The following is a 57,671-nucleotide window of genomic DNA, read 5'->3' on the forward strand; positions in this document are numbered from 1 at the left end:
ACTTCGAGAAGTAAAAGCAAACTAGTGATTATCAACTCACAAGTGCCCACACAGATTAATAGGTTTCAAATTGTTAAAGAGCTTTTCTTCTACTTTCAAAGCGTTTTCGCCTTTCTGTGAAGAGGACGGTCATTTTATCTATTTAAGCCTCAGTGTCAAGCACTTATTTGAAACTTAAATTCTAAACCACCTTACTAACTCTGATTGCAAACCCCTTATGGGATGGGCTCTCCGTGTCAGTGAGGTCGCATTATAGAGAGTTAGATTACATTGGCAAGCCTTTTATTAAATTAAAGCCTAATTTCAATTAAAACGAAGGAAAAACAATCAAAAAACGTAAGTTTCGCATAGATAATATTCAAATAATCTCAATTTCAAAGCAAGAGTAATTAAAAACAACTATTTACGAAGACATGCTTTATTTATAGAACCAAAGGTAATCATGATTTAGGTCTAGATCTGCACCCCTTTAGTGTTATATAAGGCAGAGGTATTAAGTAATAGAAAAGCATTCCTTAAAGTTATTTATCTATCGGTCGATCTAGTAGTTTAAGGATAATCATTATATTTAGGACAAACGACATGAAGTTGAAAACACAATCATATGTTCTTGCTGCCATTATTTTATTTTCTCTGATCACAATGACAGCGAGTGGCTTATGGACATTACGAGTAGCTAGCACCATCGATAATAAGGCTAGAGTTACAGAACTTTTTCAAACCACTTATAATTTGATTGCCAACATGGAAGAAATGGTAAGAGAAGGAAGAATTGAAGAAAATAAAGCGAAAGAGCTCACTATAACTATCTTACGTAATAATATTTATAAAGATAACGAATATGTTTACGTAGCTGATGAGAATTTAATGTTCTTAGCCGCACCTCTTGATCCTCAACTTCATGGCACAAGTTTTCACGAGTTTAGAGATAGTAAAGGTCAAAGTGTTGGACAAATCTTAGATGACGCCATATCTAAAACGCCAAATGGCATCGCTGAATATACTTGGTCATTAAAAATGCCTGACGGCAGTATTGATAAAAAGCTATCTATTGCAGAAAAGACAAGAGACTGGAATTGGATCGTGGGTACCGGTATCGGCGAAACTGAAGTAAATGCACGTTTTTGGTCTACAGCTCAATGGCAATTTGGATTGGCTTTTATTATTGCTAGTTTAATTTTTAGTATTCTAATGATATCGATGAAACGCATGATCTCTTTATTAGGCGGGGAACCAAAAGAGGTACATGCCGCTATACAAACAGTAGCAGCTGGAGAGATCGTTACTCAATTTGATACTAAAGCAACTGAAGGCAGTATTTATCACGCAGTTCAAACAATGAACCTTTCATTAGCTGAATTAGTTCAACATTTAACTCAGTCAATGTTAGCTTTAAAAGCAGAACTAACAGACGTACATTCAAGATCAGGATCGGTGAGTCAATTAACAGAAAGCCAGCACCAATCAACCGAGATGATTGCCACTGCGATAACTGAAATGGCTTCCTCTGCAAATAACGTAGCAGAATCAGCACAGCAAACCGCAATGAATACAGATGATGCAGATAAACAAAGTGTTCGCACTCAAAAGTTAATTAATGCCACAGTTTATAATATTGAAGGATTAGCGGAACAGCTTAATACCGCAAGTACTGCTGTAGCTGAACTAGACAGTGAAGTTAATAGTATAGTTAAAGTTCTTGATGTTATTGGAGGCATTGCGGAGCAAACAAATCTACTTGCTTTAAATGCTGCAATTGAAGCTGCACGAGCTGGAGAGCAAGGTCGAGGATTTGCAGTTGTCGCAGATGAAGTACGCAATCTTGCAGGAAGAACCCAAGGTAGTACCAAAGAAATACAACAAATGATATCGAACTTGCAAGAAGGTTCCCGTAACGCCATTTCAACAATGGAAATATGTGCCGAAACAAGTAAGAGTACCGTTTCTGAATCTAAAAATGCTTCAGATGCTTTACAACAAATAGTTACCGCTCTTGAGTCAATTTCAAGTATGAGCCATCAAATTGCAAATGCATCGGAGGAGCAAAAACATGTTAGTGAAGATATCACCCAACGAGTCAATATGATCGAGGAAAGTGGGCAACAATTAGCGCGTGTTGTTGCTGAAAGCACAGAAAGTACTTACATACTAACTGAGCTTGCTGACGACCTAGAAGTATGGCTAAACAAGTTTCGAGTAAAAAGCTAACCTATACATAATACTTAATAAAAAAGCATATATCCTATATGCTTTTTTATCTCTAAATATACAGAATCAAGATAAGTGTTATCTGACTTTAATCAGCGTCATGAACCGTCAGACAATCAAACTAATTTAAACGAAAAAAGCCTCGTCATTTCTGACGAGGCTTTTAAATGTGGCTCCCTTTGCTGGACTTGAACCAGCGACATACGGATTAACAGTCCGGCGTTCTACCAACTGAACTAAAAGGGAACAGGTATTGCGTCTCATTAAGAGAATTAATGGTGCCGACTACCGGAGTCGAACTGGTGACCTACTGATTACAAGTCAGTTGCTCTACCTACTGAGCTAAGTCGGCACACTAATTTTTTATTGCTCGTGTTTATATCTTACTAAGCACCAACAATTTAATATGGTGCCCGGAGGCGGAATCGAACCACCGACACGAGGATTTTCAATCCTCTGCTCTACCGACTGAGCTATCCGGGCAACGAGGTGTATTAAACGGCTTTTACGTCTTTAGGTCAACCTATAATTACAAATAAAAGTTTGTTTGATGAAAATATGCACTGAATCTTTGTTTTTATAACGTTTCATTAATCAAAACACTGATAGACAACATCAAATATCACTTCTATTCGCAATTAGCCTTATTATATCAATAATAAATAGTGAATCTTAAAAACCAAAAATATTCGTTAACCAGGCCGCTGGTGTATTCTTTTTATCACATTCAGCTTTATATTGACCTTGCTTATCCCAAATAGGCAGCTTTACATCTCCTCGACAGTTTGGAGTTAACGTTTTGTTATTTTCTAAATCAAAACCAGCTGTAGTTACTTCCTTGGGCCAAGGTAAGTTATACGCTTCAGGCGTTCGTAAACTAAGATAATCAGCATATACCCTTAATGCCCCACTAGAACCAGTCAATTTCATGGGTTTATTATCATCACGACCAAGCCAAGTAATGACAACCTCTCGGCCATCAATGCCTGCATACCAACTGTCTCGAGAATCATTACTTGTTCCCGTTTTACCCGCTAAACCGGCCCAACTATACTGACTGTTCAAAAACCTTGCTGTACCTTCACTTACTGTTTTTTTCATACCATAAATAGTAAGCCAAGCGGCTTGTTTTGGAACAACAGTAGACGACCTTGGAAAGTTTTCATAAAGTAAAATGCCATCATTATCGACCACGGCCTTCAACGCAGTTAATTTTGCCTTTTTACCACCATTCCCCAGAGTCTGATACATTTGAGCCACTTGATATGGAGATAAGTTAAGTGAGCCTAGTAACATACTTGGTACTTGATTAATTTCTTGAGCATCTACGCCTAACTTAACCAAGGTATCGGTTACTTTACTCAAGCCAACCATTAATCCTAAATTTACAGTAGGCACATTCAATGAATGAGAAAGTGCATAATATAAAGGAACTTCGCCTCTAAATTTACGATCAAAGTTTCGAGGTGTCCACGTTGTCCCTTTACTGCCTTTTAATGAAATCGCTTTATCATCTAATGTTGTCGCTAGTGAAAACTTATCAGGACTTTCTAATGCCGATAAATAAATAGCAGGTTTCACTAAAGACCCAATTGGACGTTTCGCATTTATTGCACGATTGAAGCCATTAAACCCAGTACGGCTACCACCAATCATAGCCCTAATTTCACCGCTTTGACGATCAACCACCACCATAGCAGCTTCCAAGCCTTTACCTGCACGCTTCTCCAACTGCGGGATCTTTCTTTCTACAGCTTGCTCTGCTTTTTGTTGAGACAAAGGATCAAGCGTTGTAAATACACGTAAACCTTCTCCTTTTTGATAAGCATCTCCAGCCTTTTCTTTTAATTCCCATTTCAACTGCTGAAAATAGGCGGGCTGTCTTGTTGCAATCGTCGCTCGTTTTTTTACATCTAAAGAACGGCTAGCTGCCATCTCATACTGACGAGGAGATAAAATACCCTCTTGCATCATAAGACGTAGAACTAAATCTCGACGCGCTTTAACTCTCTCAGGAAAACGCATCGGATTATAATAAGATGGTCCTTTAACCATACCAACTAACATCGAAAGCTGATCGATCCTTAGTTCCTCTATCGGGCGACCAAAATAGACCTGAGCTGCCAACCCAAATCCATGAATCGCCTCGCCACCGGTTTGCCCTAGATATACTTCATTTAAATACGCTTCTAAAATACGATCTTTGCTGTAACGATAATCTAAAATAAGAGCAAGATAAGCTTCTCTAATTTTACGCCATAACGTTCTCTCACTAGATAGAAATAAGTTTTTTGCCAATTGCTGAGTTAGAGTGCTCCCACCTTGAACGGTTCTTCCTGCTTTTGCATTAACTAAAGCAGCACGCACTATTGCTAATGGCGAAACACCGTCGTGCTGATAAAAATCTCTATCTTCTGTCGCTAATAACGCATCAACCATCACTTCCGGAAATTGCTCTCTTCGTAAGAACAAACGCTGTTGATCATGATCCGCATCTAGCATCCCTAAAAACTGAGGTTCTATTTGTAAAAAGCCCATCTGCTTTTTGGCGGTTCTATTTTCAATTTTTTGCAATCCATCAGCGTTGAAATACAGCATGACATGACGATCAGGCTCTGGCCCTTGTTGAAATTCAAAAGGACGACGAATCAATTCTATTTTAGTCGAGGATGATGAATATTCTCCTGAACGTTGAGGTTGACTTACCTTCTGGTACTTCAATAAATCCAGTTCTTTCTTTACAGACTGCAAAGTAATATTTTGTCCTGGAGATAATGTTAATACACGACTATAAACGACCGTAGGTAAACTAAATAATTGACCATCGAAACGCTTTTTAACTACCGTATCTAAATAAATACCGGTAATAACTAAAATAGCCAAAACAACTAAACTCAGTTTAAAACCTAAGAGCAGTAAGCTCTTCCAAAATGCTCGAGTGGGTTGCGCTTTCTTTTTAGTCGTCGCTTTTCTTTTAGCCGGCGCTTTCTTTTTTTCTGTTGTTTTTTTCGGCGCAGCCTTTGCTGGTGCTTTTTTCTTATCAACCATGAGAGATCTTTTAAAGTTAAGGAATTAATTAAAGTGACGTTTTGTCTTTTTCGTTGCTTGATGAATCGCAGGATCATCTGGCCAAATATGTTTGGGGTAGCGCCCTTTCATTTCTTTTTGTACTTCTTTGTATGAACCTCGCCAAAATCCGGCCAGGTCACTCGTCGTTTGCAGTGGTCTTTGGGCTGGAGATAATAACTCCATAACGAGCTTCTTTTTACCTTGAGCTAATAATGGTGTTTGAGCCTCACCATAGACCTCTTGCATTCTAACTGAAATTTTAGGGTCAGATTGCAACTCATAGCAGATCTTAGCTCTTGTTCCTGTTGGCAATGTATAATGTGTCGGTAAATACTCATTAACCATTTTAATCTTATCCCAACCGACATACGCCTCCAATGCCTCAATTAGATTGACTGTTTTTAATTGTTTATCATTTTTTATTCCCGTCATAAAAGGCAATAACCACTCATCAGCACAATTAAGTAGTTCACTTTCATTCATCAACGGTAGAGTAATTTCAGGTAACCATTCAGCACAACACAACAAGCGAGAATGCAAAGCTTGAACGTCTTTATTCCAATTTAAACACGTCAACCCTTTTCGTTTGAGCATACTAAGTAACGCAAAAGATATTTTGTCAGGGTCAGGTGAACTTATTCCCTTCCTTTCAAGAATTAATTTACCTAAAAAAGTACGTTTTTCGGCAATCATTCGGCCCAATTTTTCATCCCAATCGACGTATTCACGCTCAAAAATTAGATGGGACGCATTCTTCATTAATGATGATTTAGATAATGAAGCAGCTAGGAATACATAACTTCGATTTTGATACCCTTTTAATAGATCGACTACGACCAAATAATCACTTTGAGCAATAGATTCAAGTTCATCTAATTGAACACCATGCCCGTTTGCTAACTGAAACTGCCCTATTGATCCTTTCTCCATCGCTAATCTGTCAGGAAAACCATAAACAAGAATGTCACCAATAAGATCCAGAGATACCTTACGTATATTTTCTTTTATAGAAAGTGACTTAGCTAAACGCTGAACTCGTTGTAGATAATAAGCTTGTTTTGGGTACTTTCCTGCCAATAATAGTGAAAGGTGAAAACTCAGATCTTTTGACGAAATAGCTTTTGCTGGCTCTTCAATAAGAGGAAGTAAGTATAATGCGGTATGTAAATGCTCAATAGAGTGCTTTTGAGCTTGTAAAGCAATAGCCGCAAGTCTAGGTTCAAGCCCTAGTTGCCGCGACTGTTCACCAAAAGTCGTAAGTTGACCTTGCTTATCAATAAACTCTAACTGGCATAACAAAGATCGAGCTTGTTGAATGTTTGCATTTGGTGGTGGTGTTAACCATTGTAAGTCCAGAGGATTAGAGACTCCCCACGTAGAAAGCTCCAATATTAAAGAAGATAAGTCGGAAGATTCAATTTCTGGTGTCTGAATTAAGGCTTGTTGTAGATATTGAGATTCACTGTATAGACGAATACAGATCCCTGGTTCTAATCGCCCAGCTCGGCCTTTTCTTTGTTCCGCTGATGATTGTGCTATCCGCTTTTGTTCTAATTTAGTAATACCTGTTTTAGTATTAAACGTTGCTTTACGCTCATAGCCACTGTCAATAACGATCCTAATACCTTCAATTGTCAGACTTGTTTCTGCAACATTGGTGGATAATACAACTTTACGCTGCCCTTTTAATGCAGGTTTTAAGGCTTCTTGCTGCTTTTTTGGATCAAGCTGACCATATAAAGGCGCTATAACAATATTTGACGGCAGATCGCTCAATCGTTCTTCTAACTGCTTAATTTCTCCAGCACCCGACAGAAAAACGAGCATAGAACCAGGTTCATTGATGAGAGTTCTTCGAATTGCGGACTCCGTTGCTTCTACTATTCGTTGGTTCGCTTTCAAGGGCACATAAGACGTCTCAACAGGAAATAACCGACCATCCGACTCTAAATACACAGCATTAGGCAATAAACCTTGCAGTGCTTCTTGATCTAATGTTGCGGACATCACCAGTAATTTCAGATCATCTCTTAAAGCCTCTTGTACTTCCAGAGCAAATGCCAAAGAAGTATCAGCATGTAAGCTACGTTCATGATATTCATCAAAAATTAGTAATCCCACCCCAGATAATTCAGGATCGGACTGGATCATTCGAGTCATAACTCCCTCGGTGACGATCTCTAAACGGGTATTAGCACTAACCTTAGTTTCACCTCTCACCCTAAAGCCCACCTGCTCACCGACTGACTCACCAAGCTGAGAGGCTAGATAATTAGCAATATTTCGCGCAGCCAACCGTCTAGGTTCCAACATAATAATTTTACCTTCAATCACATTCTCTTTTAATAGCATTAAAGGCAAATAAGTGGATTTACCTGCTCCTGTCGATGCTTTTAAAATAATCTGAGAATGGTGACGTAATCCCTCAATTAATGACGTGATCACTCTTTCAATAGGTAACTGTGACAATGGTTTCGCCTTATGGCATTATCTCGAATTAAACCATTGTACAAAAAAACAGTAGTTAAATGAAATTTGAACCTGAATTAGAATCTGGAGTGTTAATTAAACGCTATAAACGCTTTTTAACCGACATTGAATTACCAGATAAAAGCGAGCGAACTATCCACTGTGCGAATACAGGAGCAATGACTGGCTGTGCAACCCCTGGAAATACGGTGTTTTTTTCGACATCTAGTAATCTAAAACGTAAATATCCTAATAGTTGGGAGTTAAGCGTCACAGAAAATAATCACACAATATGCGTAAATACCATCCGAGCGAATCAATTAGTTATCGAAGCCATCAAAAACAAACAAATTGGTGAGCTAAATGAATACAATACACTGCAAACAGAAGTAAAATATGGTTCTGAAAATAGTCGTATTGATATACTCCTTAGTGAAGATTCATTACCTGACTGCTATATTGAAGTGAAAAGCGTCACCTTATTAGATAAAGCTGGACAAGGTTATTTTCCAGACTCAGTTACCACTCGAGGTCAAAAACACCTTAGAGAATTGAGTGAAATGGCAAAAAATGGCAAAAAATCGATATTATTTTTCGCAATTTTGCATTCAGGGATTGAAAAAGTATCAATCGCACACCATATAGACCAACAATATTATTCTTTATTAATTGATGCGATTGAAAATGGGGTTACCGTTCTCTGCTACCAAGCCGAGATGTCGTCAAAAGAGATGAAGATCGTACGCGAGCTGCCTTTTTGTATTTAGTTGCTTTAAATAAGCAATATTTACATTCTTTTTAAGAAAAGTGCTACGTTCTTGTTACTAAGTCTCAATTGATGAATTGAATATTTGATTGCCCCTTTTCTTTCTGTTATAGATAGCGCCCTCATTTGGCTAGTGAGAGTCAAAGATGTTTTTAGGAGAAGCTGTAATGCCAGAGAGCAATACAAAAAGAACGCTAGGTATCCTAGCTATCGCTGGTGTTGAACCTTACCAGGAAAAAACCGGTGAAGAGTATATGGGCCCAGCCCAAATCGAACACTTTACCAAGATTCTAGCAGCTTGGCGTAGTCAACTTAGGGAAGAAGTTGAACGCACAGTGAACCACATGAAAGATGAAGCAGCTAATTTCCCAGATCCTGTTGATCGAGCTGCTCAAGAAGAAGAATTTAGTTTAGAACTGCGTAACCGTGATCGTGAACGCCGCCTAATTAAAAAAATTGAAAAAACACTTAGCAAGATTGAAGATGAAGATTTCGGCTTCTGTGATTCTTGTGGTGTTGAAATCGGTATTCGTCGCTTAGAAGCACGTCCAACTGCTGATCTTTGTATTGACTGTAAAACTCTTGCAGAAATCAAAGAAAAGCAAATGGCAGGCTAATACCAATTAGTGTCATCAAAGAAGGGAGCGCAGGCTCCCTTTTTTACGTTTATACTGTGAAATACTATGACAACTCAATACATAGGTCGCTTCGCGCCATCACCATCAGGTCCCCTGCATTTTGGTTCCCTTGTTGCAGCATTAGGGAGTTACTTACAAGCAAAGTCTCAACAAGGCAAATGGCTTGTACGTATTGAAGATTTAGACCCACCTAGAGAGGTCATTGGTGCATCAGATTTAATCATTCAAACCTTAGAGGATTATGGATTTGAATGGGACAGTGACATTGTGTATCAAAGCCAACGACATGATATTTACCAATCCCAAATAGATCACTGGATTGATAAAAACAATGCGTACTTTTGTCAGTGTACTCGTAAACAAGTCAAAGAAGACGGTGGTTTTTATTTAGGGCACTGTAAACATTTGCAGCACCCAGAAAAAAATTCGGCTGTACGCCTTGCTATGCAACATCCTGTTGAATCATTTTCTGATATCAAACATGGCATCATTCAAATACCATCACAACTCGCCCATGAGGATTTTATCATCAAGCGTCGAGATGGTTTGTTTGCTTATAATTTAGCCGTTGTACTGGATGACATTGACCAAGGTGTTACTGAAGTGGTTCGAGGGGCTGATTTAATTGAACCAACGGGACGTCAGATATCACTTTATCGCCAACTTGGTAAAAAAGAAGTCAGTTATCTTCATTTACCACTTGCTGTTGATGATTCAGGGAATAAACTGTCAAAACAAAACTATGCACCTGCGATCGATAATGCAGCACCAAAACCAACATTACTTGCTGCGTTACAATTCTTAGGCTTTTCCTTACCAAAGGACATAGAAACCGCCACATTGAATGAAATTTTTCAATGGGCAATCAAAAATTGGCAACTAAAACAGCTTCCAACTGGGCTCGAGATTACTACCCCATTCTCAAAACCTTCAATTTAAGCTATGATGTGCGCCTATTTTTGACTGCTCACTTGAATATCGAGGTAAATTATCTTTAATCAAGTTGCCCGTTTTTGTCGTAATTTACTCAAAAACAACAGTAAAATCTGCTCAACAGAGGATTTGAAACTGAACGTTATAACACGCCAAGAACATAACATTTCACGTAAAGACTTAAGTGATAATGCGCTAAAAGTACTTTACCGTTTAAGCAATGCTGGATACGACGCCTATCTAGTAGGTGGAGGTGTGCGAGATATTCTTCTAGGTCAAGAACCTAAAGATTTTGATATTGCAACCAATGCCACTCCAGAGCAAATCAAAAAACTATTCAGAAACTGTCGACTCATCGGTCGTCGATTTCGTCTTGCTCATATTCTTTTTGGCAGAGATGTCATTGAAGTTGCAACCTTCCGTGGTCACCATAAAGAAGAAGAGTCTGAAAAAAACAACATTTCATCTCAATCCAAAGAGGGAATGCTGCTACGTGATAATGTATATGGCACTGTAGAAGAAGATGCACAACGTCGTGACTTTACAATTAATGCTATGTATTACAACATTGCAGACTACTCGATTCACGATTATGCCAACGGTATTGAAGATTTAAATAACGGTCTTGTACGTTTAATTGGTGATCCTGAGACTCGTTATCGAGAAGACCCGGTACGAATGCTCAGAGCAGTTCGATTTGCCGCTAAATTAGACATGACAATCTGTGAGAAAACCGCAGAGCCTATGGTTGAGTTATCCCCCTTACTGCAAGACATACCAGCCGCACGTTTATTTGAAGAATCATTAAAATTACTGCAAGCAGGTAAAGGGGTAAATACCTATTATATGCTGCGTAAATTTAATTTATTTCAGCAGCTATTTCCTGCGCTGACCCCTTTCTTAACACAGGAAGGTAATAGTCAAACAGAGCGAATGATTGAACTTGTATTACACTCAACAGACAAACGAATTAATAGTGGCCAACGTGTTAATCCAGCCTTTATGTTTGCCGCTATGTTGTGGTACCCATTAACAGTAAAAGCACAAGAAATTCAAGATGAAAATCCAAAGTATGATCACTACGAATCCATTATGGAAGCGTCTAATATCATGCTTGATATTCAAGTAAAAAGCACCGCCGTTCCACGAAGACTTACAGCAACTATTCGTGACGTTTGGCAACTCCAGCTTCGCTTACCTCGCCGAAACGGCAAACGCGCTTTCATTCTGATTGAACAGCAAAAATTCCGTGCCGCCTATGATTTTTTAGAAATGCGAGGAACGGTAGAAGGTGGAGAAGTGAAAGCCTTAGCTGAGTGGTGGACAGAATTCCAAGATGCTCCAATGCCACACCGTAATAATATGATCCAAGGGTTAAATGGTGGCCGAACTACTGGCACTAAAAAGCGTCGTAGCCCTTATCGTAAGAAAAAAAGAGCGAATAACGACTCATGATCAAAGTAATTATTGCAATTGGGAGTAATCTTGGAAAACCAGTAGAACAGGCAAAAATCGCGATTGAAGCACTTCATCAATTGCCTGACTCTATCGTGACTGCCGTATCTTCATTGTATAGTAGCTCTCCTATGGGACCTCAAGACCAACCTGATTACATTAATGCAGTTGTTGAAATTGAAACAAACCTTGCACCAATGCATCTACTTGACCTCACTCAAAAGATCGAGCTAGAACAAGGCAGGGTTCGTAAAGATGAGCGTTGGGGCCCAAGAACTATTGATCTTGATATTATTCTATTTGGCGATCAAACGATCGACAATGAGCGATTAACAGTACCTCATTATGGTATGAAAGAACGTGAGTTTGTTCTTTATCCTCTGGCAGAAATTTATAATAATTTAACCCTTCCTGATGGCACAACCCTATCTCAACTACTGAAAAAAGTAGATAGAAATGGCTTGGCTATCTGGCAAGAGTAATCGCTTCAGTAAGGAAGTTTTATGAAAAAAATCTCTATACATGACTTAATGAAATGGAAGCAAGAAGGTCGTAAATTTGCAACAGTAACCGCTTATGATGCTAGCTTCTCGCAACTATTTGAACAGCAAGAAATGCCTGTTTTATTAGTTGGTGATTCATTAGGTATGGTATTACAAGGTAAATCTGACACATTGCCAGTAACTACCGAAGAGATAGCTTATCACACTCGCTGTGTACGTGCTGGCAGTCCAAATAGCTTATTAATGGCTGATATGCCTTTCATGAGCTACGCAACACCTGAACAAGCCTGTGAGAATGCAGCTAAGCTAATGCAAGCTGGTGCTAACATGGTAAAAATAGAAGGTGGTGAATGGATTGCTGAAACAATTCGACTTCTTGCTGAACGCGCAGTACCTGTTTGTGCACATCTTGGTTTAACACCTCAATCAGTCAATATCTTTGGTGGTTTTAGAATTCAAGGTCGTGATGAAGCAAAAGCAAACCAAATGCTAAAAGACGCTCTGACTCTTGAAAAAGCAGGGGCTCAAATCATCTTATTAGAATGTGTTCCTGCTTCGCTTGCAGAGCGTATTACTAAAGCATGTACTGTTCCTGTGATCGGAATTGGTGCAGGTAATGCTACCGATGGTCAGATTCTGGTAATGCACGACATGTTTGGTATTTCAGCTAATTATATGCCTAAATTCTCTAAGAACTTCTTAGCAGAAATGGGGGATATGCGTACAGCAGTAACTAAATATATTCAAGATGTTGAGCAAGGTATCTTCCCTGCTGCCGAACATACATTTAATTAAGGAAACGTAATGGACATTTTTTCTGAAATTCTGCCATTACGTGAGCAGATTAAAACGTGGAAGCGCGAAGGAAAACGTATTGCTTTCGTACCTACCATGGGTAATTTACATGAAGGTCATCTAACTCTTGTTCGTACAGCTCGTGAACATGCAGACATTGTAATTGCGAGTATTTTTGTTAATCCAATGCAATTTAACAACACGGATGATTTAACGAACTACCCTCGAACGATTGATGAGGATGTTGAAAAGCTAACCGCTGAAAAAGTCGATATGCTTTTCACTCCAACACCAGAAATAATGTACCCAGAAGGGTTAGATAAACAAACTACTGTTGACGTTCCTTTTATCTCAACTATTTTAGAAGGGGCTTCTCGTCCTGGGCATTTTAAAGGTGTCTCTACCGTAGTAAATAAATTATTTAATATCGTACAGCCTGATGTCGCTTGTTTTGGTGAAAAAGATTTCCAACAACTGGCGCTTATCCGCCAAATGGTCATCGACATGGCTTTAGATATCAACATCGTTGGTGTTGCTACTGTTCGAGAAATGGACAGTTTAGCGATGAGCTCACGCAATAATCTTCTGACATTAAATGAACGTCAGCGTGCACCCGTTTTAGCCCGTACAATGCGTTGGATCAGCAGTCAAATGCGCGGTGGTCGCAATGATTACGTCTCTCTAATTGAAGATGCAAGTGACCAATTGCGAGCAGCAGATCTACTGCCAGATGAAATATTTATTCGCGATGCACGAACATTACAAGAGCCAACAGAAGAAACAACTCAAGCGGTCATCTTAATGGCAGCATTCCTTGGTCAAGTTCGACTTATCGACAATTTGGTTGTTGAACTTCATATTACGCCAAGTGAAGAAGATACAGAAGAATAACACTTACTCTATCAATATATTAAAAAGGGCTGATGATTACTGATCATCAGCCCTTTTTTAAAATGATAATTCTAACTTCTTAATCCAGTACCCTTTGATATTAAACGCAGTGCAATCGCATACAGAACAATAATAAATGCTATTAAAACAGTAAACGCAGTGCCGATACCAACATCTGACACACCTAAAAAACCATAACGGAAAGCGTTAACCATATAAACGATAGGGTTTAATTTTGATACCCCTTGCCAAAACTCAGGCAGTAAATTAATAGAATAAAACACCCCACCCAAATACGTTAATGGCGTTAAAATAAAAGTAGGAATAATACTAATATCATCGAATGTTCTCGCAAAAATAGCATTAATGAGCCCTCCTAAAGAGAACACAATGGATGTCATTAATACCGTTAACATGATTACGCCAAGATGTGCTATTTGAATATCAACAAAGAATAGTGATACACAAGTAACCAAAGCTCCAACCAACAATCCACGCACAACACCACCGCCAACAAAGCCTGCAATAATGATGTAATTAGGTACAGGAGCAACTAATAACTCTTCTATATTCTTTTGAAATTTAGCACTAAAGAATGAAGAAGCCACATTAGAGTAAGAGTTAGTTATCACTGACATCATGATCAAACCAGGAACAATATATTCCATATAACTAAAACCACTCATCTCACCAATTCGAGAGCCAATCAAGTTACCAAAAATAATAAAGTAAAGAGTCATTGTGATCGCAGGTGGAACTAGTGTTTGTACCCAGATACGAGTAAATCGATTTATCTCTTTAGAAATAAGACTTTTAAATGCGGTCCAATATAAATTCATCATTACTTAGCCTCTCCATTACGAACAATGCTTACGAATAATTCTTCTAATCGATTGGCTTTATTTCTCATAGAAAGTACGTTAACTCCCTGATGGTTTAATTGTTCAAATAGATAATTTAACCCTTGAGATTTATCGATCTCGACCTCTATCGAGCCTTCTTTACTGCTGGTTACTTTTGCTCCCTCAAGTTTAGGGATAACGCTATCTTCAGCTAAATCTAAAATAAAGGTCTCGACTTGAAGTTTATTAAGCAGCAGTTTCATTGACGTATTTTCAATCACTTCACCTTTATTAATAATACCAATATTGCGACACAGCATTTCGGCTTCTTCAAGGTAATGGGTTGTCAGAATAATAGTGACACCTTGTTCATTAATTTGCTTTAAGAATTCCCACATAGAGCGACGAAGTTCAATATCAACACCTGCGGTTGGTTCATCAAGGATGAGTAATTTTGGCTCATGCATTAAAGCGCGAGCAATCATTAATCGACGTTTCATACCACCAGATAAATTACGCGCACGCTCATCTTTTTTATCCCAAAGATCAAGCTGCGATAAGTATTTTTTGGCTCGCTCTTTAGCAAGAGTTCGAGATACACCGTAATATCCAGCTTGCTGTATGACTATCTGCTGCACGGTTTCAAATGGATTAAAATTAAACTCTTGAGGCACTAGGCCTATCTGTTGTTTTGCTTGAACTAGGTGGGTATCGATATCATAACCAAACACCTTAACTCGGCCTGAGGTTTTATTCACAAGTGAACTAATAACCCCAATAGTCGTTGATTTACCCGCCCCGTTTGGTCCTAACAAGGCATAAAAATCACCTTGTTCAACAGTTAAATCTACGCCCTTTAACGCTTCAAAGCCTCCGGCATAGGTTTTTCTTAATTGTTCTATTTCTAATGCGTACATATTTTACCCATCACTTAGATTAGCATCTATTAATACAATAAGCTTATCGTTGAATGACGATTAATGCAATTGCATGGTTGCGATTAATCAAAGCAATCTAATATTAATCACACCTAAACATCAAAAAATAAGTCATATAAATGAAAAGTGGCTAAATATAATATTCAACCATTTTTAAAGTGTAATGCATAAGCTTAATTCTGGCTGGGCGAGACTTGTTTAACAGCCGATTTTAGTGCTTCATAACGAAAAGAATACGTTTTTTGCTCTGGAATTAATTCTAAGATATGGAATTTTTCCAACTGCATCCTCGTATTTTCATTCGGGCACAATAAATACACTTGGCAATTTGCATCTAACGCATCTTTAATTGCATTCTCTAATGCTAAACCAACCGTGACATCAATCATCGGCACATCAGTTAAATCTAAGATCATCACTTCATAGTCAGAAATACTACTATGTTGACGTGAGATCGCCTTTGATACACTGAATATCATTGGGCCAGATAGATAGAAGAACAATACTTTTCCGTTTGCCTTATCAAGTAACGCTCTTTCACTGTCCGTTAAAGGCACATCATCTTCATCTGCATCACTAATCGCTTTAACTTTCCTTGCTTGCTCACGACTCAACCTTTCGATAATGATGATGTTTGAAATAAAAACACCAAGACCAACAGCTACAATCAAATCCACAAATACAGTCAATAGCATTACGCCATACATGATCGCCATGCCCGCAAAACTGACTTTATGTGCTCGTTGTATAAAACTCCAATCAAGAATATTAAAACCAACATAAACCGCAATACCGGCCAATACCGCCATTGGAATCGGTTCTGTTAACCCACCAGCGACTAATACGACTAAAGCCAGTACTGCAGCTCTAAATACACCAGACAAAGGAGAGCGAGCGCCAACTTGAATATTCGTTACCGTTCCCATTGTTGCTCCTGCCCCCGGTAAAGCCCCAAATAACCCAGAGATCATATTCGCTAAACCTTGGCCTCGTAATTCTTTATCAGAATCATGCTCTTTACGAGTTAAAGAATCCCCGATAACTGCGGTTAATAACGTATCAATGCACCCTAATGTTCCCAGAACAAGTGCATCAATCACCATTGTCATAAACATATCGCTATTAATAGTGGGAATAACAATAGAAGGTAAACCGGCAGGTATCTCACCAATACGGCGAATAGAATCCATATCAAAAATAATGATTGAGATAAGAGTAACAGCAACTAAAGCAACTAGCTGTGCAGGTACAAACTTCCTATACTTTTCTGGAAAAAGAAATAAAACCACAAGCGTTAATAAGCCAAGGAACAGCTCTTTTATATCTAAATGACTTAATGTTTCAGGTAAAGCACGAAGGGTTCCAAGAACACCACCCGCAGGGGCGGCATGACCTAATAACGGAGAGAGTTGCAAGATAATTAAAATAATACCAATGCCAGACATAAACCCAGAGATCACGCTATAAGGCATTAATGTAATGTACTTACCTAGTTTTAATGTTCCCAATAATATTTGAAAAGCACCCGCCATCATTACGACAGTAAAAGTCATCGCAATGCCTGACTCTGGATACTTTGCTACCATACTGGTTAATACAGCTGTCATGATCACTGTCATTGGCCCTGTAGGTTCAGAGATCAATGTTGAAGAACCACCAAACAAGGAAGCAAAGAAACCAACCATTATCGCGCCCCAAAGACCCGCTTCAGCTCCAGCCCCAGAAGCAACACCAAATGCTAACGCTAATGGCAATGAAATAATGGCCGTGGTAACACCACCAAACAAATCACCTTTTATATTTAAATTTTCAAATCGTTGTCCAAACACAAATCACTCCCTGTAATAAATAATGGCCACTTTATTATGTTATTTGTTTTTATAAACAATGAACTAAAGATTAAGACTGTTAATTTAGCAAATGTTATTCATCGCTCATAACAGTTAATTAGAACCAATCCGGTTTCCTTATGTCCGATTCATCTAATTGACGCCGTAAAGTACCTTATTTAAAGCTTCTACTCCTCAGATGAGTGCTTTTAGAGCCATTTTTTAGCAGCTTGAAATTGTAACATTGTGTATAGTAAATAAACCTGTTGACGTTTTTAACAGAAAGAAGTTTAGGTAAAACCCTTTCTTCTTATGTATTTAAGGGATGAAAAATTTAAAATGCCAGAAATTAAAGAGCTTTTTGAAAACAATTCGAAATGGGCTAAATCAATTAAGGCGGGACGTCCTGAGTACTTTACCCAGCTTGAAGAAGGACAAAACCCAGGCTTCTTATGGATTGGCTGCTCAGACAGTAGAGTTCCAGCAGAGCGCTTAACCGGGCTTCATTCAGGAGAATTGTTTGTTCACCGTAATGTGGCTAACCAAGTAATTCATACCGATTTAAATTGCTTATCCGTGTTGCAATATGCCGTCGACGTACTAAAAATCAAACACATTATCGTTTGTGGCCATTATGGCTGCGGTGGTGTAAACGCTGCGATCGACAATCCTCCATTAGGATTAATCAATAACTGGTTACTTCACATTAGAGATTTATACTTAAAGCATCGAACCGTATTTGGTCAAATTCCTCGTGAAAAATGGGGAGATAAATTATGTGAGATCAATGTTGCAGAACAAGTGTATAACGTCGGTAATTCCACGGTAATGCAAACCGCCTGGGAACGTGGGCAAGATGTTCAAGTTCATGGGGTTGTTTATGGTATGGGAGATGGTGTGTTAAATGATCTTGGTGTTAAAGGTCATAGTCGAGAATCATTGGAAATATCCTACCAAGCCGCAATGTCTGTAATAACTAATTGTGAATAAATGATGATAAAAAACAAATAAATTTGCATCTTATCATCAAGAAAGTTAGCCAGAGAAATTTTACTTTTCCTCTGGCTTTTTATTACGTTGCTATTCTCAAGCGTATGAGTCGGCGAAGATGACGGATTTGGCGTTCAGTTTTAATGGCAGGAACTTCAAGATCATTAATAGTTCGGCCATCAAGATGCAATCCTATATCTTTTAAAAGATACTCATTTCCCCATGGGATTTCATACTGAGCTTTGCGAACACTTCGTTTCCACTCACGCTCTTCTCGTGAAAAATCGGCTTTAATTAATAAAGTAGCTAAACGTAGATATAATGAATGACGCATAATATTTCTCCAAAATATGGCTAGAAATAACGCGACTAAATAATCAAGATAGGAATGCACCTTCTTAGATAGCCGCAATACTCGCAGCCAAGAAGGTTACGAATTAATTATAACGTTAGATCGTTAACAGGCGTAAACGATAAAGTGGTGGTGCAACATATTTTGTATGAATGAATAACTGTCATGTTGACCTCCTAAAACTTAAAATTAATTCTATAAATGGGTAAGTTGTAAATTTGATTTACGATTAAATTGTAACCGTTAGCGATTAATAATCAAGCACAAATCATCAGCAAAAATAAAACAAAATAAACACACTGATGTATTGAATTAACTTGGCTATTTACTTAGTAAATATTTTGTATATATCCAAACAGCCCTATTTTTAGCTATATATTATAATCAGCCGTTCTATAGATAATAAAAAAGCGGAAAATACTGATGTATCTTCCACCTTTAATAATTTGCTTATATATTTATTATTGAGGTACCACTTTACCAATATAAGGTAAATTACGGTATTTCTGTGCGTAGTCGATACCGACACCAACAACAAATTCATCCGGAATAGAAAAGCCTATCCAATCCACTTTAACATCAACTTCACGACGAGAAGGTTTATCAAGTAAAGTACAAATAGCAATCGAGTTTGGCTCACGAATAGATAAGATCTCGCATACTTTACTCAAGGTATTACCTGTATCAATAATATCCTCAACTAATAAAACATCTTTTCCTTTAATATCATCATCAAGATCTTTTAAGATGCGAACATCACGAGTGCTTTCCATGCTATTGCCATAGCTTGATGCAGTCATGAAATCAACCGTCATAGGCGCTTCAATAGCACGAGCTAAGTCGGCCATAAATACAAATGAACCACGTAATAAACCAACCATTACTAGGCCTTCTGATGCTTTATAATGCTCAGATATTTGTTGGCCTAATTCCTTAACTCGCTGACTTACCTCTTGTTCAGAGATCATCACTTCTACTGTATGTTTCATACCATCTCACTTATTCGTTGAACCTACCCTCGGTAGGATTTAGACCTCTATAGTTTACAACAAAACCACGAATGACATGTGTCGAATTACAAAAGTTTTTTATACCACTTTAGGATTAACTGCCTGGTTTTATAAAATCAATTCAAATAAAAACGATTTATACGGTAAACCATTGCAATTTTTTATAAATAAACTTTAAGCCCGTCATATTTTTAATTGATAAGGTGAATACTTGTTGAATATATAAACAGCCTTATGTAAAGTTATTGAGCATAATAATAATAAAACCCCATATAAAATAATAATTTGTTGGCAAGGATATAATAAAATGGATACGATCCAAAAAAGGCCTAGAACAAGGCTATCTCCAGAAAAGCGTAAAGAACAATTGCTGGATATCGCAATTGAAGTATTTTCACAACGTGGTATTGGCCGTGGCGGCCATGCTGATGTGGCAGAAATTGCACAAGTATCAGTAGCAACGGTATTTAATTATTTCCCAACAAGAGAAGATCTTGTTGATGATGTATTAAATAAAGTAGAAGAACAATTTCATCAATTCGTTAAAGATTCTATCTCTCTTGAACTTGATGTTCGTTCAAATCTTCATGCTCTTTTAATGAACATTATCGATACTGTTCATTCAGACAATAAGTGGATTAAAGTGTGGTTTGAATGGAGTACCTCTACTCGTGAAGAAGTATGGCCTCTTTTCTTAAGCACACATGTAAATAATCAAAAAGTTATTCACACTATGTTTTCTGAAGGTATTGAGCGAAACGAAGTATGCAATGATCATACGCCTGAGAATTTAACAAAAATGCTTCATGGCATCTGTTATTCCGTGTTTATTCAAGCAAATCGCAATAATACTGCAGAAGATCTTGAAGATACGGCTAATTGCTTCTTAAATATGCTGTGTATTTATAAATAATATTCAGAATTAAAGAAATAGCTAATAAAAAACCGCTGATTACTCAGCGGTTTTTTTAGATATAAACTCTAATGATTTAAAAGAAATTATTTCTTTCTTTTCACTGCTTTTGCATTTGGAAGGTCAGTAATAGAACCTTCATAGATTTCAGCAGCCATACCAATTGATTCATGCAATGTTGGGTGAGCATGGATAGTTAGTGCGATATCTTCCGCATCACAACCCATTTCGATTGCAAGGCCAATTTCACCAAGAAGCTCACCCGCATTAGTACCAACAATAGCACCACCAATGACGCGGTTAGTGTCTTTATCAAAAAGAAGCTTAGTAAGACCATCAGCACAATCTGAAGCGATTGCACGACCTGATGCAGCCCAAGGGAAGCTTGCAGCTTCATAGTTGATGCCTTCAGCTTTTGCTTCTTTCTCTGTTTTACCAACCCAAGCGACTTCTGGCTCAGTATAAGCAATTGAAGGGATCACTTTAGGATCGAAGTAGTGCTTCTTACCAGAAATAACTTCAGCAGCAACATGACCTTCATGCACGCCTTTGTGAGCAAGCATAGGTTGACCTACGATATCACCAATAGCGTGAATATGAGGTACGTTAGTACGCATTTGCTTATCTACATTGATGAAACCACGCTCATCAACAGCAACGCCTGCTTTTTCAGCGTCTAATAACGCACCATTAGGAACACGGCCGATAGCAACAAGAACAGCATCATAACGCTCAGCTTCTGCTGGTGCTTTTTTGCCTTCCATTGAAACGTAGATACCATCTTCTTTCGCTTCAACTGCTGTCACTTTCGTTTCAAGCATTAGGTTAAACTTGTTTTTGATACGCTTAGTATAAACTTTAACGATATCTTTATCCGCAGCTGGGATAACCTGGTCAAACATCTCAACAACGTCAACTTGAGAACCCAGAGCATGGTAAACCGTACCCATTTCTAGACCGATAATACCACCACCCATAATAAGCAGTTTCTTAGGTACTTCTTTTAACTCAAGTGCATCCGTTGAATCCCAAATACGAGGATCTTCATGTGGGATGAATGGCAGTTTAATTGGACGAGAACCAGCAGCAACAATCGCATTATCAAAATTGATTGTTGTATTACCATCTTCAGCAGTCACTTCAATCGTGTTAGCACCGGTAAATTTACCAAAGCCATTAACTACCGTTACTTTACGCATCTTAGCCATACCGCCAAGACCGCCAGTCAGTTGTGTTACTACTTTTTCTTTCCACAAACGGATCTTATCAATGTCAGTTTGAGGCTCACCAAATACGATGCCGTGAGCGGCCATCGCTTTTGCTTCTTCGATAACTTTAGCTACGTGAAGCAAGGCTTTTGATGGGATACAACCCACATTCAAACATACACCACCAAGTGTGTTGTAACGTTCAACGATAACTGTTTCTAAACCTAAATCTGCACAACGGAATGCGGCAGAGTAACCAGCAGGGCCGGCGCCAAGTACGACAACTTGTGCTTTAATTTCTTTGCTCATTTTGACCTCGTTATAGTCATTTCCCTAACAGGCTGACCGATGTTCTAATAGTGTTTTCAGACTGTGTTTATTTTACATATATGTTAACAGTGTGAAAGCAAGATGGGGTTAGCCTGTGAGCTAGACAACAATTCAGGTTAATACACTTCCTATGAAAAGTATTAAGATCTGCAAATTGTATTTAATTCTAAAAACTGAAGTTAACCTTCAGTTTATGAAGCAATAAGGTGGCTTATTTGCCACCTTATTGTTTATTTCAATTACCGCTAATTACAGTACTAAGCGACGAATGTCTGATAATGCACTGTTTAGGAAAGTAATGAAACGAGCGCCTTCTGCACCATCAATCACACGGTGATCGTAAGATAGAGACAGAGGAAGCTGTAGGCGTGGAGCGAACTCTTTGCCATTCCAAACTGGTTTAATTTCAGATTTAGATACCCCTAGGATACCTACTTCTGGTGCATTTACGATTGGTGTAAATGCTGTACCACCGATACCGCCAAGGCTTGAGATTGTGAAACAACCACCTTGCATATCAGAAGCCATTAATTTACCAGCACGTGCTTTCTTAGAAATAGCCATTAGCTCTTCAGATAGCTCGTAAATGCCTTTTTTGTTCACGTCTTTAAAGACAGGAACAACAAGACCGTTTGGCGTATCAACGGCGATACCTACGTTTACGTACTTCTTAAGGATGATGCTTTCGCCATCATCAGATAAAGAAGAGTTAAACGATGGGAATGCTTCAAGTGCTTTCGCAACGGCTTTCATGATGAACACAAGTGGCGTGATCTTCATACCAGTATCATTTTTCGCTTCGATTGCATTCTGCTCTTTACGGAATGCTTCTAGCTCTGTGATATCAGCGTTATCCCACTGTGTAACGTGCGGGATCATTACCCAGTTACGGTGCAGGTTAGCACCAGAAATTTTCTTAATCTTAGAAAGTTTCTTAACTTCTGTTTCACCAAACTTGCTGAAATCAATTTTTGGCCATGGAAGTAAACCAAGAGCAGAACCGTCACCGCCTTTACCTGATGCAGCAGCACCAGATTCAAGACGCTTAAGTGCATCTTTAACAAAGCTTTGAACATCTTCTTTTAAGATACGGTCTTTACGGCCAGTACCTTTAACTTTGGCAAGGTTTACACCAAACTCACGAGCAAGACGGCGAACAACTGGAGACGCGTGTGCGTATTCGTTGTTTGCTTCAAATTCACCTGTAGCTGCTGGAGCAGAAGCCGCTGCAACTGGTGCAGGAGCTGCTTGTGCAACTGGTGTTGCTGTCGCTTGTGCAGCAACTGGTGCCGCGCCTTCAACAACAAATGTCATGATTAGAGAGCCAGTTGATACTTTATCGCCAGCTGCAATCTTAATCTCTTTGATAGTACCAGCAAAAGGAGCAGGAACTTCCATTGAGGCTTTGTCGCCTTCAACAGTAATTAGAGATTGCTCTTCTTCTACTGTATCGCCAACAGCAACCATGATTTCAGTTACTTCAACTTCATCACCGCCGATATCTGGAACGTTTACTTCTTTCTCAGCAGAGACTGCTGGAGCCGCTGCAACTGGTGCTGCTGCCGCTTGAGGAGCCGCTACTGGAGCAGAGCCTGCAACTTCAAAGATCATCACTAAAGAGCCAGTTGACACTGAATCACCAGAAGCGATTTTGATTTCTTTAACTGTACCAGCGAATGGTGCAGGAACTTCCATTGAAGCTTTGTCGCCTTCAACAGTTAAAAGAGATTGCTCTTCTTCTACTGTATCGCCAACCGCTACCATGATTTCAGTTACTTCAACTTCATCACCGCCGATATCTGGAACGTGAACTTCTTTAAGCTCAGCAACAGATGCCGCAGCAGGAGCAGCTACTGGAGCCGCCTCAACTACTGGAGCAGCAGGTGCCGCAGCGCCCTCTGCTTCAAAGATCATAATTAGAGAACCCGTTGTTACTGAATCGCCTTCAGAAATTTTAATTTCTTTAACTATACCCGCTTGAGACGCAGGAACTTCCATTGAAGCTTTGTCGCCTTCAACAGTGATCAGTGACTGCTCTTCTTCAACTCGGTCACCGACCTTAACTAGAATCTCAGTTACTTCAACCTCATCTGCACCGATGTCAGGTACATTAATTTCGATTGTCATTGTTTTCTACCTTATGCGTATAGCGGGTTAGTTTTTTCAGTATCAATATTGAATTTAGCAATTGCTTCTGCAACTACAGATTTCTCAATATCACCACGTTTCACAAGTTCAGCTAGAGCAGCAACTACAACGTAGCCTGCGTTAACTTCGAAGTGACGACGTAAGTTCTCACGGCTGTCTGAACGACCAAAGCCATCAGTACCCAGAACTTTATAAGACTCAGCAGGAACGAATGCACGTACTTGCTCAGCGTAGTTCTTCATGTAGTCCGTTACTGCGATTGCAGGTTCGTTACCAAGAACTGTAGTAATGTAAGGTACTTTTGTTTCCGCTTCTGGGTGAAGCATGTTGTCACGCTCTACCGCTTGGCCGTCACGAGTTAACTCATTGAAAGAAGTCACTGCGAAAACATCAGATGCTACGCCGTACTCTTCACTCAAAATTTGAGCTGCTTTACGTGCTTCGTTCATGATAGTACCAGAGCTCATTAACTGAACTTTAGCTTTCTCACCAGCGTAAGACTCAAGCTTGTAGATACCTTTACGGATGCCTTCTTCAGCGCCTTCTGGCATTGCTGGCATTGCGTAGTTTTCATTCATTACTGTTAGGTAGTAATAAATGTTCTCTTGGTTCTCACCATACATACGGTTAATACCGTCTTGCATGATTACCGCCAGCTCGTAAGCAAACGTTGGATCATAAGAAATACAGTTAGGAACTGTGTTTGCCATGATGTGAGAGTGACCATCTTCGTGTTGTAGACCTTCACCGTTTAGCGTTGTACGACCAGCAGTAGCTCCTAATAGGAAACCACGAGCTTGTTGGTCACCCGCTAACCATGCCATGTCACCAATACGTTGGAAACCGAACATTGAGTAGTAAATGTAGAATGGGATCATTGGTAGATCGTTGGTGCTGTATGATGTTGCAGCAGCAACCCAAGACGCCATTGAACCTAGTTCGTTGATACCTTCCTGAAGAACTTGACCTGACTTAGCTTCTTTATAGTAAGAAACAATGCCCTTATCTTCAGGTGTATAATCTTGACCGTGTGGGTTGTAGATACCAACTTGACGGAACAGACCTTCCATACCAAACGTACGCGCTTCATCACAGATGATAGGTACGATGTTCTTACCGATATTCTTATCTTTTAATAAGATATTAAGAATACGCACGTAAGCCATTGTGGTAGAAATATCACGCTTCTGCTCACCTAATAGAGGAGAGAATGCATCTAGTTCTGGGACTTTAAATTCTTGAGTGAACTTAGGCAGACGCTTAGGTGTGTAACCGTGTAGTGCATTACGACGAGCGTGTAAGTAGTTATACTCAGCAGAACCTTCTTCCAATGTAAGATAAGGAAGCGTTTTGATCTTCTCATCTGAAAGAATGTCTTCTAGGCCTAAGCGATCACGCAGGTGTTGAACATGAGTCATGTCCATTTTCTTAACACCGTGTGCAATGTTCTTACCTTCAGCTGCATCGCCCATGCCGTAACCTTTAACGGTTTTAGCTAGGATAACTGTTGGCTTACCGCCAGTTTCTTTTGCATTGTTAAATGCAGCGAACAGTTTAGATGAATCATGACCACCACGCTTAAGAGCGAAGATTTCGTCATCAGTCATATCAGCAACAAGTGCTGCAGTCTCTGGGTATTTACCAAAGAAGTTCTCACGTACGTAAGCGCCATCTTTAGATTTGAATGTTTGGTAATCACCGTCGATAGTTTCATTCATTAACTGAAGAAGTTTACCCGTCGTGTCTTTAGCAAGTAGTGAATCCCAGTTGCTGCCCCAAATAACTTTAACAACATTCCAGCCAGCGCCTTTAAATAGACCTTCTAGTTCTTGAATGATGCTACCGTTACCCATAACAGGGCCATCTAGACGCTGTAGGTTACAGTTAATTAGGAAACATAGGTTGTCCAGTTTTTCACGAGCAGCGAAAGAGATCGCACCGCGTGATTCTGGCTCATCCATCTCACCATCACCTAGGAAAGCGTATACACGCTGAGCGCCAGTCTCTTTCATGCCACGGCCTTCAAGGTACTTAAGGAAGCGCGCTTGATAGATAGCAGAAATAGGACCAAGACCCATAGATACAGTTGGGAACTGCCAGAATTCAGGCATCAGTTTAGGGTGTGGGTAAGAAGGAATACCTTTACCATCAACTTCTTGACGGAAGTTATCTAGTTGCTCTTCTGTTAAACGACCTTCAACGAAAGCACGAGAGTAGATACCTGGAGAGATATGACCTTGGTAATAAACTAAGTCACCACCATCCGTCTCATTTGGAGCACGGAAGAAATGGTTGAAACAGACTTCGTAGAATGCTGCTGCAGATTGGTAAGACGCCATGTGGCCACCTAGATCCAAATCTTTCTTAGAAGCACGTAGAACGATCATGATAGCGTTCCAACGAATAATTGAACGGATACGACGCTCAAGAGTAACATCACCTGGGTACGCAGGTTCTTGCGTAGCTGGGATGGTATTGATGTAGTTAGTATTGATACCTGTAGCCATATCAACACCATCTAAACGAGCTTTATCAAGAACTTGCTCTAATAGATACTGGGCGCGTTCAACACCCTCTTCACGTACAACTGACTCAAGAGCTTCTAACCAATCTTGAGTTTCTAGTGCATCAACGTCATGCTTCATGTCAGACATGCGAGCTATCCTTTTATTTGTTGGTTCAAATAGGGTAACAATGAAATGAATCAGGTTAATTCATATCATTACTTTGTTGAATTCGACGAAGTGAGCACTCTCGGCGGCTCTCTTCTTTTGTCAATTCCAACAATGTTTCTTCAATATAAGCAAGATGAGAATGAGATGCCAAACGAGCCTCTTCAGGCTTTCCTGACACTATCGCTTCTACTATTTCTGCTCTATGTGCTCTCACCTTTTCAACCACCGCTTCACGACGGTTTAATAAGGTAAAGTTTTGTAATACATTTTGTTCAAGCAAGGGTTCTAGGCTTCTCACCATGTGAAGTAATACCACATTATGAGCAGATTCCGTGACCGTAATAAGACAGTGCATAACCGCAGACGCTTCTGCTTGTAAATCACCATCTTGTTGCGCTTGTTGGATTAATTTATGTGACTCTTTAATCCGTTTAAAATCTTCTTCATTACCACGTAAGGCGGCGTAATAGGCCGATATGCCTTCTAACGCATGGCGTGATTCAAGTAAATCAAACTGCGTTTCAGGGTGAGTTGCTAGTAAATCTAACAACGGCTCTGAAAAACTTTGCCACAAACCTTTATTAACAAACGTTCCACCACCTTGGCGGCGAGTTAATAAGTGCTTTGCCTCTAAACGCTGTATGGCTTCCCGTACCGAAGGGCGAGAAACATCAAACTGTTTTGCTAACTCTCTTTCTGCTGGTAATTGTTGCCCAGGAGAAAGGGTTCCTTCTAAAATCAGCCGTTCAAGCTCTTGCTCGATTACATCGGACAGCTTTGGCTGACGTATCCTTTGATATGTCATCGTAGCTCAACCTAATTTAAGTTGATTACTTCTCACATTACCGTGAGTCATTAGTCACTTTAAATAATTGGTATTACCAATTTTATTTGAGGTGCAATTTATCATTAAAAAAGGGAATTTGTCTAGATAAAAGTTGATTTGAATCATAGAACAGAGTTGATTTACATTGTTAATTAACAATACGAAAACACAAAAGGCACAATTGGTATTACCAATTGTGCCTTAATTTTAAATAAGAACGAGAGGAAACACGAAATAAAAGAACTTACCATTTAAAGCTAACCTCTTCTATTTCCTTAACTTATGGTACTTTTCCCAATGAAATGACAACCCCGGATCTGTCTTTCTTAGGGGGGCTATATATTGATGCCCTGTAATTCGTTCATCGACTATCAATGGGTACGCGTCTTGTAGCACGTTTGTTACAACAGACAAGCTATCATATTGTTTTTGAGTATAAGCTGTAAAATCAGTCCCTTCCAACTCAATACCAATGCTGTAATCGTTACATCGTTCACGCCCTGCAAATGATGATGCACCAGCATGCCAAGCTCTTGCATTGAAAGGAACAAACTGCACAACTGAGCCATCGCGTCGAATTAAGCAATGAGCAGATACTCGAAATTGGTGGACCACCTTAAAGAATGGATGTTCATCAGGATTTAATGTGCCCGTAAATAACTGTTCAATATAAGGGCCACCAAATTGCCCCGGCGGTAAACTGATGTTATGCACCACAAGTAAGGAAATATCTTTATCATCAGGACGATCATCATAAAATGGCGACACCACGTGCTTTGCTTCATTAAGCCAATGTTCTGTTGATAAAGTGAATTTCATCGTCTATTCCTCTATGAATTAAAGTAACTTGGGCAACTTACGTATATCTTATGATGAAATTCTGCTCTAGCGCGAGTATTATTGTGGCCATAACCCTATTTCAAATAATTCAATGGACCTCACCATGATCAAAACCCATGACAGCGCCTCTCGTCTTGAATATTTAAAACAACAGCTTCCGACCGAAATTACTCGTGCCGTTTCAGATACGTTACGTGAAGATTTAGGTGGAACTCTCGATGTAAGTACGGACATTACCGCAAGCTTAATCGCAGAAGAAACTCAATCTGTTGCAACTATCATCACGCGTGAACATGGGGTGTTTTGTGGAAAAATGTGGGCCAATGAAGTCTTTAAACAACTCGGTGGCACCGTTTCTATCGAATGGCACGTAGAAGATGGAGACAAAGTAGAGCCAAACCAAACACTTTGTACCTTAACTGGCCCTGCTCGCACGTTGTTAACGGGTGAGCGCAATGCGATGAACTTTATTCAAACGTTATCTGGTTGTTCTACCATCACAGCAACGTATGCTGAAAAAATTGCACATACACAATGCCGCTTACTTGATACTCGTAAAACAATCCCTGGTTTACGTAGCGCGCTAAAATACGCCGTCGCGTGTGGTGGTGGTTTCAATCACCGTATTGGTGTGTTTGACGCGTATTTAATTAAAGAAAATCACATCATCGCCTGTGGCGGTATTGAAAAAGCCATTTCTACAGCGAAAAAACTAAACCCAAATAAACCCGTTGAAGTAGAAACAGAAAGCTTAGAAGAGCTGCAACAAGCGATTGATGCAGGTGCTGATATCATTATGTTAGATAACTTCACTACCGACATGATGCGTGAAGCAGTTAAATTAAACGCCGGCCGTGCGGCATTAGAAAATTCTGGTAATGTGACTTTAGATACGATTGCAGAGTTTGCAGAAACGGGGGTTGATTACATCTCTGTAGGTGCATTAACTAAACATCTTAAAGCAATGGACCTATCAATGCGTTTTAAGTAAAGCATTCTTACCTCGTTCTACCAAGAGCTAGCCATATGGCTGGCTCTTTTTGTTTAAACCTGAACATAAACAACACCCGTAGTCTTTGAATTGCACCACAGATATCTATTATGATACATATCATTTAACCGCTTGTTTCTAAAGTGAGAATTGCGATCTAGCATCAATTTACAAACGCCATATTGCGAGTTTTATCATATTTCATTTTACTTGTTTCATAACCAACATAATGAAAGTGCTGACCCACTCGAACCTTACCTTTTTCTCTCAACACTCTTATTTTATTCGATTTATTATTTTACATATCAAATAAAACATGAATCAGCCTGATTCATCTTGGAGAGAAAAATGAAACAACGTCAAGGACAGAAAGGCTTTACCTTAATTGAATTAATGATTGTAGTTGCGGTGATTGGAGTGTTGTCTGCCATTGCTATTCCTAAATATCAAGATTTTGCTAAAAAAGGAGCTGTTGCTTCTGGTATCGCAACATTATCGGCATTAAAAACGAATGTTGAAGATTATATGGCAACCAACAACGCTTTCCCTGCGACATCAGGAGCAATTGGCATTGTCAACTCAAGTATAGGCAATGTAACTTTAGACGCTACTAAAAAAGCAATAACAATAACATTCACAGATGGAGCGGTTAGTGGTTCAACAGCAACAATTACTCGTGAAGACTCAGGGAGATGGGAATGTGGTTATAACATAAAAGACTTATCTATTCCTGGTTGTGAAGGCACAATATAATAAATGCACACCAACCTAGCTTCAATCTTGCGTCAAGCTGAACTGATCAGTTCGGCGCAAGAAAATACCATTATCGAACACGTACAATCAGGGGCACACACCGTGCCTTCTGCGCTTTTAGCTGAGCATATTTTCAGCCCAGACGAACTCGTAAGCCATTTGGCTCAAATATTTGGGTTGGATGTTATTAATATCACCCAATATGACTATGCCGATTGTTGCCAGAAGTTGGGATTGCGCGATCTCATCACCAAACATCAAGCGCTGCCTATTTCTAACGATGGTTGCAATATTCAACTCGCTGTCAGCGATCCAAGCATCGCACAAATTGAAGATGATTTCCGCTTCACAACAGGAAAACAGATCACGCTCGTTTTAGCTGATCAAGGTCAATTAGAAGCGGCAGTACGTCGGCTTTATGGGCGTACAATTTCAACGTCTGATTCATCACATCGAAAAGACATCACTCAAGATGAACTCGCTTTATTGGTTGACGTATCGCTGGATGAAATGACATCAACCGAAGACCTCAGCCAAGATGATGCGCCTGTTACCCGCTTTATTAACCAAATTTTATTAGAGGCTGTCCGAAAAGGCGTCTCAGATATTCACTTTGAACCTTATGAAGAAACCTATCGAGTCCGTTTTCGTTGCGATGGGATCTTAGTTGAAAACAGTTCACCTTCTTCTCATTTAAGCCGTCGCTTATCTGCCCGCTTAAAAATCATGGCTAAACTAGATATCGCAGAGCGACGTTTACCACAAGATGGACGAATTAAGCTAAAACTGAACAGTGAAATATCAATAGATATGCGCGTCTCCTCTCTTCCGACTCTATGGGGAGAAAAAATTGTTCTGCGTTTATTAGACAGTAGCGCGGCCAGCTTAGATATTGATAAATTAGGCTACAGCGACAAACAAAAAGAACTTTACCTTAATGCCTTAAAACGCCCACAAGGGATGATTTTAATGACAGGCCCTACAGGCAGTGGCAAAACAGTGTCTCTCTATTCCGGACTAAATATTTTAAATACCACCGAAAAGAATATATCCACCGCAGAAGACCCAGTAGAAATAAACCTCAATGGGGTAAACCAAGTACAAGTCGCCCCTAAAATCGGGTTTACTTTCGCCCATGCCCTGCGCTCTTTTCTACGACAAGATCCTGATATTGTAATGGTTGGAGAAATACGAGATCTTGAAACCGCAGAAATCGCGGTAAAAGCGGCACAAACGGGACACTTAGTGCTTTCAACCCTCCATACTAACTCAGCAGCAGAAACCGTAGTTCGCTTAGGTAACATGGGGATCGAAAACTTTAACCTTGCCTCTTCCCTTAGCTTAATTATTGCTCAACGGTTAGCGAGAAGGCTTTGTCCTCATTGTAAAGAAATAGATGACCTTAGCGTTGAAACAAGAGAACAATACGGAATCGATTTATTAAACCCGATTTTTAAGGCTCGGATTGAAGGCTGCAATGAGTGTACTCATGGTTACTCGGGCCGTATTGGTATTTATGAAGTGATGCCTTTTACTCGTGAACTGTCTGTTGCTGTTTTAAAAGGAGCGACAGTTAGACAAATAGAACAACTTGCGATTAAACAAGGTATGGACAATCTCGCCACCTCTGGCATTAAACGTCTTGAAGATGGCACGACTAGCTTACAAGAACTCACTCGGGTTCTTTATTTCTAATTCTTAAGTAAGTGACTCCTCATGCTAAAACCAAAAAATAAAATAAAAACGCTTAGCCTACACAATTTTCAATGGCGTGGAATTAATAGCACAGGAAAAAAAGTATCAGGAAAACTCCTTGCCCTTAGTGAGGTTGAAGTAAGAGCAAAACTTAATGAACAAAGCATTCAAATAAAGAAAATTAAAAAGCGCAAGATTTCTAGCTTTGAAAAGATGAAGCATGCCGTTAAACGAAAAGACATCACCCTTTTTACGCGTCAATTAGCCACTATGCTTGGTGCAGGTGTACCCATAGTGCAATCATTACAACTCATCGCTGAAAACAATATTAAAGCCGAAATGAAGTCCATACTTAAGCAAGTATGTTTATCTATTGAGGCTGGAACTCAACTTTCAAAAGCACTCTCTACCAGTTGCTCACTCTTTGATTCTTTTTATATTGATTTAGTGGCAACAGGGGAAGAAACAGGCAGTTTATCCCATGCATTTTCTCGCTTAGCAGAATACAGAGAAAAAAGTGAAGCATTACGAGCAAAAGTCGTCAAAGCGATGATTTACCCAACGATGGTTTTTTTTATCGCTATTGCGGTTACCGTTTTAATGCTTATGTTTGTTATCCCTGAATTTGAAGCTATTTTTAACGGGTTTGGGGCTGAACTTCCTTGGTTTACTCAGCAAGTCGTCAATGCTTCTCATTTTTTACAAAACTACGGTTTTTTGATTTTATTAACGTTAATACTAACTACGTTATCCTTACAGTTACTAAAACAAAAATCTTATCAATTCCGTTTTATGCTTAATAGACGTAGCTTACAGATACCAATTATTGGATCGGTACTTTCTAAAGCCGCCATTGCTAAATTTAGCCGCACGCTTGCCACCAGTTTTAGTTCAGGGCTACCTATTTTGCATAGTTTACAGACCACGAGTAAAACGGCTGGTAATCTTTATTACCAAGAAGCAATACTATCTGTACAACAAAATACAGCGGCTGGCATGCCCCTTTATTTAGCTATGCGACACACTCAAGCCTTCCCTGAGATGGTATTACAAATGGTCATGATTGGTGAAGAATCTGGTCAATTAGATGACATGCTTAATAAAATTGCTTTTGTCTATGAAGATGACGTTGATAATACCGTCGATAATTTAGGTAAAATTCTTGAACCCTTTATTATTCTATTTTTAGGGGTCATGATTGGTGGTCTTGTAGTCTCTATGTATCTCCCTATTTTCAACTTAATGAATGTTATTGGATAGGCTTAACTCTATTTCATTAGGAAATACTTGCTCTTATCTACTTCCTTTAGATGAACTCTGATAAAATCAATGTATTAAATTATAATGATATCGGATGCACTTACATGGCTGTTTTTGATTACTATCCTTGGCTTTTTCCACTCTTTGCCACTCTATTTGGTTTGCTAGTTGGTAGCTTTCTTAATGTCGTTATTTATCGCTTACCGATAATGATGGAAAAAGAATGGAAAAAAGAATGCATTGACTGTTTCCCTGATTTAGCACCAAAAACACCGACACCAGAGAAAGAAGAAACGTTTAACTTAAGTGTTCCACGTTCTCGCTGTCCAAAATGCAATACTCAAATTAAATTTTACGACAACATCCCTGTTATAAGCTGGATCTTATTAAAAGGGAAATGTCGTCAATGTAGTAATCCAATTAGCTTTAGATACCCTGCAATTGAACTATTATCGGGTGCCATGTGTTTCACCGTTTCTTATTTCCTGCCTTTTTCTTATTTTGCTATCGCGGCGGTTTTATTTACTCTAGTACTGATTGCTCTTACCTTTATTGATATTGATACCATGCTGCTTCCTGACCAAATTACTCTCCCATTATTATGGACGGGTATATACCTTGCGTTAGTTGGGTGGAGTTCAGTCACTTTAGTTGATTCTGTTATTGGGGCAATGGCAGGCTATCTTATCTTATGGTCTATCTACTGGGGTTTTAAGCTTATCACTGGTAAAGAAGGCATGGGATATGGTGACTTCAAATTATTAGCCGCTCTTGGTGCTTGGTTGGGTTGGCAACAACTTCCTTTGCTTGTTTTATTATCTTCAGTTGTCGGGGCCATTATTGGTATAGCAATGCTTCGAGCTCAAAAAAATGGATTTGATAAAGCGATCCCATTTGGGCCTTATCTCGCTATTGCAGGGTGGATATGCCTTTTATGGGGTAATGAAATCAGCCATTGGTACTTTACTTCAATTTTAGGATTCCCAGTATGAGTTATGTTATTGCTATCACTGGAGGTATTGGCAGTGGAAAAACCACCGTTGCCGATGCCTTTCATAAAAATCATAATATTGACCTCGTTGACGCTGATATCATAGCCCGTGAAGTTGTAGAGCCTAATAGTGTAGGGTTAAACCAAATCATCGATCATTTCGGAAAGTCTATTTTATTAGACAATGGACAGCTAAATAGAACCGAACTACGGCAACGTATTTTTTCAAATCCTCATGAAAAAAAATGGACTAATGATGTACTTCATCCTTTAATTAGAGAAGAGATGCAACGACAACTCTCGTTAGCAACCTCTGATTACGTATTACTTGTTGTCCCGCTATTAGTTGAAAATCAGCTACAGTATTTGGCAAATCGAGTCCTTGTTGTTGATGTTTTAGAGCAAACTCAAATTAATCGAACCGTTAGTCGTGATAGAGTAAATCAGGAACAAGTAAAGGCAATTCTAGCTTCACAAGCTTCACGAGCAGAACGATTAGCCATTGCTGATGACATTATTAAGAATGATCACAATATTCGTGACTTAGACAATGAAATATCTCTGCTACATAATAAATATCTGCTATTGTCCAATAATGGATAAATGAAGAGAATCAATAACGACTATGAATGGATTGAGTATGCAAAAGTTTGAACATCCTTTAAATGAAAGGACTCGAATTTACTTACGAATTGAATCTTTATTTCGTAAGCTTGGTCATTCAGCCGATCTAACTCAACCTTTTGAATACCAAATATTCTTTAGCTCACTTTTTAATATGCTTGATATTTTAGAGCAAATTCAAGTTAAAGCTGATTTAGGTAAAGATTTAGAAAAACTTCGTTTACAGTACCGCTCTTGGATGAATATTGAAGGGGTTGACCAATCAGCTTTGCTTTCTGTCTTAGATCAAATCAGTCTAGTTCATAAAAATTTAATGCAAACCACTCGCCCTGGTCATTCTTTAAAAGAAGACCGTTTTTTATCCGCTTTAAAACAGAGATTTTTTATCCCTGGTGGCGACTGTTGTTTTGATCTCCCTGCATTACATCACTGGTTACACCTTCCTTTAGAAACTCGCTGTCGGAATACTCACCATTGGATGTCACAGCTACTTTCGCTGTCTGATGCACTGTCATTATGGTTGAGGCTAACAAGAGAAACGGCACGCTTTGAGCCAAAAATTGCACGTAATGGGTTTATGCAAAGTGAAATGGAGAACTCCAATTTACTCCGGTTAGAAATCCCCGTAGATAACGGGGTTTATCCAATGATCTCTGGGCATAAAAATCGTTTTGCGTTACGCTTTATATCTTTCGAAACCAATAAGAATTATGAAAAAGACATTGAGTTTAGACTTGCTGTCTGCTGAGGAAAATATGCCCGAATTAAATAATACTAAGCCTACCATCGTTAAATGCCCAACTTGCCAATCGGAAGTAATATGGAATCAAGAAAGTCAATTTCGTCCATTTTGCAGTAAAAAGTGCCAAATGATAGATTTCGGCGAATGGGCAGATGAAGAAAAATCAATTCCTGGCGCCCCTGACATGTCAGATTCCGATGGTTGGTCTGAAGATCAATACTAATAAAAAAGCGATCATAACGATCGCTTTTTTATACATTTAAGTTTAACAAAAAGACAATATCACTTTTTCTAGCACCGGAATATTGGCTTCCGGAAATGAATAGTGTTTAAGATCCGTAATCGGCACCCATAAGCCCTGCTGCCCTTCTTTACCATACGGTTCAGATTCAAATTTAGTTACCGTAAAAAAATCAAAATAAAGGGATTTTTCTGGATAATCATAATTTAACGATTCAAAGATAGTTAACTCAGTAGACAGAATTCCGACTTCTTCATTTAATTCTCTGATTATAGCTTGCTCTGCACTTTCTCCCTCTTCAACTTTACCACCAGGGAACTCCCAAAAACCGCCTTTATGCGCTTTATCTGGACGTTTAGTGATAAATATTTTGTCCTTTTTTAGGTTCAAAATTACCGCAGCAACAATATGTAATCGTTTCATTAATATCCTTTCTTTATGAAAAATGTTAACTATAAAAAAACCGCTAAAAATAGCGGTTTTTTTATTAATAAATACTCAATATCAATTAATTAAATCTTACCATGACATTGTTTGTATTTCTTACCTGAACCACATGGGCATGATTCATTTCGTCCTACCTTACGTTCATCACGAACAACAGGAGTATGTCCATCTTCTGATGTTTCACCATCATCCAACTGACTTTCAGCCTCTTGATGCTGTAGTTGCTGACGACGAGCCATTGCTTCAGCTTGTTGACGACGTTGCTCTTCCATGCGTTCAACATCTTCTTGCTGTTGAACTCGAACTTTACTTAGAATTGAAACAACATCAAATTTCAACGTATCAAGCAGACCTTCAAATAACTCAAAAGACTCACGCTTATATTCTTGCTTTGGATTTTTCTGAGCATAGCCACGTAAATGAATACCTTGACGAAGATGATCCATCGCCGCTAAGTGCTCTTTCCACAAACCATCAAGCGTTTGTAGCATGACTGCTTTTTCAAAATTACGCAGAACCGATTCGCCAACAGACTCTTCTTTATCTTTATAAACTTGAATCGCAGTTTCAATCACTTTTTCACGTAGGTTATCTTCATGAAGTTTATCGTCGCTATCTAGCCACTCTTGAATTGGAATATCCAAATCAAAATCAGCACGTAGACGTGTTGTTAACCCTTCAACATCCCACATTTCTTCAAGAGATTGCGCTGGTATGTATTGACCAAATAAACCTTCAAGAACATCTTGGCGGTTATGTGCGATCATTTCACTGATATCATCAACATTCATCAGCTCATCACGCAGCTCATAAACTACTTTACGTTGGTCATTAGCAACATCATCGTACTCAAGTAATTGCTTACGAATATCAAAGTTACGACCTTCAACTTTACGTTGTGCGTTCTCTATCGCTTTTGTTACCCAAGGGTGCTCAATTGCTTCACCTTCTTCCATACCTAATTTCTTCATCATGCTAGATACACGATCAGAAGCAAAGATACGCATTAATGCATCTTCCATTGATAGGTAGAATCGAGAAGAACCTGCATCACCTTGACGACCCGCACGACCACGTAATTGGTTATCAATACGACGTGATTCATGACGCTCTGTACCAATAATATGAAGACCACCAGCAGCAAGAACCGCATCGTGAGCTTCTTTCCACTTTGCTTTAGCGTCTTGAATTTGTGCTTCTGTTGGATCGTTTAAATTAGCGATCTCTGCTTGCCAGCTGCCACCTAAAACGATATCAGTACCACGACCAGCCATATTGGTTGCAATAGTGACGGCACTTGTTGTACCTGCATTCGCAACGATATCTGCTTCTTTTTCATGAAATTTAGCATTCAATACATTGTGTTTAATCTTTGCTTTTTTCAGTGCATCTGAAAGGAGTTCTGATTTTTCGATAGACACCGTACCAACAAGTACTGGTTGACCGCGTTCAGAACACCCTTTGATATCTTCTATGATAGCTGCAAATTTCTCTACTTCTGTCATGTAGACTAAATCACCCATATCATTACGAGTCATAGGGCGGTTAGTTGGAATAACAACCGTATCTAAGCCATAAATAGATTGGAATTCAAATGCTTCTGTATCGGCTGTACCTGTCATTCCTGACAGTTTGTCGTACAAACGGAAGAAATTTTGGAAAGTAATTGATGCTAATGTTTGGTTTTCATTCTGAATTTTTACACCTTCTTTTGCTTCAACAGCTTGATGTAAACCTTCAGACCAACGACGCCCTGGCATTGTACGACCAGTATGTTCATCAACGATAATAACTTCATCGTCTTTTACAATATAATCTACGTCTTTTTCAAACAAAACGTGTGCACGTAATGCCGCATTGATATGATGAAGTAAGCTGATATTAGCAGGAGAATACAAAGTATCATCTGCTTCCATTAAACCTTCATCTTTTAATAGTTGCTCTACAAACTCTTGACCATTTTCAGTCAAGTGAGTTTGCTTTCCTTTTTCATCTAATGTGTAGTGACCTTCGCCTCGATACTCTTCACTGTCTTCTTCATCTTGCTTAATAAGCTGAGGGATCAATGTGTTAATTTGAGTATAAAGTTCAGAGCTATCTTCTGCAGGACCTGAAATGATAAGAGGGGTACGAGCTTCATCGATTAAAATTGAATCCACTTCATCGATTACTGCAAAGTAGCGTTCACGCTGAACACGATCTTCTGCACGAAAAGCCATGTTGTCACGTAAGTAATCGAAACCAAACTCGTTATTTGTGCCATATAAAATGTCACATAAATACGCTTGTTTTTTCTCTTGAGGTGGCATATTAGGTACGTTAATACCAACTGTCATACCTAAGAATTCAAAGAGTTCACGGTTAGTTTCAGCATCACGTTTTGCAAGGTAATCATTCACTGTTACTACGTGAACACCTTTACCTGTTAGTGCATTTAAGTAACACGGTAATGTTGCTGTTAAGGTTTTACCTTCACCTGTTCGCATTTCTGCAATCTGGCTATCGTTTAATACCATGCCACCAATCATTTGGACATCAAAGTGACGCATACCATACAAACGCTTAGATGCTTCACGTACGGTTGCAAATGCTTCTGGTAATAAGCTATCTAAATCTTCACCTTGATCTAGACGTGCGCGAAATTCAATTGTTTTCGCTTTTAATTCTTCGTCTTGTAATGATTCAAATTGTGGCTCGAGTTTATTAATTTGATCTACGATTTTACGTAGCTTACGTAATGTACGATCATTACGGCTACCGATAACTTTTGTTAGAATTTTAGAAAACATAATTCCGTTGCTTCTCTTATCTCTATGACCATCTCTGATCGGTTTATCTGAAAATGTGAATCAATCACCTAGAGGAATTGCTCTAAGAAAAATACTTCTTTATATACTTATCTTATGGGGATTCAACTTTGATTTTTCAAGGCCAATTCTGATTGTTGTGTTACTAGCTATCATAAGTAATAATTAGGAAAGTATAAGCGATAACGTAAAGCAATCCTAAGCTAAATCCGTAGAGTTTGATTTCAATTCTGAAAAATTCAGATCTAATTGGCATTTATGACTTTTTCTTTGGTATTAGTCTATGAAATAGCTCCCTATATATGAGAATTCCTAATGATGCGAGACCATCGACCACAACCGGCAAATGATTTTTTTAATAATACTCGCTTTAAAGATCTCCAAGAAAAAGCGATTATCATATCTAAACTATCGCGCGTTTTAAAAGATTCATTACCCGCGGGGTGTGAGGATCATTGCCGCGTGGCAAATTATCGTCAAGGATCTTTAGTTATCGAAGTGTCTAGTAGTGTCTGGTCAACTCGAATTAATTATGAACGATTAGCGATATTATCTGCTTTTCGTCAGCATGGTTTACCCGGTTTATCCAATTTAGAAATTAAAATAAACCCCGATCTTGCTCGATCTTTTGTTGGTGAAAAACCAACAATATACAAAACAGAAAAACAAGCAAAACGAGAGTTATCAGCAGCCGCGGCCAGCGCTCTAGAAATGGTTGCAGAAACTGCGTCACCAAAACTTAAAAAACGATTAGAAAGTTTGGCTGCTTTAGCCAATAAGAAATAGCGGTATCATAGATACAAAAAAGCCAAGCAACTGCTTGGCTTTTAATTTGATGATGTATTAGGCTAGAACCATTCCTGGCTGCATAAAGGCAACTGGTGCTTCTTTTTCATCTTCAATAGTTGTCCACTCCCATGCTTCTTGATCTGCAAGAACTGCACGAAGTAACTGATTATTCAGAGCATGACCTGATTTATAAGCACTTAGTTCACCCAAAATACTGTGACCACACATATAAAGGTCACCAACAGCATCAAGAACTTTATGCGTTACAAATTCATTATCAAAACGTAACCCGTCTTCATTAAGAATTCGGTAATCATCTAGTACTATGGCACAATCAAAACTACCACCTAAACATAGGTTTTGTGATTGTAAGTACTCAATATCACGCATGAACCCAAAAGTACGAGCTCGTGAGATATCTTTGATAAACGATTGGCTTGAAAAATCAAACACGAGTCTTTGATCATCTGATTCAATCGCAGGGTGATTGAAGTCAATAGTGAAATCTAAGCGAAAACCGTTATAAGGACGAATTTCTGCCCATTTATCACCATCTTCAATGCGAACAGGTTTCTTAATACGAATGAATTTCTTCGCTGTATTAAGCTCTTCAATACCCGCAGATTGTAAAAGATAAACAAAGGGACTAGCGCTGCCATCCATAATCGGAATTTCAGGTGCATCGACTTCAATAACAACGTTATCGATGCCCATGCCCGCTAATGCAGCATTTAAGTGTTCAACCGTTGAGATTCTTACGCCTTCATCATTAACTAACGCTGTACATAAAACAGTATCACGTACTGACTCTGGATCCGCTGGGAAATCGACTGGTGGATTAAGGTCTGTACGACGATAAATTACACCTGTGTTTGCCGCTGCTGGACGAAGAGTAAGCGTGACTTTTCGACCTGAGTGTAAACCCACGCCTGTCATTTGTACGATACTTTTCAGTGTTCGTTGTCTGATCATATGCTCATCTCAACTGTAAATATGCTTGATTTCAAACCAATTCTAGAACTGGTCTAAATATTCTAGCACACAACTTTCTATAAAACCAAATCGGTTGATGTTTAATTAGTCAGCTTGACGTCGTAAAAACGCCGGAATATCTAAATAATCTTCTTTTTGATCTGGTTTAACTTGCGCAGCACCTGCATTTTGAACACCTGCCGCTGGCGACGTTGATGTTTGCGATGTTGCTGGCTTAGTTACCTGCACATTTTGTGTCGTTTTTTCTACCATAGGTTCAACTACAGGTGTTTTTACTTGTGGTTGCTGAACTGCTGGTTGCGCTGTCGATGTAGACTGAGCTGACGTTGCCGCTTTATTAGTCACTAATGTGATTTCAGGTTTTTTTTCTGTACCGATACCAGTAGCAACAACCGTTACTCGAATTTCATCAGTCATATCTGGATCAAGTGACGTACCAATAACAACCGTTGCATTATCAGATGCAAAAGCTTTTACTGTATTACCTACGGTTTCAAATTCATCAAGACGCATATCAAGACCAGCGGTAATGTTAACAAGAACACCACGAGCGCCAGCAAGATCAATATCTTCAAGTAATGGACTTGAAATCGCTTCTTCCGCGGCTTGCTCTGCTCGGTCTTCACCTACCGCAATACCACTACCCATCATTGCATGTCCCATTTCAGACATAACAGTACGAACATCGGCGAAATCGACGTTGATCATACCTGGACGAGTAATCAATTCAGCAATACCTTGAACTGCATTACGAAGAACATCATTTGCTTTTGCAAATGCTTCTAACAATGTAATACCACGACCAAGTACTTTTAATAGTTTTTCGTTTGGAATCGTAATTAATGAGTCAACATGTTTTGATAACTCTTCAATACCTTGCTCAGCAAAAGCAAGACGCTTACGACCTTCAAAACTAAATGGTTTTGTAACAACAGCAACCGTTAGAATATTTAGTTCTTTTGCGATTTCAGCAATAATTGGAGCAGCACCAGTACCAGTACCACCACCCATTCCGGCTGCGATAAATATCATATCGGCACCAGATAATACTTCTTTAATCGCTTCGCGATCTTCTAATGCAGCATCACGACCAACTTGCGGGTTTGCACCTGCGCCTAAGCCTTTTGTGATGTCTCCACCAATCTGAATCACTGTATTTACACTTGTTTTTCGAAGTGCTTGCGCATCAGTGTTAACACTAATGAACTCAACACCTTCGATTGACTCTCGTACCATGTGCTCGATAGCATTACCGCCACCGCCACCTACACCAACTACTTTAATTACTGCTTCGTCGGACATTTCCATCATCGGCTCAAACATCTGTTCTCTCCGTTCCTTCCTGTTCGCTCAGGTTAAAACTCTTTTAGTATCCAATTTTTAAATTTCTTCATTACAGTAGTAAAAGACTGGTGCTTACTTGGCACATAATCTTCATCGTCATGCAATTGACTTTCTTTACCATAATGCAAAAGCCCAACAGCGGTTGCTTGGGAAGGCTCTTTTACGTAATCTGTCAGGCCTGTCACCTCTAAAGGTTGGCCTATTCTAACTTGAGTTTGAAAAACTCGCTCTGCGCAATCAGCCAAACCTTCAATTTGTGCTCCACCACCAGTTAAAACAATACCGGCAGCAAGATGGTGCTTTGTTCCCTCAGCGCGTAACTTGTCTTGAATTGCAAGAATTCGCTGATTTACAAGGCCTAGCAGTTCAGAATACCTTGGTTCGATAACTTCTGCTAGCATTCTTCGTTGCAAACTTCTAGATGGTCTACCACCAACACTAGCTACATTAACCGTTTCATCACGATTAATATGTTCACTAATAGCACAACCATATGTTACTTTTAATTTTTCAGCATCGTTAAATGGCGTACCAAAAGCATAAGCAATATCACTAGTTACCGCATTACCAGCATAAGGTAAAACTTCGGCATGGCGTAAAGAACCGTCAGTCCAAATTGCGATATCCATTGTTCCAGCACCAATATCAACAACACACACACCAAGATCTCTTTCATCTTCTGTAATAACAGCATTACTTGATGCCAAACCAGAAAAAATGATATGTTCAACTTTTAAACCACAGCGTTCAACTGCTTTGACAATATTTCGCGCCATATCATTATGGCAGGTAATAAGGTGAACACTGACTTCCATTCTCATACCCGATAACCCGATTGGATTTCGAATACCTTTTTGTACATCAATAGAAAACTCTTGTGGAATAACATGCAATGTTCGCTGCTCATCACCAATTTTAACTGATTTTGCAGTATGAATAACACTGTCCATGTCATCTTGAGTCACTTCTTCTTCCGAAATAGACCCCATTCCTTTCTCTATTTGGCTTGCAATATGCTTGCCTGATAAAGAAATAAATACAGATGTAATGGTGCATTCAGCCATAAGTTCGGCTTGATCTATCGCTCTTTGAACCGATTTAACTACCGATTCAAGGTCGTTAACTCCACCTTTATCCATTCCTCGAGAGGGACACGACGCAGAACCAATAACGCTCACTTGGCCATCAGGTAAAACTTCGCCAACTAATGCTGACACTTTGTTTGTACCGATATCTAAACCAACAATAATACTGCCTTCTGGCGTTTTACTCATGTCAATTCTCTTCTTTATCTTCTACATTGCCAGGCTTCCACCCAACAGCTGCGCCAGTATCGTAACGAAGATCTATATAATCTATCGAATTCTTTTTATTTTCTAATTGCTTATATAAAGCAATAAATCGTTCAATTCTTTCTTCTCTAGCATCTCGTCCAAGCTCAAGTCGAATACCACTATCCAACACAACTTGCCAAGATAAACGATCTGTTAATGCAACACTGCGAACGCTCACATGCAATGGTGCAAATTGCTTTTGTAATTGATGCCAGAAAGCCAGTACTTCTTTGCTATCACTTTCAGGACCAAATAATGCTGGTTTCTGTTCAGTTAAATCACTCATCGGTGCATTAAAAACAATGCCTTCCGGATTAACAATGACTCGATTGTTCCATGTAGCTTCCGGCTTGTGCTCAACTACGAACACTTTAATCGTTTCTGGCCATTGTTTTCTAACTGATACTTGTGCAATCCACGGCAAAGATAATAAAGCGTTTTGCAGCTTATTCACATCTTGAGTCATGAAGGTTCCAATGGAATCCATTGAATCAATTGCTTCACGAATATCATCAGCAGTAATATGTTTTAATTGCCCCTGGATGATCATATGAGATAGAGGTAATCGATCTTCATCAGTCATCCAACTTACCGTTGAAATTACAAGCCACAATGAAATGATCACGACTAAGAAAAGAAAAAGAGCACCTGGTAAGTGTTTTCTTATTTCTTCTTTATCAAATGATGTCTTCATTTTGACCATCTTTAATCATATTCTTTTCACAATAGTCCTAAAACTAGCATCAATATAAAGAATCTCTTTATGATGATGCTAAAATAAACTCTACTAATAATTATAGGGTGCAAAAACCCTCTATCACAATCTCTAATAGCATATTATTAATACAATGAGGATTCTATCCCATAATTCGTCTTTTTATTAGAAGTTCTAACTAATTAAACAATAATTATCCAAACTCTTTCATTGTCTCGATATTTAACTTCATGGAAGCAAGATGTTTTGCTAGTTTACCAATATCACCAGCACCTTGAGTCAGAATTAAGTCACCTTCTTGAATTATATTCGCTAACACTGGTGGCAACGCATCAATACTAGGAACAAAAATAGGATCTATTTTCCCTCTTCCACGAATAGTTCGGCATAACGCCCTACCATCAGCACCTGCAATTGGCGTTTCTCCTGCAGAATAAACATCAAGCATGATTAGAACGTCAACGTTATCTAATACATTTGCAAAATCATCATATAAATCACGAGTTCGGCTATAACGGTGAGGTTGGAATATCATAACTAAACGCTTATCAGCCCAGCCAGCTCTCGCCGCTTGGATAGTAACATCCACTTCTGTTGGATGATGCCCATAATCGTCTACTAACATCGCTAAACCATTACCAGTGTCAAATTCACCTAGTTGATCAAAACGACGTCCAGCACCTTCAAAGTTAAGCAGCGCTGAAAGAATAGCACTGTCTTCAACATCTTCTTCTGTAGCTACTGCTATTGCAGCCGTCGCATTCAAGGCATTATGTTTACCAGGAATATTAAGTACAATATCTAAATCAGTTCTGTCTTTTCGTTGTACTGTAAAGAAACTCTGTTGAGCAATTTGACGGTAATTTATTAAGCGTACATCTGCATCATCTGAGAAGCCATAAGTGATAACTTGACGACTAACTCGAGGTAATAACTCTCTTACCACATCATCATCAATACACATGACAGCTTGACCATAAAATGGCAGGTTATGAAGAAAATCAATAAAAGTTTGTTTTAACACTTCAAAGTCACCGCCATAAGTATCCATATGATCGGCTTCAATGTTAGTGACAATACTTACCATTGGCTGAAGGTGTAAAAATGACGCATCACTTTCATCAGCTTCGGCAATAAGGAAACGGCTTGAACCTAAGCGTGCATTAGTTCCGGCATTCTTAACTAAGCCGCCATTGACAAAAGTAGGATCTAAACCCGCTTCTGAATATATTTGAGTCGTTAATGCTGTTGTTGTTGTTTTACCATGAGTTCCCGCAACCGCAATACCATGGCGATAGCGCATCAACTCGGCCAGCATTTCTGCACGACGGATCACCGGAATTCGACTTTCTTTCGCAGCGACAATCTCGGGGTTTGTTGGATCGATAGCCGTTGAAACAACCACTACACTTGCTTTCTCAACATTACTCGCTTGATGACCAAAAAAGATGTTTGCTCCTTTTTGGGCTAATCGAACCGTAACTGTATTCTCAGCCAAGTCTGACCCACTAATATGATAGCCTTCATTTAGCAAGACCTCAGCAATCCCACTCATTCCAGCTCCGCCAATACCAACAAAGTGAATGCATTCAACTCGGCGCATTTCAGGGATCATGGTTCTAATTTCAGCTAATTGCAGTTTCTGATCTTTTATCATTCTAAATCTCAATTCGTTTATCTTGCGAGGGTTTTAATCGCATTGGCAACACGTACATCAGCATCAATAATGGCTGCTTTACGAGCATTACTTGCCATTTCTAATAATTCTTTTCGTTCTAATCCATTAAGTGTAGCAACCAAACGCTGAACAGTTAAATCTTGTTGTTCAATCATTTGCGCTGCTCCACACTGTACAAGGTGATCCGCATTTAATGCTTGTTGACGATCTTTATGCATAAAAGGAATAAATACAGAACCAACACCCGCAGCTGAAACCTCTGAAACAGTTAGCGCACCAGAGCGGCATACTAGAACATCAGCCCAAGCGTACGCTGCGGCAACATCATCAATAAACTCAGTAACTGTGGCATTTGCAATACCATTTTCTTGGTAAGCGGCATTTACTGTTTCTTGATTTCCTTTACCTGCTTGATGCCAGATCTCGACAGCATGACTCAGTTTTGGTAATGCTTCAGGTAAGGTCGTATTAAGAATACGGGCACCTTGACTACCTCCCATGATTAATACACGAATAGGGCCGCTACGTTCAGCAAATCGTTCGCTTGGATGAGGTAATTGACATACATCTTCCCTTACTGGATTACCAACGACGTCTGCATTTGGAAAAGCACCCGGAAACGCTTGAAATACACGTTTAGCAATTTTAGATAACCACTGGTTGGTTAAGCCAGCAACGGCATTTTGTTCATGCAACACAACAGGGATACCGGATAACCAAGCAGCAATACCACCAGGGCCACTTACGTACCCTCCCATACCAAGTACAACATCAGGCTGCCATGCTTTAATATGCTTTTTAGCTTGAGAGATCGCGCCCAATATTTGAAACGGCGCAGCAAGCAACTTTTTAAAGCCTTGTCCACGTAAGCCTTTTACTTTGATAAAGTCGATTTCAATACCATGCTTTGGTACTAAATCCGCTTCCATTCTATCTTCTGTACCTAACCAGCGAATTTCCCATCCTTCACTTTGTAGCTGTTTTGCTACTGCTAATCCAGGAAATACATGACCGCCAGTACCACCAGCCATCACTAATAAACGTTTATTTTTGTTCTTCATTTTCGCTCCGTGGAGGCTCGTTTTCTAAAAAGACACGACATTCATGATCAATACGAATGAGGAGGGAGACTGCGACAGACATAATAATTAAACTGGAACCGCCATAACTGATAAGAGGTAATGTCAGCCCTTTAGTTGGGACAATGCCCGCAGCGGCACCAACGTTAACTAAGGTTTGAAAAGCAAACCAGATACCAATACCAAACGCTAAAAAGCCACCAAATCTCTGATCATGCTGTAAACACTTTCGACCAATAAATAATGCTTTAAATACTAAAGAAAAAATTAAAATAAGAACTAAAGATACGCCGACAAAGCCTAACTCTTCCGCCACCACCGCAAATACAAAGTCGGTATGAGCTTCTGGCAAATATTCTAATTTTTGAATCGAATTACCAAGCCCTTCTCCGAACCAGCTGCCTCGACCAAATGCCATTAAAGATTGTGTTAATTGATAACCGCTACCAAATGGGTCTTGCCATGGGTCTAAGAAAGAAGTGATACGGCGCATACGGTAAGGTTCAGCAATGATTAGGACAATAACCAAGGAAATACCACTCATAACTAAAGCAATAAATTGCCATAACTTAGCACCAGCAATAAATAACATCCCAATCGTAGTTACAAACATTACGATGGTTGTCCCTAAATCTGGTTGCATTAATAAAAAGAAAGCAAGCCCGATGAGAACAACTAATGGTTTAACAAACCCTTTAAAACTATCCCTGACTTCACCATGACGACGAACGAGATAACCCGCGATAAAGACAAATAAAGAAAGCTTAGCCACTTCGGCTGGTTGTAAATTAAAAATACCTAACGGTAGCCAACGTGCAGCTCCATTTACAGATTTACCTACAACTAATACCGCAGCCAATAACAAAAAAGAAATCAGCAATAAATGGCTACTGTATTTTAACCAATTATCCAATTTTATACGTAATACAAATGAGGAAACGACAAGTGCAAAAAAAACAAACAACATATGTCGAATCATAAAATGAAATGGTTGTCCGGTTAAACGCGTGCTAATAGGAAAAGACGCTGAGCCTACCATAACAAGACCAGTTAACATTAAACCTAAGGCAATCCAGATTAACTGACGATCAAACATCACTTTAGGTGATGGTGTTAAACACCACTCTTGTACGGTCAAAACCGATTGTTTAATACGTTCAATGCTCAAAATTAACTCTCAACTGAATACTGTTTTGCTAGTTGAGTAAATGCATCACCTCTAGCCATAAAATTCGCATATTGATCAAAACTTGCACACGCAGGAGAGAGCATGACCATGTCTCCTTCGTTTAATGTCGGAAATAACTTTTCTATTGCTTCATCCATTGTTTTGCAGTGTTGAGAACGAGAGTCTAAAGTCAGAAATTTATCACCATCATCACCAAAACAATACATCATTAAATCCAATTTGTTCAATGCTGGCGATAATTCCGAAAAATCGGCCCCTTTGCCAACACCACCAACCAACAAATGAAGTTTCCCTTCAATACTAAGGCCAGAAAGTGCAGCCAGTGTACTCGCCACATTGGTTGCTTTAGAATCGTTAACCCATCGAACACCATTCATTTCAGCGACAACTTGGCAGCGATGCGTTAATCCATTGTAACGCTTCAACGTTTCTAATGTTTTATCGGTATTAACACCGGCTGCATCAAGTAAAGCAAGAGCAACAAGGCTGTTAGCAATATTGTGTTTACCAACAAGACCAAGCTCATTGGCAGCAATAATAGGTGTGTTATTTTTAGCTAAAAAAAGCTGACCGTTTTCTTCAACGCAACCGTACTCATCACGGGCATCAAACCCAAAACTAATTAACGTTTTATCTGCTGTATCTGGGTACGTTTCTTTATCATCACGATTAACAATACAAACATCGGCATGATCAAATATACGTAACTTCGCTTGACGATAATCAGCCATACCTTGGTATCTATCCATATGGTCTTCCGATAGATTCAAAAATGCGGCGGCTTTTAGTTTTAATGAGGACGTAGTTTCGAGTTGAAAACTGGATAGTTCCAGTACATAAAGATCGGCATCTTGTTCTAATAGATCTAACGCAGCAAAGCCGATATTGCCACCGACAGCGGTTTTAACCCCTGCAGCATTGGCCATTTCACCAGTTAAATCGGTGACCGTACTTTTGCCATTAGAGCCGGTAATTGCAATCACAGGTGCCTTCACTGCCCACGCAAACAACTCTATATCACCAACAACTGGTGTTCCCTTTTTAATCGCTGGTTGCAATTGAGGCGAAGCAAGCGCAATTCCCGGGTTGGTAACAATAAGATCGGCCTCTAACAGCCACTCTTGTTGCCAACCACCAGAATGTAACTCAACATTTTCAGGCAAATGGTCTTGGCCTGGTGGCGTTTCACGAGTATCAATAACCTTTACTATTAACGCCTCTGGTTGCCTAAGTAGGTGCTTAACAACAGATAAGCCTGTCATACCTAAACCAACCACCACAACGCTTTTTACACCACCAAAACCAGTCATATTAACGTACCTTCAATGTCGCTAATGCAATAAGAACCAATAACATAGAGATAATCCAAAAACGCACGATTACGCGCGGTTCTGGCCATCCTTTCAATTCATAATGGTGATGAATTGGAGCCATACGGAAAATACGTTGACCACGTAGCTTGTATGAGCCAACTTGTAGAATTACAGAAAGTGTTTCTACAACAAATACACCACCCATGATAACCAAAAGGAATTCTTGACGTACTAAAACCGCTATCGTACCTAGTGCGCCACCCAGTGCTAATGAACCAACATCGCCCATAAATACTTGTGCAGGGTAAGTGTTAAACCATAGGAAACCAAAGCCTGCACCAACGATTGCGGCACAAACTACAACCAATTCACTTGCTTGTGGAATGTGTGGAATATGTAAGTAATTCGCAAACTGTACGTTGCCTGTCGCCCATGCAATGAAAGCAAAACCAGCGGCAACAAATACCGTTGGCATGATAGCTAAACCATCCAATCCATCCGTTAGGTTTACGGCATTACTTGTACCGACAATAACAAAGTAGGTTAGCAAAATATAAGTCAAACCAAGTTGTGGCATTATATCTTTAAAGAAAGGAACAACGAGCTGTGTTGCCGCCGTATCTTTACCATAAGCATATAATGCAAAAGCAACCACTAACGCAATTGCCGACTGCCAAAAGTATTTCCAACGAGCAATCAAACCGTCTGTATTTTTACGCACAACTTTACGATAGTCATCAACAAAACCAACCGCACCATAACCTAGTAGCACAAACATAACTGCCCATACATAAGGATTAGTTAGATCTGCCCATAAGAAAACGGTTACTGAAATGGCGGTTAAAATCATGATACCGCCCATGGTTGGCGTACCACGCTTGCTAAAATGAGATTCTGGACCATCATCACGCACTACTTGGCCGATTTGAAGATTTTGTAACCATCGGATCAGTTTAGGCCCCATCCATAACGAAATAGATAATGCGGTAATAATACTTAAAATAGCTCGAAAGCTAAGGTATTCGAATAAACGAAAAAATGGGAAATATTGCTCTAGAAAGTTAGATAACCAGATAATCATTACTGACACTCCTTAAGAGCTAAAACTACTTCGCTCATACGTGAACTATTGGCACCTTTTACTAGCACGGTAACCTCATTATGTTTAATTAATTGTAATTCTTGCAATAAATAGGCATTTAATTCGTTACGAGACTCAAAGTGTCTGCCATTGCATAATTCGCTGATCACCTTGGTATCATCACCAAACGTTATTACTTGCTCAAATTGATATGGGGCAGCATATTCACCAACTTCACGGTGAAGTGCAAGGCTTTCTTTACCAAGCTCAGCCATATTGCCTAAAACCAGCCAACGATTGCCATTAAAGCCACCAAGTAAGTCCACTGCGGCTTTCATCGCAGGAACGCTGGCATTGTAAGTATCATCGATCACTTTCAAACCAGAAGGTAAAACCTCAACAGCAACCCTTCCTTTTACATTTTCAAGCGATTGTAAGCCTTGTTGAATATCAGCTAATGTACAGTTAGCTTGAACAGCTAACGCCGCTGCCGCAACTGCATTTGCTACATTATGCTTACCAATAATCGTGAGTGAAACCACGATGCTTCCTACCGGTGTATTCAATGTAAATGAAGAAGCACCAAGACCATTGATTTTTATATTACTTGCATGAAAGTCAGCTTGATTATTTTCTTGTGAAAAACTCAATACCGTTTTGTTTTCAAATAAATCAGACCAGCGAGGTAATCCATTACTGTCTAAATTATAAATAGCCGTCGCATTTTCCTTTAGACCTTCAAAGATTTCACCTTTTGCCTTCGCAACTCCTTCTATCGAACCAAATCCTTCTAAATGTGCCGCCGCAATATTATTTACTAAGGCGACATCAGGACGAACAAGTTGAGTGGTATAAGCGATTTCATTTTGATGATTAGCGCCGAGCTCAATGACAGAGAAATCATTACTTGGTTGAGATCGTAACAACGTTAATGGCACGCCGATTTCATTATTAAAATTACCCGCAGTGGCTAACACTTCACCAGAACGTTTTAAAATAGACGCTAACATTTCTTTTACGGTGGTTTTTCCACAACTGCCAGTTAAAGCAATGGTAAAGGAATGGCATTGCTGATGAACATATTGACCGAGTAACCCAAGCGCTTTTTCCGTATCACTCACGATCACTTGAGGTAATGGAGAATCAACCTCATGAGAAACAAGTAAAGCCACCGCTCCTTGCTCTTGCGCTGTAGACACGAAATTATGAGCATCAAATCGCTCACCAATCAATGCAACAAAAAGGCCTTCCTTTTCTATATTTCTACTGTCTGTCGATACTGACGATACTTGATAGTCAGTACCTACTAACTGTCCATCACATATTTTAGCAATATGACTAAGATGCATTGCTATCATGATAGTAATCCTAATAATTTCTGTGCACTTTCACGATCTGAGTAATGAACAGTTTTATTCGCAAGTACTTGGTAATCTTCATGTCCTTTACCTGCAAGCAAAATTATGTCGTTTTCACCTGCTTGAGATAACGCATACTGACAAGCATCAAAGCGGTCATGAATTATTTTTGCTACTTCTGGCTCATTTAAACCAACTAACATATCTTTCGTTATGATGCTCGGATCTTCAGAACGAGGGTTATCATCACTTAAAATGATCACATCAGCTTGCTGTTCAGCGATTCTGGCCATCATTGGACGTTTACCTGTATCTCTATCGCCACCGCAACCGAATATACACCATAACTTGCCACTACAATGAACTCGTAAGGCTTGCAATGCTTTATCAAGCGCATCAGGAGTATGGGCATAATCAACGACTATTTTTGCTTTTCCTTCTGAGCTAAAAAGTTCCATTCGTCCAATAACAGCACTTAATTTTGGTGCCGCCGCTTCTAATTCAAGAATGTCATAACCCAAAGACAGTAAAGTAGCGAAAGCAACGAGAATATTACTCGCATTAAACGCTCCGATTAATGGAACTGACAGGTTTGCACTTCCCCAATCAGAATTCAGAGATATTTGAATTCCATCCGTAGAATAAATGACAGAAGTTGCAAACACTTTTTTACCTGAATGGAAAGAAAGATTACCTTCGTTCAATGATACCCCGACAGCATTAGGCAATTCTTTTAACCAAGAAGCACCCACAGTATCATCGGCATTAATGATTGAATATTTAGGACTGTGAGAGGTAAACAACAGTTTTTTTGCTTCAGCATAATTTGCCATATCGCCATGATAATCTAAGTGATCACGACTTAAGTTAGTAAATACTGCGGCATCAAAATTTAAGGCATTAACACGCCCTTGAACCAACCCATGAGAAGATACTTCTAATGCGGTTAGCTTTGCCCCTATATTTTCAAGATCCGATAATGTCTGTTGGATCTCTATTGGGCTACCCGTCGTATTTAACGCAGGTTTCAGATCAGTTAATAACCCATTGCCAGTCGTCCCCATTACTCCCGCAGGCGTATTTAATAAAGTAGCCCACTGTGCAATGATCTGTGAAATGGTTGTTTTACCGTTAGTTCCCGTAATACCAACCAACTGCATTTTTCTCTGTTCAGCGTGATAAAAACGCCCAGCAACCGCGCTGAGTTTTATCGATAGCGCATCGAGATAAATAATAGGTGTTTGATCGATAAAACCGATGGTTCCCGTCTTATTAATCTCATCACTTTGAGCCAATACCGCCGATGCGCCTTGCTTAATCGCAACAGGGATAAACTGTCGGCCATCGACCGCGTGACCTTGAATCGCAACAAATAGGCAACCAGTGGTTACTTTGCGACTGTCCAATGTCATGGATGATATTTCTACGACTTGATTTAATTCACACCAAGGCAACAATAATTCAGATAACTGCATCATCCTTTTCCTAATTCAATACATCGATATGTTTTACGGTACTTTCGTCCGGCGCTACATTTAATATTTGCAGTGCATCTTTCATCACCTGCCCAAAAATAGGGGCAGCAACTTGCCCCGCATAATATTCATCGCCTTGCGGTTGGTTCACTATCGTCACCAAAGCAATACGAGGATTACTTACCGGAGCAACACCCGCAGTTACCGTCATATATTCATCACTGTAACCACCACGAACCGCTTTACGAGAGGTTCCGGTTTTCGCTGCAACTCGGTATCCAGGAACCGCCGCTTTAGTCGCAGTACCACCCGGTTGGGTTACTGTTTCCATCATCGCCAATACCGCTTTAGCGTGTTCACGATTAACCACTTGTTTACCCGGAATTGGTCCCGTCGTTTTCGTAATAGAAAGTGGACGATATTCACCATAAGCGCCCAGTGTTGCATACGCATGAGCTAATTGAATGGGAGTAACAGAAAGGCCATAACCAAATGCAAGAGTGGCAATTTCAAAATCAGACCAACGGCGGCGATCAGGGAATATACCCGTCGCTTCACCTATCAAATTTAATCCAGAAGGATCTGCCAAACCAACCGCACTGTATTCAGCCAATAGTTCTTGTAAGGGCATATTTAACGCCAAGTGCGCCACACCGATGTTACTCGATTTCTTTAAAATAGTAGTTAAATTCGCTTTACCCACTTTAGAACTATCACGAACTCGACTTCCACCAATGCGCATAATGCCATTACCGGTATCTACAATCGTATTTAGGTTTGCAGTACCACTATCAAGCGCCGCTAATACGACAAATGGCTTAACCGTTGAACCCGGCTCTAACGTATCGGTAATAACACGATTTCGCATTCTAAAGTTTTGTAACTGACTTCTGTCATTTGGGTTATAAGACGGGGCATTAACCATTGCTAATACTTCACCCGTTTTAATATCTATCATTACCACTGACCCAGACATAGCGCGATAGTCAGCAACTGCTTGTTTGATTGCTCGATAGGCAATCGCTTGTAAGCGTTGATCAATACTTAATGTTAATGGCTTACCTTCTTGCTTCTCTTTTAACGAAATATTTTCAACCACTCGGCCATAACGATCTTTTCGCACTGTACGTCGACCTGGTTCACCGGTTAACCAGCCATCATAGCTTCGCTCCACACCTTCAAGGCCGTGGCTATCAATCCCCGTAACACCAATAACGTGAGCACTGATCTCACCCGAAGGATAATATCGACGAGACTCTGCTTTCAAACCAATACCGGCGAGTTTTAACTTTCGAATATAAGCAGCAACCGCAGGGGAAATTTGACGCTGAAGATAGATAAAGCGGCGTTTTTTATTCTTTTCTATTTTGGAAAGTAATTCTGTACGCTTTAAACCGAGAACATCAGCCAGAGCATGCCATCGATCAACTTCAACTAAACCGCCCGCTTTATAGATCGCAACAGGATCAGCCCACACTGCATCAACAGGAACACTTACCGCAAGTTGTTCATCATTTCGGTCTGAAATAATACCGCGAGCGGAAGGCATTGCCTTAACTCGAATAGAACGCATATCGCCTTGTTTAATAAGGTTATCTGGTTCTATTACTTGGATATAAGCCGCACGAGCAATCAAAATAGCCAAGGCAAGAAAAACAAAAAAAACAATAACGCCAAAGCGCCACTGAATTAAAGTCGGTGGCGCTTTGCTTATACGTTTATTATTTGACTTTCTACTTGGTAATTTCATCGTAGTTTTATTATGACTTCTTTATCGGGTGCTGGTCGTTTCATGTTCAATTCATCAACAGAACGAGATTGGACCCGGCTATGCTCCGCTAATGCACTTTCTTCTAAAATCAAATTACGCCACTCACCATCTAAAATATCTTTTTCAAGTAATAAATTCTCTCGCTTAACGGCCATTTGACGAGTATTGTGCGTCGCCAATACAACACAAATAGCACTGAAAAAGATAAATATTAATAAAATCGTATGAAAACGGCCTACTCCAAACAGATCTAGACCAATCATCTTTGTTAAATTAGATGGTGTTGGGGTATTTTGACTCATAAGCGCTCAGCGATACGTAGAACTGAACTGCGTGAACGAACATTAACATCAACTTCATTAACGGTAGGTTTAATGGCTTTACCAATAGGCTTCATTTTTGCACTGCCTAATGCTTTAATTTGGTTTTCAGTCAAAGGAATACCATGAGGAACTTGTGGGCCTCTGCTTTCTTTACGAATAAAATGTTTAACCATGCGATCTTCTAATGAATGAAAGCTAATCACAGACAAGCGTCCACCTTCAGCAAACACATCAAGAGCGCCATTTAAAGCGGTATCAATCTCATCCAATTCACTATTAATATAAATACGGAATGCTTGGAAAGTACGAGTCGCAGGGTGCTTTTTCTCTTTAAAATTCTTAGGTGCAACATCAGAAATTAATTTAGCGAGTTGACCTGTACGAGTTAACGGCTCATTCTCTTCGTTATCACGGTAAGCAACAATACCTTTAGCAATGCGCCATGCGTGCTTATCTTCGCCAAACTCACGGATAACCCAAGTAATATCTTCAACATCGGCAGTCAATAACCATTGAGACACAGGCATTCCAGAGGTTGGATCCATACGCATATCTAATGGACCATCTTTCATGAAGCTAAAACCACGGTCTGCATCATCGAGTTGTGGTGATGACACACCTAAATCAAGTAAAACACCATCAATTTGCCCCACTAAACCTAACTCTTCAACATATCCTTTTAGACCAGAGAATGGTCCATGAATAATGTTGAATCGCGGATCTGTAATGGTTTTCGCTTCAGCGATTGCTTGAGGATCACGGTCAATACTGTACAAACGTCCGTTTTCACCTAATCGAGATAAGATTTGACGACTATGACCACCGCGGCCAAAAGTGCCATCAATATAGATACCATCAGGTTTAATCGCTAAACCATCAATAGATTCATGAAGAAGAACGGATACGTGTTGAAATTGTTCAGACATAGTGAGTATTTACTACCGTAATAATGAGAATAAGCAACTGAATTTTAGTTGAAAGTGTAAACTAAAAATGCAGTGATGTGTGTCAAATTAGTGATAATTCTAAACCAATGTAGCAGAAAGCACAAAGCCCACCATAAGACTACCGAAATAGTTTTATGGTGGGCTAAGTTAGGAGCCGACATATAAGCCGGGTTCTGTCCCGCTTGCGCGGTGGTAACCATTCGTCTAGGCCTGCAATCGCTCACAGGCTCAAGCAATCTACCCGCCCCCAAACACGAGCAATGCTATGCGAGGGCCTATTTGATCTTGCTCCGGGTGGAGTTTACCTTGCAACGTACTATTGCTAGACGCCCGGTGCGCTCTTACCGCACCCTTTCACCCTTACCTGTGCTTACTTCCCTATCCCGAAGAATAAAAGAAGATTAAGCCATCGGCGGTTTTCTCTCTGCTGCACTTGTCGTAGGCTTGCGCCTCCCAGGCGTTACCTGGCACCCTGCTCTATGGAGCCCGGACTTTCCTCCCCTCCACCAGTTTCCCGAAGGACTTGAATGAAGCAGCGATTACCGAGTCAGCTCCTGAAGCGAATGATATAAGAGTCAGTAAAAACTTACCACTCTTTTTCTCAATTCTCTTAATCTAAATGCTCTAAACCCCATTTATATAGGGCATTTTTCTTCACGCCATGTATTTCAGCTGCCATTGCTGCTGCTTTTTTAAGCGGAAGCTCTTTTACAAGAATAGAAACCGAGCGAGTGGCTTCAAACGGAAGTTCGTCTTTTGCTTCACTTCTAAATCCATGAATTAATAAAACCATCTCTCCACGCTTACGGTTTTCATCCTCTTTAACCCATTCAATCAATTCACCTAATGGCGCGCCATGAATGGTTTCGTATCTTTTTGTTAATTCACGAGCGAGAACCACGTGTCGATCAGCACCAAGTACCGTTAGCATATCGTCTAGTGAATCCATAATTCGATGTGGTGACTCATAAAAAATACACGTACGTTCTGCTTGAGCTATCTCTTCGAATTTATCTCTACGACCTTTACTTTTCGGAGGCAAAAAGCCTTCAAAACTAAATCGGTCAGAAGGTAAGCCAGCTGCTGACAATGCAGTAATAACA

48 protein-coding genes, 3 tRNA genes and 1 other RNA gene (1 of these 52 running past the window's edge) are annotated in these 57,671 nt (G+C 39.5%); 19 read left to right on the top strand and 33 right to left on the bottom strand.

Annotated elements, in window-relative coordinates; genetic code table 11:
• Positions 1–582 precede the first annotated feature (582 nt).
• Entirely contained in the window at positions 583–2,208 is a 1,626-nt protein-coding gene (locus A6E03_RS17545; protein ID WP_065601409.1) for a methyl-accepting chemotaxis protein, read from the top strand.
• Positions 2,209–2,378: 170 nt separating this feature from the next.
• Here the strand turns inward: A6E03_RS17545 and A6E03_RS17550 are convergent.
• From A6E03_RS17550 to hrpB, 5 genes are all read right to left on the bottom strand, one after another.
• A tRNA-Asn gene (locus A6E03_RS17550) sits at positions 2,379–2,454 on the bottom strand.
• Between the two features lie 30 nt (positions 2,455–2,484).
• Positions 2,485–2,560, bottom strand: a tRNA-Thr gene (locus A6E03_RS17555).
• A gap of 55 nt (positions 2,561–2,615) precedes the next feature.
• Positions 2,616–2,691: transfer RNA gene (locus A6E03_RS17560), tRNA-Phe, on the bottom strand.
• Between the two features lie 189 nt (positions 2,692–2,880).
• Positions 2,881–5,256: a penicillin-binding protein 1B gene (gene mrcB / locus A6E03_RS17565; protein ID WP_065591333.1), complete on the bottom strand. Its 2,376-nt coding sequence runs from the start codon at positions 5,254–5,256 to the stop codon at positions 2,881–2,883.
• Positions 5,257–5,280: 24 nt separating this feature from the next.
• Positions 5,281–7,746 (bottom strand): ATP-dependent helicase HrpB, encoded by a 2,466-nt coding sequence (gene hrpB / locus A6E03_RS17570; protein WP_065601410.1) that lies wholly within the window; start codon positions 7,744–7,746, stop codon positions 5,281–5,283.
• Between the two features lie 59 nt (positions 7,747–7,805).
• Between hrpB and sfsA the strand changes: the two genes are divergently transcribed.
• From sfsA to panC, 7 genes are all read left to right on the top strand, one after another.
• On the top strand, positions 7,806–8,513 hold the full coding sequence (gene sfsA, locus A6E03_RS17575; RefSeq protein ID WP_065591335.1) for a DNA/RNA nuclease SfsA: 708 nt from the start codon (positions 7,806–7,808) through the stop codon (positions 8,511–8,513).
• 166 nt (positions 8,514–8,679) lie between these two features.
• Positions 8,680–9,129, top strand: coding sequence for an RNA polymerase-binding protein DksA (gene dksA / locus A6E03_RS17580; RefSeq protein WP_065591392.1), 450 nt, complete (start codon positions 8,680–8,682; stop codon positions 9,127–9,129).
• Between the two features lie 66 nt (positions 9,130–9,195).
• Positions 9,196–10,089: a tRNA glutamyl-Q(34) synthetase GluQRS gene (gene gluQRS / locus A6E03_RS17585; protein WP_065591336.1), complete on the top strand. Its 894-nt coding sequence runs from the start codon at positions 9,196–9,198 to the stop codon at positions 10,087–10,089.
• Between the two features lie 123 nt (positions 10,090–10,212).
• Positions 10,213–11,538 carry a polynucleotide adenylyltransferase PcnB gene (gene pcnB, locus A6E03_RS17590; RefSeq protein WP_065591337.1) on the top strand — a complete coding sequence of 442 codons (1,326 nt, stop codon included), beginning with the start codon at positions 10,213–10,215 and terminating at the stop codon, positions 11,536–11,538.
• Entirely contained in the window at positions 11,535–12,020 is a 486-nt protein-coding gene (folK, locus tag A6E03_RS17595; protein WP_065591338.1) for a 2-amino-4-hydroxy-6-hydroxymethyldihydropteridine diphosphokinase, read from the top strand. Before pcnB ends, folK begins: the two co-directional genes overlap by 4 nt.
• A 21-nt stretch (positions 12,021–12,041) precedes the next feature.
• Positions 12,042–12,836 (top strand): 3-methyl-2-oxobutanoate hydroxymethyltransferase, encoded by a 795-nt coding sequence (gene panB / locus A6E03_RS17600; RefSeq protein WP_065601411.1) that lies wholly within the window; start codon positions 12,042–12,044, stop codon positions 12,834–12,836.
• A gap of 9 nt (positions 12,837–12,845) precedes the next feature.
• Positions 12,846–13,727, top strand: a complete 882-nt coding sequence (gene panC, locus A6E03_RS17605; RefSeq protein WP_065591340.1) for a pantoate--beta-alanine ligase — start codon at positions 12,846–12,848, stop codon at positions 13,725–13,727.
• A gap of 71 nt (positions 13,728–13,798) precedes the next feature.
• On the opposite strand, the gene A6E03_RS17610 is transcribed toward panC, so the two are convergent.
• The 3 genes from A6E03_RS17610 to A6E03_RS17620 form a co-directional block, all read right to left on the bottom strand.
• On the bottom strand, positions 13,799–14,569 hold the full coding sequence (locus A6E03_RS17610; protein WP_065591341.1) for an ABC transporter permease: 771 nt from the start codon (positions 14,567–14,569) through the stop codon (positions 13,799–13,801).
• Entirely contained in the window at positions 14,569–15,486 is a 918-nt protein-coding gene (locus A6E03_RS17615; RefSeq protein ID WP_065591342.1) for an ABC transporter ATP-binding protein, read from the bottom strand. Before A6E03_RS17615 ends, A6E03_RS17610 begins: the two co-directional genes overlap by 1 nt.
• A gap of 194 nt (positions 15,487–15,680) precedes the next feature.
• Positions 15,681–17,336: a SulP family inorganic anion transporter gene (locus tag A6E03_RS17620; RefSeq protein ID WP_065591343.1), complete on the bottom strand. Its 1,656-nt coding sequence runs from the start codon at positions 17,334–17,336 to the stop codon at positions 15,681–15,683.
• A gap of 339 nt (positions 17,337–17,675) precedes the next feature.
• Between A6E03_RS17620 and can the strand changes: the two genes are divergently transcribed.
• Positions 17,676–18,326, top strand: a complete 651-nt coding sequence (gene can / locus A6E03_RS17625; protein ID WP_065591344.1) for a carbonate dehydratase — start codon at positions 17,676–17,678, stop codon at positions 18,324–18,326.
• Positions 18,327–18,408: 82 nt separating this feature from the next.
• On the opposite strand, the gene A6E03_RS17630 is transcribed toward can, so the two are convergent.
• Together A6E03_RS17630 and hpt are read right to left on the bottom strand one after the other, a co-directional pair.
• Positions 18,409–18,660 (bottom strand): DUF1127 domain-containing protein, encoded by a 252-nt coding sequence (locus A6E03_RS17630; RefSeq protein WP_065591345.1) that lies wholly within the window; start codon positions 18,658–18,660, stop codon positions 18,409–18,411.
• A gap of 479 nt (positions 18,661–19,139) precedes the next feature.
• Positions 19,140–19,667: a hypoxanthine phosphoribosyltransferase gene (gene hpt / locus A6E03_RS17635; RefSeq protein WP_065591346.1), complete on the bottom strand. Its 528-nt coding sequence runs from the start codon at positions 19,665–19,667 to the stop codon at positions 19,140–19,142.
• A 328-nt stretch (positions 19,668–19,995) separates the two neighbouring features.
• Here hpt and A6E03_RS17640 point away from each other — a divergent pair, with 328 nt between their 5' ends.
• Positions 19,996–20,601, top strand: coding sequence for a TetR/AcrR family transcriptional regulator (locus A6E03_RS17640; RefSeq protein WP_065591347.1), 606 nt, complete (start codon positions 19,996–19,998; stop codon positions 20,599–20,601).
• Positions 20,602–20,687: 86 nt separating this feature from the next.
• Here A6E03_RS17640 and lpdA read toward each other — a convergent pair whose 3' ends face one another.
• The 5 genes from lpdA to ampD form a co-directional block, all read right to left on the bottom strand.
• Positions 20,688–22,118, bottom strand: a complete 1,431-nt coding sequence (lpdA, locus tag A6E03_RS17645) for a dihydrolipoyl dehydrogenase (RefSeq protein WP_065601412.1) — start codon at positions 22,116–22,118, stop codon at positions 20,688–20,690.
• Between the two features lie 270 nt (positions 22,119–22,388).
• The gene (gene aceF / locus A6E03_RS17650; RefSeq protein WP_065601413.1) at positions 22,389–24,266 is read right to left on the bottom strand and encodes a pyruvate dehydrogenase complex dihydrolipoyllysine-residue acetyltransferase; all 1,878 of its coding nucleotides are present in this window, start codon (positions 24,264–24,266) and stop codon (positions 22,389–22,391) included.
• A gap of 11 nt (positions 24,267–24,277) precedes the next feature.
• The gene (gene aceE / locus A6E03_RS17655) at positions 24,278–26,941 is read right to left on the bottom strand and encodes a pyruvate dehydrogenase (acetyl-transferring), homodimeric type (RefSeq protein ID WP_065591350.1); all 2,664 of its coding nucleotides are present in this window, start codon (positions 26,939–26,941) and stop codon (positions 24,278–24,280) included.
• Positions 26,942–26,996: 55 nt separating this feature from the next.
• The gene (gene pdhR, locus A6E03_RS17660; RefSeq protein WP_065591351.1) at positions 26,997–27,767 is read right to left on the bottom strand and encodes a pyruvate dehydrogenase complex transcriptional repressor PdhR; all 771 of its coding nucleotides are present in this window, start codon (positions 27,765–27,767) and stop codon (positions 26,997–26,999) included.
• Between the two features lie 288 nt (positions 27,768–28,055).
• Positions 28,056–28,607 (bottom strand): 1,6-anhydro-N-acetylmuramyl-L-alanine amidase AmpD, encoded by a 552-nt coding sequence (ampD, locus tag A6E03_RS17665; protein WP_065601414.1) that lies wholly within the window; start codon positions 28,605–28,607, stop codon positions 28,056–28,058.
• A gap of 124 nt (positions 28,608–28,731) precedes the next feature.
• On the opposite strand from ampD, the gene nadC reads away from it, so the two are divergent.
• The 8 genes from nadC (at position 28,732) to yacG (ending at position 35,907) form a co-directional block, all read left to right on the top strand.
• Positions 28,732–29,619, top strand: coding sequence for a carboxylating nicotinate-nucleotide diphosphorylase (gene nadC / locus A6E03_RS17670; RefSeq protein ID WP_065591353.1), 888 nt, complete (start codon positions 28,732–28,734; stop codon positions 29,617–29,619).
• Positions 29,620–29,967: 348 nt separating this feature from the next.
• Positions 29,968–30,372, top strand: coding sequence for a pilin (locus A6E03_RS17675; RefSeq protein WP_065601415.1), 405 nt, complete (start codon positions 29,968–29,970; stop codon positions 30,370–30,372).
• A gap of 3 nt (positions 30,373–30,375) precedes the next feature.
• A complete protein-coding gene (pilB, locus tag A6E03_RS17680; protein ID WP_065601416.1) occupies positions 30,376–32,067 on the top strand; it encodes a type IV-A pilus assembly ATPase PilB in 1,692 nt (563 codons plus the stop codon).
• Between the two features lie 21 nt (positions 32,068–32,088).
• Complete coding sequence (locus tag A6E03_RS17685) at positions 32,089–33,327, top strand: type II secretion system F family protein (RefSeq protein WP_065601417.1); 1,239 nt, start codon at positions 32,089–32,091, stop codon at positions 33,325–33,327.
• 104 nt (positions 33,328–33,431) lie between these two features.
• Positions 33,432–34,319, top strand: a complete 888-nt coding sequence (locus tag A6E03_RS17690; protein WP_065591393.1) for an A24 family peptidase — start codon at positions 33,432–33,434, stop codon at positions 34,317–34,319.
• Positions 34,316–34,921, top strand: coding sequence for a dephospho-CoA kinase (coaE, locus tag A6E03_RS17695; protein ID WP_065601418.1), 606 nt, complete (start codon positions 34,316–34,318; stop codon positions 34,919–34,921). The genes A6E03_RS17690 and coaE overlap by 4 nt, the downstream gene beginning before the upstream one ends.
• A 22-nt stretch (positions 34,922–34,943) precedes the next feature.
• The gene (gene zapD, locus A6E03_RS17700) at positions 34,944–35,690 is read left to right on the top strand and encodes a cell division protein ZapD (RefSeq protein ID WP_065591357.1); all 747 of its coding nucleotides are present in this window, start codon (positions 34,944–34,946) and stop codon (positions 35,688–35,690) included.
• Positions 35,691–35,697: 7 nt separating this feature from the next.
• Positions 35,698–35,907: a DNA gyrase inhibitor YacG gene (gene yacG / locus A6E03_RS17705; RefSeq protein ID WP_065591358.1), complete on the top strand. Its 210-nt coding sequence runs from the start codon at positions 35,698–35,700 to the stop codon at positions 35,905–35,907.
• Positions 35,908–35,949: 42 nt separating this feature from the next.
• On the opposite strand, the gene mutT is transcribed toward yacG, so the two are convergent.
• On the bottom strand, positions 35,950–36,348 hold the full coding sequence (gene mutT, locus A6E03_RS17710) for an 8-oxo-dGTP diphosphatase MutT (RefSeq protein WP_065601419.1): 399 nt from the start codon (positions 36,346–36,348) through the stop codon (positions 35,950–35,952).
• An 89-nt stretch (positions 36,349–36,437) separates the two neighbouring features.
• On the bottom strand, positions 36,438–39,161 hold the full coding sequence (secA, locus tag A6E03_RS17715; protein ID WP_065591360.1) for a preprotein translocase subunit SecA: 2,724 nt from the start codon (positions 39,159–39,161) through the stop codon (positions 36,438–36,440).
• Positions 39,162–39,494: 333 nt separating this feature from the next.
• Here secA and A6E03_RS17720 point away from each other — a divergent pair, with 333 nt between their 5' ends.
• Positions 39,495–39,965 (top strand): DUF721 domain-containing protein, encoded by a 471-nt coding sequence (locus A6E03_RS17720; protein ID WP_255310663.1) that lies wholly within the window; start codon positions 39,495–39,497, stop codon positions 39,963–39,965.
• A gap of 57 nt (positions 39,966–40,022) precedes the next feature.
• Here the strand turns inward: A6E03_RS17720 and lpxC are convergent, their stop codons facing one another.
• From lpxC to rsmI, 16 genes are all read right to left on the bottom strand, one after another.
• The gene (lpxC, locus tag A6E03_RS17725) at positions 40,023–40,940 is read right to left on the bottom strand and encodes a UDP-3-O-acyl-N-acetylglucosamine deacetylase (RefSeq protein ID WP_065591361.1); all 918 of its coding nucleotides are present in this window, start codon (positions 40,938–40,940) and stop codon (positions 40,023–40,025) included.
• Positions 40,941–41,045: 105 nt separating this feature from the next.
• Entirely contained in the window at positions 41,046–42,284 is a 1,239-nt protein-coding gene (gene ftsZ, locus A6E03_RS17730; protein WP_065591362.1) for a cell division protein FtsZ, read from the bottom strand.
• A gap of 32 nt (positions 42,285–42,316) precedes the next feature.
• Positions 42,317–43,579, bottom strand: a complete 1,263-nt coding sequence (ftsA, locus tag A6E03_RS17735; RefSeq protein WP_065591363.1) for a cell division protein FtsA — start codon at positions 43,577–43,579, stop codon at positions 42,317–42,319.
• Position 43,580: 1 nt separating this feature from the next.
• Complete coding sequence (locus A6E03_RS17740; protein WP_065591364.1) at positions 43,581–44,333, bottom strand: cell division protein FtsQ/DivIB; 753 nt, start codon at positions 44,331–44,333, stop codon at positions 43,581–43,583.
• Positions 44,334–44,547: 214 nt separating this feature from the next.
• On the bottom strand, positions 44,548–46,011 hold the full coding sequence (murC, locus tag A6E03_RS17745; protein ID WP_065591365.1) for a UDP-N-acetylmuramate--L-alanine ligase: 1,464 nt from the start codon (positions 46,009–46,011) through the stop codon (positions 44,548–44,550).
• A 17-nt stretch (positions 46,012–46,028) separates the two neighbouring features.
• Positions 46,029–47,093, bottom strand: a complete 1,065-nt coding sequence (gene murG, locus A6E03_RS17750; protein WP_065601420.1) for an undecaprenyldiphospho-muramoylpentapeptide beta-N-acetylglucosaminyltransferase — start codon at positions 47,091–47,093, stop codon at positions 46,029–46,031.
• Complete coding sequence (gene ftsW / locus A6E03_RS17755) at positions 47,077–48,279, bottom strand: cell division protein FtsW (protein WP_065591367.1); 1,203 nt, start codon at positions 48,277–48,279, stop codon at positions 47,077–47,079. The genes murG and ftsW overlap by 17 nt, the downstream gene beginning before the upstream one ends.
• 2 nt (positions 48,280–48,281) lie before the next feature.
• Positions 48,282–49,610 (bottom strand): UDP-N-acetylmuramoyl-L-alanine--D-glutamate ligase, encoded by a 1,329-nt coding sequence (gene murD / locus A6E03_RS17760; protein WP_065601421.1) that lies wholly within the window; start codon positions 49,608–49,610, stop codon positions 48,282–48,284.
• Between the two features lies 1 nt (position 49,611).
• Entirely contained in the window at positions 49,612–50,694 is a 1,083-nt protein-coding gene (mraY, locus tag A6E03_RS17765; RefSeq protein WP_065591369.1) for a phospho-N-acetylmuramoyl-pentapeptide-transferase, read from the bottom strand.
• Positions 50,694–52,052, bottom strand: coding sequence for a UDP-N-acetylmuramoyl-tripeptide--D-alanyl-D-alanine ligase (murF, locus tag A6E03_RS17770; protein WP_065601422.1), 1,359 nt, complete (start codon positions 52,050–52,052; stop codon positions 50,694–50,696). Before murF ends, mraY begins: the two co-directional genes overlap by 1 nt.
• Positions 52,049–53,530, bottom strand: a complete 1,482-nt coding sequence (gene murE, locus A6E03_RS17775; protein ID WP_065601423.1) for a UDP-N-acetylmuramoyl-L-alanyl-D-glutamate--2,6-diaminopimelate ligase — start codon at positions 53,528–53,530, stop codon at positions 52,049–52,051. The genes murF and murE overlap by 4 nt, the downstream gene beginning before the upstream one ends.
• A 7-nt stretch (positions 53,531–53,537) precedes the next feature.
• The gene (locus A6E03_RS17780; RefSeq protein WP_065601424.1) at positions 53,538–55,277 is read right to left on the bottom strand and encodes a penicillin-binding transpeptidase domain-containing protein; all 1,740 of its coding nucleotides are present in this window, start codon (positions 55,275–55,277) and stop codon (positions 53,538–53,540) included.
• Positions 55,274–55,600 (bottom strand): cell division protein FtsL, encoded by a 327-nt coding sequence (gene ftsL / locus A6E03_RS17785; RefSeq protein ID WP_065601425.1) that lies wholly within the window; start codon positions 55,598–55,600, stop codon positions 55,274–55,276. Before ftsL ends, A6E03_RS17780 begins: the two co-directional genes overlap by 4 nt.
• Positions 55,597–56,547 (bottom strand): 16S rRNA (cytosine(1402)-N(4))-methyltransferase RsmH, encoded by a 951-nt coding sequence (gene rsmH / locus A6E03_RS17790; RefSeq protein ID WP_012551107.1) that lies wholly within the window; start codon positions 56,545–56,547, stop codon positions 55,597–55,599. Before rsmH ends, ftsL begins: the two co-directional genes overlap by 4 nt.
• Before the next feature lie 167 nt (positions 56,548–56,714).
• Positions 56,715–57,123, bottom strand: an RNA gene (gene rnpB, locus A6E03_RS17795) — RNase P RNA component class A.
• A 55-nt stretch (positions 57,124–57,178) separates the two neighbouring features.
• On the bottom strand, positions 57,179–57,671 hold the 3' portion of the coding sequence (gene rsmI, locus A6E03_RS17800; RefSeq protein WP_065591374.1) for a 16S rRNA (cytidine(1402)-2'-O)-methyltransferase. 371 nt of this gene lie beyond the right edge of the window; the window shows 493 of its 864 coding nt (coding positions 372–864); its start codon lies off the right edge, out of view; it ends in the stop codon at positions 57,179–57,181.

Origin of the sequence: Aliivibrio sp. 1S128, assembly GCF_001691065.1 — a bacterium.
GTDB lineage: Bacteria > Pseudomonadota > Gammaproteobacteria > Enterobacterales > Vibrionaceae > Aliivibrio.

Excerpts from the sequence above, each read along its gene's own strand:
- A6E03_RS17545 (WP_065601409.1), top strand. The coding sequence starts at position 583 with ATGAAGTTGAAAACACAATCATATGTTCTTGCTGCCATTATTTTATTT.
- mrcB (WP_065591333.1), bottom strand. The coding sequence starts at position 5,256 with ATGGTTGATAAGAAAAAAGCACCAGCAAAGGCTGCGCCGAAAAAAACA.
- sfsA (WP_065591335.1), top strand. The coding sequence starts at position 7,806 with ATGAAATTTGAACCTGAATTAGAATCTGGAGTGTTAATTAAACGCTAT.
- dksA (WP_065591392.1), top strand. The coding sequence starts at position 8,680 with ATGCCAGAGAGCAATACAAAAAGAACGCTAGGTATCCTAGCTATCGCT.
- gluQRS (WP_065591336.1), top strand. The coding sequence starts at position 9,196 with ATGACAACTCAATACATAGGTCGCTTCGCGCCATCACCATCAGGTCCC.
- folK (WP_065591338.1), top strand. The coding sequence starts at position 11,535 with ATGATCAAAGTAATTATTGCAATTGGGAGTAATCTTGGAAAACCAGTA.
- panB (WP_065601411.1), top strand. The coding sequence starts at position 12,042 with ATGAAAAAAATCTCTATACATGACTTAATGAAATGGAAGCAAGAAGGT.
- panC (WP_065591340.1), top strand. The coding sequence starts at position 12,846 with ATGGACATTTTTTCTGAAATTCTGCCATTACGTGAGCAGATTAAAACG.
- A6E03_RS17610 (WP_065591341.1), bottom strand. The coding sequence starts at position 14,569 with ATGATGAATTTATATTGGACCGCATTTAAAAGTCTTATTTCTAAAGAG.
- A6E03_RS17615 (WP_065591342.1), bottom strand. The coding sequence starts at position 15,486 with ATGTACGCATTAGAAATAGAACAATTAAGAAAAACCTATGCCGGAGGC.
- can (WP_065591344.1), top strand. The coding sequence starts at position 17,676 with ATGCCAGAAATTAAAGAGCTTTTTGAAAACAATTCGAAATGGGCTAAA.
- A6E03_RS17630 (WP_065591345.1), bottom strand. The coding sequence starts at position 18,660 with ATGCGTCATTCATTATATCTACGTTTAGCTACTTTATTAATTAAAGCC.
- hpt (WP_065591346.1), bottom strand. The coding sequence starts at position 19,667 with ATGAAACATACAGTAGAAGTGATGATCTCTGAACAAGAGGTAAGTCAG.
- A6E03_RS17640 (WP_065591347.1), top strand. The coding sequence starts at position 19,996 with ATGGATACGATCCAAAAAAGGCCTAGAACAAGGCTATCTCCAGAAAAG.
- lpdA (WP_065601412.1), bottom strand. The coding sequence starts at position 22,118 with ATGAGCAAAGAAATTAAAGCACAAGTTGTCGTACTTGGCGCCGGCCCT.
- aceF (WP_065601413.1), bottom strand. The coding sequence starts at position 24,266 with ATGACAATCGAAATTAATGTACCTGACATCGGTGCAGATGAGGTTGAA.
- aceE (WP_065591350.1), bottom strand. The coding sequence starts at position 26,941 with ATGTCTGACATGAAGCATGACGTTGATGCACTAGAAACTCAAGATTGG.
- pdhR (WP_065591351.1), bottom strand. The coding sequence starts at position 27,767 with ATGACATATCAAAGGATACGTCAGCCAAAGCTGTCCGATGTAATCGAG.
- ampD (WP_065601414.1), bottom strand. The coding sequence starts at position 28,607 with ATGAAATTCACTTTATCAACAGAACATTGGCTTAATGAAGCAAAGCAC.
- nadC (WP_065591353.1), top strand. The coding sequence starts at position 28,732 with ATGATCAAAACCCATGACAGCGCCTCTCGTCTTGAATATTTAAAACAA.
- A6E03_RS17675 (WP_065601415.1), top strand. The coding sequence starts at position 29,968 with ATGAAACAACGTCAAGGACAGAAAGGCTTTACCTTAATTGAATTAATG.
- pilB (WP_065601416.1), top strand. The coding sequence starts at position 30,376 with ATGCACACCAACCTAGCTTCAATCTTGCGTCAAGCTGAACTGATCAGT.
- A6E03_RS17685 (WP_065601417.1), top strand. The coding sequence starts at position 32,089 with ATGCTAAAACCAAAAAATAAAATAAAAACGCTTAGCCTACACAATTTT.
- A6E03_RS17690 (WP_065591393.1), top strand. The coding sequence starts at position 33,432 with ATGGCTGTTTTTGATTACTATCCTTGGCTTTTTCCACTCTTTGCCACT.
- coaE (WP_065601418.1), top strand. The coding sequence starts at position 34,316 with ATGAGTTATGTTATTGCTATCACTGGAGGTATTGGCAGTGGAAAAACC.
- zapD (WP_065591357.1), top strand. The coding sequence starts at position 34,944 with ATGAATGGATTGAGTATGCAAAAGTTTGAACATCCTTTAAATGAAAGG.
- yacG (WP_065591358.1), top strand. The coding sequence starts at position 35,698 with ATGCCCGAATTAAATAATACTAAGCCTACCATCGTTAAATGCCCAACT.
- mutT (WP_065601419.1), bottom strand. The coding sequence starts at position 36,348 with ATGAAACGATTACATATTGTTGCTGCGGTAATTTTGAACCTAAAAAAG.
- secA (WP_065591360.1), bottom strand. The coding sequence starts at position 39,161 with ATGTTTTCTAAAATTCTAACAAAAGTTATCGGTAGCCGTAATGATCGT.
- A6E03_RS17720 (WP_255310663.1), top strand. The coding sequence starts at position 39,495 with ATGATGCGAGACCATCGACCACAACCGGCAAATGATTTTTTTAATAAT.
- lpxC (WP_065591361.1), bottom strand. The coding sequence starts at position 40,940 with ATGATCAGACAACGAACACTGAAAAGTATCGTACAAATGACAGGCGTG.
- ftsZ (WP_065591362.1), bottom strand. The coding sequence starts at position 42,284 with ATGTTTGAGCCGATGATGGAAATGTCCGACGAAGCAGTAATTAAAGTA.
- ftsA (WP_065591363.1), bottom strand. The coding sequence starts at position 43,579 with ATGAGTAAAACGCCAGAAGGCAGTATTATTGTTGGTTTAGATATCGGT.
- A6E03_RS17740 (WP_065591364.1), bottom strand. The coding sequence starts at position 44,333 with ATGAAGACATCATTTGATAAAGAAGAAATAAGAAAACACTTACCAGGT.
- murC (WP_065591365.1), bottom strand. The coding sequence starts at position 46,011 with ATGATAAAAGATCAGAAACTGCAATTAGCTGAAATTAGAACCATGATC.
- murG (WP_065601420.1), bottom strand. The coding sequence starts at position 47,093 with ATGAAGAACAAAAATAAACGTTTATTAGTGATGGCTGGTGGTACTGGC.
- murD (WP_065601421.1), bottom strand. The coding sequence starts at position 49,610 with ATGACTGGTTTTGGTGGTGTAAAAAGCGTTGTGGTGGTTGGTTTAGGT.
- mraY (WP_065591369.1), bottom strand. The coding sequence starts at position 50,694 with ATGATTATCTGGTTATCTAACTTTCTAGAGCAATATTTCCCATTTTTT.
- murF (WP_065601422.1), bottom strand. The coding sequence starts at position 52,052 with ATGATAGCAATGCATCTTAGTCATATTGCTAAAATATGTGATGGACAG.
- murE (WP_065601423.1), bottom strand. The coding sequence starts at position 53,530 with ATGATGCAGTTATCTGAATTATTGTTGCCTTGGTGTGAATTAAATCAA.
- A6E03_RS17780 (WP_065601424.1), bottom strand. The coding sequence starts at position 55,277 with ATGAAATTACCAAGTAGAAAGTCAAATAATAAACGTATAAGCAAAGCG.
- ftsL (WP_065601425.1), bottom strand. The coding sequence starts at position 55,600 with ATGAGTCAAAATACCCCAACACCATCTAATTTAACAAAGATGATTGGT.
- rsmH (WP_012551107.1), bottom strand. The coding sequence starts at position 56,547 with ATGTCTGAACAATTTCAACACGTATCCGTTCTTCTTCATGAATCTATT.